We start from the raw sequence: 57,671 nt of genomic DNA, 5'->3' as shown, positions 1-57,671 counted from the left end.
GTTGGTCTGGTCAGCGGCGTCGTCTTTCCAGTCATTCGGAATCAGGTTCATCAGCGGATAACGCGGCATGGTTTTAGTGCGCGAGTGCGACCATGAGCCAGACGCGCCCAGCTCCCATGACCAGTTTTCCGTGCGCTCACGCCACATCACCGGTACGGCAAACGACAGATATTCCTGCGGGCTGTAATAGCCGCCCTGCCCAAGTGAGTACCCACTCAGGTCTTTGTCGTAATGCCAGATCATGTTGTTCAGGCCGATAGTGACGCGGCGATTATTCTGGTTGATGACTTTATAGTAATAGCCCGTCATCCAGCGCACGCGCCAGTTATCTTCGACATTTTTGCCGGTTAACTGATCACCGCTAAGTGATGCCCAGACGCCGTTTGCCTCGCCTTTATCATAGCTCAGACTTAACCCCACACCATCGGCACGTACGCCGCCCCATTTTTTCCCGGTATTGCTCGGAGAGTCTTTCTGTCCGCCGAAGGCAAGTAATGAACTGGAAATAGGTCGGCGATGGGCGTTAACGGTGTAGCCAAGCGGCCCGATATCATCGCTGTAACTAACGCCACCGACCACGTCCACGACATTGAAGCCCATCGGCGTGGTGCCAATATCCCAACTCCAGACGTCATTTCGCCAGCCGACCGCCACGCTGGCGCCAGAATCCGACTGACTGCGATTGCCGCTACAATCTTGTAACGTACAGGTCCCCCAGTTGTTGTCCCACGTGCCGTCGTCGTTGGTGGAGAAACTGCCGACATTCATATTGACGAAATCGCTGCGGAAGAACATTCGTCCGTCCGCATATGGCGCATCTACCTGCAACATGGTGGTGTGCGCTTTCAGATCGGAGTATCCGCCAGTGCCGCTCGATCCCCAGTAGTCGTGCTCCAGGGTGACGTTAAGATCCTGCTGACGATAGAGGTCCGCCGCATCGCTACGTACGCCGCGTTTCAGCCAGTCATCTTTCTCGTCGTTGCGGGTCAGTCGGGTAAAGGTGTCGTTATCCTGCGGACGCGTCGTGGTCACACCGGATGCGACCATCGCGTCTTTGTAGGTTTCCAGCGCCTGCTTTGGCTCGCCCGCCTGTGCTTCAAACTTCGCACCATCGCGCAGTACCATCGCGCTTTCCATCGACGGCGGCTGAGATTTTGCCTGCGGGATCAGCTTGTTAAATGTCTGCTGCGCCGCTGCGGTATCGCCAAGCTGCGCCTGCGCCAGCGCCACGCGCCGCTGAGTGTTCAGAGAGGCGTTATCGGTGGCGGGCAGTTTCGCCAGCTGGCTGCGTGCCGCCGCGTTGTCACCAGCAGCGATATCCACTTCCGTCAGACCAAGAATGGCATCGGCGTTAGTTGGCTCGCGCGTCAAAACGTTCTGATAAGCCGCACGGGCGGCGGTGTAATCGCGCCGTTGCTGCGCCCAGTCGGCCAGGGTGAGATCAATGCGTGTGGAAGGTGGCTGCTGACGCAGCATCGCTTCCGCTTCGGCTTCTTTGCCGCTTTCACGCAGGCGATTGGCTGTTTCCAGCACCTGATCGCTTTGCAGCCGGTTCACCAGTTCATGAATATTGCTGTTCCACTGCGCGCGCGGCAGGCTGTTGATATGCGCCAGTGCCGCCCGGTCCTGATCATGACCGGAGAGATACAGCCCGTAGGCGTAAACCTGCTCCGGGTCGTTCGGCTTCTGCTGCGCCAGATTGCGCATCAGAGTATCTGCCTGGCTGCGTTGTCCGGCCTGCCAGAGATCCTGCGAAAGTCGGTAAGTAATCCACACACTGCCGGGGTCCAGCGCCAGTCGCTGGCGCTGAAGTGCTGCTGCCTGCGCCCATTTGCCCTGTTTTTCCAGCGCTTCGGCCTGCTGTGACAAACGGTCGTTTTGCAGACTACGTTCAATATCGTCAACGCTGCGCCGCTGGCTGGCAGAGAGCGAGGCAATAAATGCTTCAGCCTTTTCCGGCGATTGCTGGCGATAAAGATTCGCCAGACCGCGCACGGCGTTGGTGTTGCCGCTGTCCATCCGTAGCGTCTGCTGATAATAACGTTCGGCTGCAGGGTAATCTTTGCGCGCCATCGCCACATCACCCAGCCCCAGCACCGCATAGCTGTCAGTATTATCTACATTGCGCGCCTGCTGGAATAAACGTTCCGCTTGATCAGGATTGTTCGCTTTAAGCGCGGCATCGCCTTGTTGGATCGCCAGCCAGTAGCGGTTTACTTTCAGCAGGCTGTTCCATTTGTCGTTGTTGCTGCTGTGCGGGTCCAGCGCGAGGGCTTTCTCCAGATTCACCACCGCATTGGCACGATCGCCTTTCTGGGAATACGCCTGGCCCAGCGCCCCCAGCGCTTCACTGTCTTTCGGGTTAGCACGCACCGCCAGTTGCAACTCAGGGATAGCTTTACCCGCCATGCCTGAATCCACCGCCGCTAAACCTTGCGCACGAGCGCGGAAAGCAGGATCGGCCAGTTGTTTTTGTTGTTCTGCCAGTTGCGATTGTGCAGCAGCCACGTTGTCGCCATCGCTAAATATTGAGAGATATTTTTTCAGCGCCTGCACGCTGGCATCGCTGACAGGCATGTCTTTAATCTGCCCGTACCAGATTTTAGAAGCACCATCACGACCGGCGTTAGATTTCGCCATCTGCTCCAGCACCGCAAAACCTTCGTCACGGCGATCGCTGCTAAACAGCAATAGCGCCAGATTGTTTTGCAGGCCCGTGTTGCCCGGCGTATCCGCATTGATGCGTTTTAGCTGATTAATCGCTTCGCCACGGCGAGCCGGAATTTTCGCCACGGTACTCCAGTACTCTACGGCAATGTCACCTTCCGGCGGCGCCCCGTTGAACAGTTTGTTGTAACCCGCCACGGCTTCTTCCGCATGCCCGGTGGTGGCCTGCAATCGTGCCTGTTGCAGTGCCTGGCGACCATCCGGCGTGGAAAGCAACATCGTCGTCCGCGACGATTTGTAAGCGTTTGAACTCGGCGCTAATTGCGACAATCGGTCGAGTTGTTTTTGCGCCCCATCAACATCACCCTGCCGTAACAGAGAGCGAAAGCGGGCAGCAACGACGTCCGGGTTATTCGGATCAATAAGTTCCAGACGATACAGCGACTGCTGCACCAGGTCTTCGCGATGAGTCGCTTCGCCAACTCGTACCTGCTCCAGTAACTGTTGCTGGGCGGTTGGCGCCGCCTCGACCATCGGCATCACAGCCAGACCGAGGGAAAGTGTGAGGATGTTTAGTGTGAATTTGCGCATTCCTGGCCCCAGTCCGGTAATAACTCACCTTTTGTCGAGAAGCGGAAACGGTGTTGATCCCAGCCTTGTCCGAACAGGGTCAGCACATAATTGTAATAGGCATCGCTGCCAGGAAAGTTATCTGCCACACGCTGGCGCTGTACAGCCTGCGCGTCACGGTCCTGAAGAAACGGCAACATAGCCGCAGAAAAACCTACCGGCCCTTGCCCCTGCGCTTTACCCGTAGCGACATCAACTTTCTCCGGCGGATAGCCGTTCTTCTCAGTAAATGTCGCCATCGGTTTAAAACGCGCTAACAGCCGTGCTTTTTGCGGATCAGTATCTGGCATCATGCCGACCCACATATAAACGCGAATGGCGTCATAGCTGCTGATCAGCGTTTTTTCAGCTTTCAGCTGCCAGCCTTTATCTTTTTCATAACGCACCCAGTCAGGCGAAAAACCTTTCGGGGCAGTTTCCAGCAGCAAACGTTGATTCGTTTCGTGCAGCGTAGTCCAGGGCGCGCCAAAGCGGGTGAAATACTGCGCCAGCGTCGGTGGTAGATAACTCGGGTTCAAACGCCAGCTGTTATTCTCGGCAAAGCCGACTTTTCCCGGTAACAGCATGGACCCCAGCCCCGGCACCGTCACCACTTCCTCTTGCGCAATGCGTTTTAACAATGCGCTGCCGATGTCGGTATAACGCTGCTCTTTCCACAATCGCCCCGCCTCAAGCAACGACCAGGCCATCCAGATATCACCATCAGAGGCCGAATTGCTGTCCAGCACTTCCCACTTACTGTTCTCTTTTTTGCCCCACAGCCAGGCAGGCAAATGTTCGTTTAAGGCCCCCTGAGCAAGATTGTTCTGGGTCCAGTCAAGTAGGTTGTCAAATGTCGCACGATCATTAGCCGCCAGGGCAAAGAACATGCCGTAGCTTTGCCCTTCAGAGGTGGTAATTTTGCGTGCATCACTGGGGTCAATGACGCGCCCTTCCTGACTGATGTAATCCTTTTTGAACTGCTCCCAGGCAGGCCAGTTGCAGGCTGCCTGAACACTGAAGGCAGCCAACAGCAGCATCGTCACGATCCCACTACGCAAAACTTTCATCATCGATTACTCATTATCCGGATTAAGACGACGACGGCTGATGATGCGCAGCAGACGCCACAGTACCCATGCCAGCAGCACCACGCTGATTGCCGCCAGTATCGCCAGCAGAATCGGATGGTTCGCCAGTGCGTACCATAAACGTTCAAACCACGGCAGATGACCGACGTAATAGACGTCGCCAACGCGCAGGCTGTTAACACCGGACTCGCGAATCACCGCTACGGAACCAAACATAGTGGCGCGTTTACCGCTGTCGTTCACCGCATCGTTGAGCATCTCGTAACCACGTGGACTATCCGCCAGTAACGCAATTACGCTGCGCTGGTCGTTATACGGTGACTGGAAGCCAATCACCGCCGCCATCGCACCAGAAGAGGTCAGCGTGGACTGAGTTTCTGCTGCGCGGTCGTTTTCGTCAGGTACAATGCCGGGGAACGGAGTCTGGCGCATCGGCGTTTTCACCCAACTTTCGGTAGCCTGCACCAGCAGATCGATCTGCTTGTCATCTTTTAACTTGTCCGGGATACCGCCAATTATCATGATATCGGCGTCTTTCCCCTGAATGGTGCTGCCATCATCGGTCACCGTCAGGTTGATCGCCGGGAAGCCCGTCTGTGCACCAATAAAGCCCACCGTATTAAGCAGTGTTTCCATCTGCGCTTCGTTTGGTGTTTTTGGCATCACGGTAATGGTTTGCGACAAATCCGCCATCCGGCTGAACGGGAAGCCCGCATTAGCAAACGCGCGCAGATCCGGCATCGGGATGAAGTGGTAATACTTCGAGAAGTCGATGGTAGAGTCGTCACCAATCACGACGTGATTCTGCACCGGCTGGAAGGTAATACAGTTATCCACCGAACCACCCGGCATTGGGTTCATATACTCAAAATCGAAACGCAACTGGTTGGTCGCCCCCAGTTTCAGCGCCGGAATGGAGACATCGGTTTTACCATCCAGCAAACCTTGCAACACCGGGATCCGCAGCAGCAGGCGGTTCGCCTCCTGTTTACTGCTCAGGTTGAAAGATTGCAGGAACTGGTTGTTCAGGCTGATATCCATCCGCGAGCTATCTTTCACCGGCGGCATGGTGTAGCGATAGTTGATATCCATATCGATACCGGTGCTGCGCATCAGGTAGAGATCTGGCGGCAAGTTCAGCGAGATATTAATCGCTGCCGGCTCCAGCCCGCTGGACTGTAACTGTTCTTCATAGGTTTTCAGCTCACCAAAGGTGACCGGACGATCGGTTCGCACCCAGTTTGGCGCATCGTACGGTTTACGTGGCAATAGCGGTTTAACATCGTTCACCACTACGCTGTCACCACGGAACAAAATATTGCCCTGAGCAATGCCTTTCGCCGCCTGCAATAGATCTTTGTCATCACGCCCAAAGACCACCAACAATTTGACGTAAGGATTCTCCGGATGGTTGATCATCTCAATCACCGGGGCTTTTACTGCCGGATGATCGCGCAGGAAGTCCGGTCGCTTGTCATTGGTCGCAAAGACAATCGCATTGCGGTCCGGAAGCTGATTATAGAGTACCGGGAAGTTCTGTCCGCGCCAGCCAGATCGAGAACCAAACCACGACGCAACAATCGCCGAAGCCTGTTGCAGACCAACATCCGGCGCACCAGCAAAAACTATCGGCAACGTATTGGCTCGGTTATCCCTCGGGTCGAAAAACGGAATCGGGAAGTGCGACAGATCATTTTTCACATTCAGTGATTGATATGTCAGATCCAGTCCGCTACTGCGTCCAACATCCAGCCAGAGCGTTGTGCTGGCCGGGTTTTCACAGACATCCTGATAATGACCAACAAACTCCAGCCGCACGCGGTTGAAGTCGGTGATAAACAGCGGATTAATCGGCATTTGCGCCAACGTCTTTTTACCCAACTGCTCTTTGGTCACTGGCAGCACGCCCATCAACTCATCGTTCAGATAGACTTTCAACTGCGACTGTATCGGCAGCAGTGATGGCGACGGCGTATATTCAAGGTTAAGCATCGCCTTCGTCACTACTTCATCACTGCGCATACCAAACTCTATGCTGCCGTTTGGGTTAATGCCACGCAGTACCATGCTACCCGGCGGCGGCGCGATTTGCGCAAAGGTCAGCTTCACATCGCGCGAAGGGCCATTCTGCGCCACGATGGGCGCGTCCGCGCCCTGCACGCCTGGCATCACCTGTCCGACCCGCGGATTTTGCTCCGCCTGGGCAGGCACAGTTGGCTCAGCATTGATCAGTGGTTGCGTCGTCGGTGTCGCCTGCGTCATGAAAGAGGGGAACGCACTCATCCCCATAGCCACTGCACAAATCCAGAATAGTTTTCTTTTCATCGCGTTATCATCATTGTTGAGCCAAAGCCTGATCCGATGGTTGTACCGTTTCGCTCCGCTCCGGGCGACGCGGAATGAACGAAACAACCCAGGAAACCAGAGAAGTCAGCACACGGAAAATGCCCTTCACCGAAGAAGGCGCAAACTCCGCCAGATGGCGGTAGCCACGGAAGCCGAGCTTCAGAATATCCAGCAGACTTTCCAGCGGCTTATCTTCCGGGTAGCTGTCCTGCCAGAGCGCCCATGTATCCGCACGGGCAAACGTACACTGCACAAAATCGATATGTTGCTGGGTAGTGAGCGGCATCAATTGCAGCCCCACTTCGTTACCCATCACGCGCGCAACCTGAGTCGGGAAGGCATACTCTTGCTGACCGCGTTTGAGCAGCAGATTCACTTTCTGTCCTTCCAGAATCTGCGCCTGACCGTTGATCTTGATCCCCAGGCCGCCGTCAGAGAAGTCCTGAACGGTGCAGGAGAAAAGATGCCCATCTTCCCGGGCAATCGCCGCTGGCATGGTCATCTCAACACGGTGTGAACGACGTACCTGCTTGCTTTCTACCGATACCGCTACTGCACCGCCGAGAATAATCAGGTTGTAGAACACCCAAACCATACTAACGACCACTGTGAGCATTTCAGTCGGCGGGCCATAGAAGTAACGCCAGATGCCGACAGCAACACCGACAAGGTTGAGTAATACGAGGAAGATGTACGGTCGCGAGATCACCCAGTCGACGTACTCTTCCTCCACCAGACCACCTTTGGCGGTGACGTTAAATTTGCCTTTGTGCGGGTTAATCAGCGCCACCAGCGTCGGCGGGGCGATATACCAGGCGAGCACCGTCTCGTAGATTTCACTCCAGAAGGAGTGGCGATATTTACCCTGAATCTTCGAGTTGGTCAGGCTGGCGTGAATCATATGCGGCAGCACAAACAGGGCAATCATCAACGCAGGCGCGTAAATGATGTAGGCGTGCAGCAGCAGGAACGCCAGCGGTGCGGTCAGGAAGATCAGCCGTGGAATCCCCGACAAGAAGTGGAACATAGCGTTGACGTAGCACAGCCGCTGAGCGAACTTCAGTCCTTTACCAGTAAGCGGGTTATCAAGACGGAAGATTTGCACCATTCCACGCGCCCAACGGATACGTTGCCCAATGTGCGCCGAAAGGCTTTCAGTCGCCAGCCCAGCCGCCTGGGGAATACGCATATAAGCGGAAGTGTAGCCACGACGGTGTAAACGCAGAGAAGTATGCGCATCTTCAGTCACGGTTTCGACCGCGATGCCGCCAATCTCGTCCAACGGCTTACGACGAATCACCGCACAGGAACCGCAGAAGAAAGTGGCATCCCACATGTCATTACCGTCCTGCACCAGACCGTAGAACAGCGTGCCTTCGTTCGGCGTTTTACGAAAACGCCCCAGGTTGCGTTCGAACGGATCTGGTGAGAAGAAGTGGTGAGGCGTCTGCATCATCGCCAACTGCTTTTCTTTCAGGAACCAGCCCATGGTCATTTGCAGGAACGAGCGTGTGGGAACGTGGTCGCAGTCGAAAATCGACACGAACTCGCCTTTGGCATATTTCAGTGCATTGTTGATGTTGCCTGCTTTCGCATGTTCATGCGTCGTTCGGGCGATATATTTCACCCCCACGTTTTGCGCAAACTGGCGAAACTCTTCCCTGCCGCCGTCATCGAGGATCCAGATGTTGAGTTTGTCTTTCGGCCAGTCGATACCCAGCGAAGCATAAATGGTGTTTTTCACCACGCTGAGATCTTCGTTGTAGGTCGGTACAAAGATATCCACCGACGGCCATTGCGACATGTCTTTCGGCAGCGGTACTGGCTGACGATTCAGTGGCCATACCACCTGGAAGTAGCCAAGCACCAGCACAATCCACGCATAAGTTTCCGCAAATAGCAGGATTAAGCCACATACCAGGCTGACCGGATCATCCCAGTTCAACGTCGAGGTATATCGCCACCAGATATAGCGACACGAGACAGTCAGCGACAGTACAATCAACATCAATGCCGAGAAGCGCCCTGGCAGACGCCGCACCATTAGCGCCACGCCCCACAGCAACATCAGGAAGATAAATTGCGACAACGGGTTAAAAGGCTGAGTGACGCAAATTAACGCCAGAATCAGCGAGAAAGTCACAATGACGCCAAGAATAAAACGCCGTGCTCCGGTGCTCAGATGGCCCAGTTCTTTTTTCTCATCAAGATGTTGCGTGTTCTGGCTGACACGCTCTGGCAGTTTGTCCATCCATTGATGGTAACGCCCACGGATATTCTGCAGGCCAGAAAATGCCCGCCAGCGTGGTTTTGGCGTCTCTCTGCGTGAAGCGCCGATCAACAACCAGCAAGTCTGAATGACATAGCGGACCGGATCCAACGGGCGCGGACGCGAAGCGTTGATATGTGGGTAAAGATTTTTATGTTCTGCGCGAATACGCTGCCAGCGCGGGTGTTCAAGCGGAATGAACACCCAGGCCAGGATCAGCCAAAAACAGCCAAGCGTCGCGCTGAAAGCCGAGGCGCCGTGACGACGATAATCCCGATAACGCCCGATAAGACGCGCGTTGACCGGCGGGATAAGCAACCACCGGGTCAAGATACTCATGACGCGCTCCCGACTGGCTTTTTCAGCCCGGAATAGTTCAACAGGCACCAGTTTGCCAACGTCAGAACTTCCTCCGCCGCCAGCGCATCACTACGGTATTCACCTAACGGTTGTTTCGCCGCCAGGCATTCAGCCATCGCTTCATCGCGATGAATCAACATTGGCAGTAGCCGGCGCTGGCTTTGCAACCACAACTGGTAAATATCTTCCTGAACCTGGCTGCCAATGCGGAAATCATTAATCAATATATGCGCGCCAGCAGGCAGTGCTTGCTGATGCAGCCGAATATGGCAGTTAGCATCCACTTTAACGATTGCCAGCGAGTGATCGCACAGGCTCAGGATTTGATGCGTTATCTGCGAGGCGTCGCGCGGTAAGTCGATCAAAATCCATTGATAACGCCCACTGGCCTGCAGCAGCTGCAAGCCTTCGCAAATTGCACCCAACTGAGTTTGCCAGTGCTGGGGATTCTCTTGCTCTTCAATGGTTAACTGACCAAAAGGCAGTAGATCGAGCTGCGAGGTATAGCGCATCCCGGCATCTCGCCAGTCCTGACCATCCAGTATGGCTCTGGCCCAGCCCTGACGATGGGTAAAATCAACGTTGAACGACAAGCGCAACAAATTGTCCGGGCAGGCATCAACCACCAGGACATTTTCTCCCAACATTTGCAATGCCCAGGCCAACGCGGCGGTGATGGTTGTTGTACCCACACCTCCCCGCACCCCCTGTAATCCCAGTACGGCCATTCACTACTCCCCTACTTCTGTTGCGCAAACTCAGCCAACAATGGCCAGCGTTTTAACGCCGCTGCTAACTGCTCACGCTGAGAAATATCGGCATAATCGATATCAGGCAGTGAAAACGCCTGCTTTAACGCCAAAATATCATTCTGAAAGATATAGCCTATCGCGGGATCAGGCAGAGTATCCTGTTCGTTGTTATTCATTATGCTTAATCTCGAAAAAATATACCCGCCACGCATCAGTCAATTCTAATCGACAGAATTTTGCCCGTATAATGCCAGACGGCAATACGTAATCCGTTCATTTTTTAACTTTCATGTACGCAACTAACGAAAGTAAAAAACGAAAAGACTGATATCATAAGGCTTCCAGCCTGCTAAATTGATTCACATGCTAAATCTGATAAGTTTTAATTTCAATGGTAGGTTTATTTCTTAGCTTTCGCTAGTAAACTAATAATCAGACAAAATGGTGACTTGAGGGACGTTGTGGACCCTGTATTCTCTATCGGTATCTCATCTTTGTGGGATGAGTTGCGGCATATGCCAGCAGGCGGCGTCTGGTGGTTTAACGTCGATCGTCAAGAAGATGCTATCAGCCTTGTGAATCAAACGATGGCTTCTCAAGCTGAAACCGCGAAAGTCGCGGTCATTAGCATGGATAACGATCCCGAAAAAACCTTCAAATTAGATGATTCTCACGGACCGGAAAAAATAAAATTATTTTCAATGCTAAATCATGAAAAGGGGCTATACTATTTGCCCCGTGATTTACAATGTTCTATTGATCCCGAAAATTATCTTTTCATTCTTGTTTGTGCCAATAATGCATGGCAAAACATTCCAACTGAGCGGCTTCGTTCATGGCTGGATAAAATGAACAAGTGGAGCAGATTATACCATTGCTCACTGCTGGTAATTAATCCAGGAAATAATAACGATAAACAATTTTCATTGTTGCTGGAGGAATACCGCTCACTTTTTGGGCTTGCCAGTTTGCGTTTTCAGGGCGATCAACATCTGCTGGATATCGCCTTCTGGTGCAACGAAAAAGGGGTTAGCGCCCGTCAGCAACTCATCGTTCAGCAGCAAGAGGGTATCTGGACGTTAGTTCAGCGTGAAGAAGCGGAGATCCAACCACGCAGCGATGAAAAACGCATTCTTAGCAATATTGCTGTGCTGGAAGGCGCCCCCCCTTTATCAGAACACTGGCAACTGTTCGACAACAACGAAACTCTGTTCAATGAAGCCCGGACTGCACAGGCTGCAACCGTCGTTTTCTCTTTACAGCAAAATGGGCAAATTGAACCACTGGCCCGCAGCATTCATACTCTGCGTCGCCAGCGTGGTAGTGCGATGAAGATCCTCGTGCGGGAAAATACTGCCAGCCTGCGTGCCACGGATGAACGTTTGTTGTTGGCCTGCGGTGCGAATATGGTGATTCCGTGGAATGCTCCGCTCTCCCGTTGTCTGACGATGATTGAAAGCGTGCAAGGGCAGAAGTTCAGCCGCTATGTTCCGGAAGATATCACTACCCTGCTATCCATGACCCAACCGCTGAAACTGCGCGGTTTTCAAAAGTGGGATGTGTTCTGTGAGGCGGTCAATAACATGATGAATAACACGTTGTTGCCTGCTCATGGTAAAGGCGTGCTGGTCGCTTTACGCCCAGTACCGGGCATCCGCGTTGAGCAAGCCCTGACGCTGTGCCGTCCAAATCGCACTGGCGACATTATGACCGTTGGTGGAAATCGACTGGTCCTGTTCCTCTCATTCTGCAGGATCAACGATCTGGATACTGCGTTGAATCACATTTTCCCGTTACCTACCGGCGATATTTTCTCTAACCGCATGGTCTGGTTTGAAGATGACCAAATCAGCGCCGAGCTGGTGCAAATGCGTCTGCTGGCCCCGGAACAATGGGGGGTGCCACTGCCTTTAACTCAGGCCTCCATGCCGGTAATCAATGCCGAGCATGATGGGCGTAACTGGCGACGAATACCGGAACCGCTGCGACTGTTGAGTGATCCTGTGGAGCATTCATCATGATGACCATCAGCGATATCATTGAAATCATTGTCGTTTGTGCGCTTGTTTTTTTCCCGCTGGGCTATCTGGCGCGCCATTCCCTACGGCGCATTCGTGACACCCTGCGTTTGTTATTTGCGAAACCTCGTTATGTAAAACCGGCCGGTACGTTACGCCGTGCAGAAAAAGCCAGGGCTACCAAAAAATGACTCAATTTACCCAAAATACCGCTATGCCTTCTTCCCTCTGGCAATACTGGCGCGGCCTTTCTGGCTGGAACTTTTATTTTCTGGTTAAGTTCGGCCTGTTGTGGGCGGGCTACCTTAACTTCCATCCGCTACTCAATCTGGTATTTGCCGCGTTCCTGCTGATGCCGATTCCGCGCTACAGCCTGCATCGCCTGCGCCACTGGATCGCCCTGCCAATCGGCTTTGCCCTCTTCTGGCATGATACCTGGCTACCTGGCCCGGAAAGTATTATGAGCCAGGGGTCACAAGTGGCAGGCTTTAGTCCCGATTATTTAATCGATCTGGTCACGCGCTTTATTAACTGGCAGATGATTGGTGCTGTCTTTGTTTTGTTAGTGGCCTGGTTATTCTTGTCGCAATGGATTCGCATCACCGTTTTTGTGGTCGCCATTCTGGTATGGCTGAACGTACTTACGCTGGCTGGTCCAAGTTTCTCCCTGTGGCCAGCCGGTCAACCGACCACCACGGTAACAACGACGGGCGGTAACGCTGCGGCAACAGTCGCGGCAACCGGCGGCACGCCAGTAGTTGGAGATATGCCAGCGCAAACTGCACCACCGACAACCGCAAACCTCAATGCCTGGCTGAATAATTTCTATAACGCCGAGGCGAAACGTAAATCGACCTTCCCATCCGCGCTGCCAGCGGATGCGCAGCCATTTGAGCTTCTGGTGATTAATATCTGTTCGCTTTCATGGTCGGATATTGAAGCTGCCGGATTAATGTCACATCCGTTGTGGTCGCATTTTGATATTGAGTTCAAGAATTTCAACTCTGCAACCTCATACAGCGGTCCGGCGGCGATTCGTCTGCTGCGCGCCAGTTGCGGTCAGCCATCGCACACCAATCTGTATCAACCAGCAAATAATGACTGCTATCTGTTCGATAACTTGTCAAAACTGGGCTTTACCCAGCACCTGATGATGGGACATAACGGCCAGTTTGGCGGCTTCCTGAAAGAAGTTCGCGAAAACGGCGGTATGCAGACCGAATTGATGGATCAAACAAATCTGCCGGTTATTTTACTGGGCTTTGATGGTTCGCCGGTTTATGACGATACTGCCGTGCTTAACCGCTGGCTGGACGTTACCGAAAAAGATAAAAACAGCCGTAGCGCCACGTTCTACAACACGCTTCCACTGCATGACGGCAACCATTATCCGGGCGTCAGCAAAACAGCGGATTACAAAGCGCGAGCGCAGAAGTTCTTTGATGAACTGGACGCCTTCTTTACTGAGCTGGAGAAATCGGGTCGTAAAGTGATGGTCGTCGTAGTACCGGAACACGGTGGCGCGTTGAAAGGTGACAGAATGCAAGTTTCTGGTTTGCGTGATATCCCCAGCCCGGCAATCACTAATGTACCGGTTGGTGTGAAATTCTTCGGCATGAAAACACCACATCAGGGCGCGCCAATTGTCATCGACCAACCAAGCAGCTTCCTGGCAATCTCTGATTTGGTGGTTCGCGTTCTCGATGGCAAGATTTTCACCGAAGACAATGTTGACTGGAAAAAACTCACTAGTGGATTACCACAGACTGCGCCTGTTTCCGAGAACTCGAATGCGGTGGTCATTCAATATCAAAATAAACCGTATGTTCGCCTGAACGGTGGCGACTGGGTGCCTTATCCGCAGTAATTACGAAAAAGGCCGCAGAGTTTCCCCCTGCGGCCTGGTCCGGGCGCAAATTGCCATTACGGCAGCCTGACGCCCGCATGACACGTTACTTCCGCTTATTCAGCCAGCTCACGATCAGGCTGGCGAGAATGCCAGCAATGACCGGAGCCGCTAAATCGTGCCAAAAGGCCATGCCCAACTCTGCGAGCGTCATATAGCCGCCTCTGTTGTAATGACAACGTTTCACGGCTATCCTTGAGTGGTCTAGGTTCAAGATTAGCCCCCGTGATGTTGTCAGGTGCATACCTGCAATGTGCGGGGGTTTTCTCTCTCCAGCAACCAATGCCACCGGGGATACAGCCCCCGCAACATTGCGCCTCACCGGAGCCCTTCCGGCTTGCCGCTGATTCTACGACCGTTTTTGTGCTTCGAAATCCATCACTTCTTCACTCTGTGCTGCGCATTCCGCAGAATATTATCCGCTTGCAACCGTTGCATTTTTCTTACGAAAAAGGCCGCAGAGTTCCCCCCTGCGGCCTGATCCGGGCGCAACTTGCCATTACGGCAGCCTGACACCCGCATGACACGTTACTTCCGCTTATTCAGCCAGCTCACGATCAGACTGGCGAGAATGCCAGCAATGACCGGAGCCGCTAAATCATGCCAGAAGGCCATGCTCAACTCTGTGAGCGTCATATAGCCGCCTCTGTTGTAATGACAACGTTTCGCGGCTATCCTTGAGTCGTCTAGTTTCAAGAATGGCCCCCGTGATGTTGTCAGGTGCATACCTGCAGCGTGCGGGGGTTTTCTCTCTCCAGCAACCAATGCCACCAGGGATAAAGCCCCCGCAACATTGCGCCTCACCGGAACCTTCCGGCTTGCCGCTGATTCTACGACCATTTTTGTGCTTCGAAATCCATCACTTCTTCACTCTGTGCTGCGCATTCCGCAGAATATTATCCACTTGCAACCGTTGCATTTTTCTTACGAAAAAGGCCGCAGAGTTTCCCCCCTGCGGCCTGGTCCGGGCGCAAATTGCCATTACGGCAGCCTGACGCCCGCATGACATATTACTTCCGCTTATTCAGCCAGCTCACGATCAGGCTGGCAAGAATGCCAGCAATGACCGGAGCCGCTAAATCGTGCCAGAAGGCCATGCCCAACTCTGCGAGCGTCATATAGCCGCCTCTGTTGTAATGACAACGTTTCGCGGCTATTCTTGAATGGTCTAGATGCAAGAATGGCCCCCGTGATGTTGTCAGGTGCATACCTGCAACGTGCGGGGGTTTTCTCTCTCCAGCAACCAATGCCACCAGGGATAAAGCCCCCGCAACATTGCGCCTCACCGGAATCCTTCCGGCTTGCGGCTGATTCTACAGCTGTTTTTCTGCTTCGAAATCCGTCACTTCTTCACTCTGTGCTGCGCATTCCGCAGAATATTATCCGCTTGCAACCGTTGCATTTTTCTTACGAAAAAGGCCGCAGAGTTTCACCCCTGCGGCCTGGTCCGGGCGCAAATTGTCATTACGGCAGCCTGACGCCCACGTTGCATATTACTTCCGCTTATTCAGCCAGCTCACGATCAGACTGGCGAGAATGCCAGCAATGACCGGAGCCGCTAAATCATGCCAGAAGGCCATGCTCAACTCTGCGAGCGTCATATAGCCGCCTCTGTTGTAATGACAACGTTTCGCGGCTATCCTTGAGTTGTTTGGGTTCAAGAATGGCCCCCGTGATGTTGTCAGGTGAACACCTGCAACGTGCGGGGGTTTTCTCTCTCCAGCAACCAATGCCGCCGGGGATAAAGCCCCCGCAACATTGCGCCTCACCGGAATCCTTCCGGCTTGCCGCTGATTTTACGATTGCTTTTTATCGTCAGCATTCGGCAATTTTCCTCATTGCGTGATGCCTTCCAACTTAATTTCTTTGTTTACAATAGTTGCAGTTCATATCCGAGCTGACTCCAGACTGGTAGTGAAATGCGCAATTTTGTAGAATTGCGCCTCCTCGCGATCTCCCCAGTGAATCTGCTGTCTCATTCGTTACACACTGCATATTCAACTTCTCTACCAGTTGCGCAAGAGAAGCTGGGGTTATTCATTTTTACGAGGCTGACTTCTTTCTGGACAGGACTTTATGCAGCACAACACACAACCATTACACGATCACAAATTGCCGTTTACGCGCTATGACTTCGGCTGGGTTTTATTATGTATAGGAATGGCGATTGGTGCCGGAACCGTGCTGATGCCGGTACAAATTGGCCTGAAGGGGATTTGGGTATTTATTACCGCTGCAATCATTGCTTATCCGGCAACCTGGATAGTGCAGGACATTTATTTAAAGACACTTTCAGAAAGTGATTCCTGTAATGACTATACAGATATTATCAGTCATTACCTGGGCAAAAACTGGGGAATTTTCCTCGGGGTTATCTACTTTTTGATGATTATCCACGGGATTTTTATCTACTCTCTCTCCGTGGTTTTCGACAGCGCCTCATACCTGAAAACCTTCGGTTTAACCGATGCCGATCTTTCACAATCTCTACTTTATAAAGTCGCTATTTTCGCCGTACTGGTGGCAATTGCGTCTGGTGGTGAAAGGTTGCTATTTAAGATCTCCGGGCCAATGGTGGTGGTCAAAGTCGGCATTATTGTCGTGTTCGGTTTTGCGATGATCCCGCACTGGAATTTCGCCAATATAACCGCCTTCCCACAAGCCTCCGTATTTTTCCGCGACGTCCTGCTCACCATTCCATTTTGTTTCTTCTCTGCGGTATTTATTCAGGTGCTTAACCCGATGAATATTGCCTATCGTAAACGGGAAACAGATAAAGTACTGGCAACTCGGCTCGCGCTGCGTACCCACCGGATTAGCTATATCACGCTCATCGCGGTGATCCTGTTTTTTGCCTTTTCGTTTACCTTCTCAATTAGCCACGAAGAAGCCGTTTCTGCCTTTGAACAAAATATCTCGGCACTGGCATTAGCCGCGCAGGTGATCCCCGGGCATATCATTCATATCACCTCTACGGTGCTGAATATCTTTGCCGTACTGACCGCATTCTTTGGCATTTACCTCGGTTTCCACGAGGCCATTAAAGGCATTATTCTCAATCTGTTAAGCCGAATTATTGATACCCAGAAAATTAACTCGCGTATGCTGACTCTGGCAATTTGCGCTTTTATCGTCATTACGTTGACGATTTGGGTTTCGTTTCGTGTATCGGTGCTGGTGTTCTTTCAGTTAGGAAGCCCGTTATATGGCATTGTGTCGTGCCTGATTCCGTTTTTCCTGATCTCTAAAGTTTCACAACTGAAAAAACTACGCGGGCTAAAAACATGGCTTATCCTGTTTTATGGCATTTTGCTGTGCTTTTCGCCGCTGTTGAAGCTGATTGAGTAAAAGTAACGGGGGCTGCTCACAGCAGCCCCAGACGATGTCGATAGCATTTCAGTACAGCCTGGATATGCTCCTGAGTCATAAAGGACTGTTCATACGTTTCCATAACAATGGCATTTTCTTTACGTATATCCTGAAAGAGTTTTTCCAGCAATCGGGGCGCTAACCCCATTGATTCACCCAACAGCAAAAAGTCCTGCCCGATATACTCGCCATAACCACTGTCAAATCCAGGAGCCAGTTCCCGACCGCCTTCTTCTCGCATCAATAACGGCAGCGCCAGATAGTTTGAGTGAAAATATTCCGGATAGGGAGCGGCAGAAACAAAGTCATACACCGGCGCTAACGCTGGCGTCAAACCATCGGAGTACACTAAGCCAAAGTTTCGTAAATGCATGTCGTTATTACCCAGCAACCAGGCGTAAACAATGCGACGAAAGAGATCGATTTTAAATGCGATGTTGTCGTTAACATGGGCAATTAAAAATCGGGCCAGCGTTTCATAGCTGACGTATTGCTCGTTATCATTTCCCGTTTTGCCATATTTATCTGTAATCTGCATCGCGCCATCAAGTTGCTCCTGATGCACTGGCTGCCCCTTGTCATCCCGGTCATAGCGCCGGATAACAAACGCGTATTCAAGCTCCTCCTCTGATTGTGGTGCAAAACTCAGCAGGCCATGCACAGGTACGTCAAATCCCAAACGAGACATCAATGTCATTGTTGCGTGTTCATTTTCGGCCAAACCGGGAAAGTCGGCTGGAGAGGGCTTAAGGATAAAATTTCCCTGATGATCTACGACGCGGAACTCTCCTTCATCCAGCACTAATTGCAATTTGGGCTGGTAACCGGAAATACTCATCCCTTTTTGTTGACGCGGAAGTTCCTGCACAAACTGAGTTCGCGTAAACCCCAGCCGGGGTTTCAATTTTGCAGTGCCGCTCAGGCGCTTCAACCCCTGTGTCGAATATCCGCGCTGTTCGTCACGTTCATTCAGCGGCGTTAACAGAATGCGACAATTCGCCATTATTCCTCCCAAGGTAAAATCTGGATTGCCCCCAGCAGATTCTTGCCGTTATCAATAAGCATTCCTAGCGGATCGTTTTCGTCACGATGCTGTATCTGGCTGTAGCGTTGACGCAGCCATCCTTCTGGCGCCAGTGAGGCAAAATAAGGATGCAACGTCTCACTGGGAAACTGACGCTGTGCGACGGGCAGACTGATTGAGATTGCCGGTCCGTGGTAATCCGCGGCGTACTGGAACAAAAAGCCACTGTCGTTCTGAGAGAGTTCACCCACTACCTGACCATAGAGCAACACTTTCACTCGTCGATGCATAGTTTCACTCCAAGAACGTTCGCCACCGCAAACACACTGCCGAATTTAACCTGTTCAGGATCCTTAAAAAGTCGCTTTAACGTGGACGTTGAGATCCCCGTTTGTAGTTCAAGGGTGTATAAATCAATGCCCAATTCTTTGCGACGTGCGTTCAGTTGTTCCCCCAAATGGCGGGGAGTCTCAATGGTCCGGAGGGGGCGTGGTTGACTAATATTCGGCCCCTGGATAAGTTTCTTCTGCAACTCCTGGAGCTGGTCGCCGATCGCTTTCAACTCTTGAGCCAGATTCTGTGACCCCGTGTAGATCATTAAAGAACCTTTCAATTGATAAAAGACAAAAAAAGATCATTTATGGTTAAAGAAGTTCGTTAAGCATCACAAATGAACCATTTTTTATTAATTATTATAATTTAGCTCATATATAATCCATTCGCAACAACAATGGTCAAAAAAGATCTATAAGTGATAGTTAACGCACAAGAAGGTCATATTTGACATGAGACCAGCATGAAAGCCGGTCTCATCGGGTGGGTTATACAGCAGGCTTCTGCGGATTTTCATCCTGATCAACAGCAAAACAAGCTACCAGTTGACCGCCGTAGTCTTTTAGCTGCGGCTGCAACTGGGTGCAGGGGCCGAAGCGTCGACGACAGCGGGCGTTGAAGGCGCAGCCCGGCGGTGGATTCAGCGGGCTTGGCAGTTCACCGGTGAGCTTGATGCGCTCGCGGCGATCGTCCGGGTTCAGGCGCGGCGTCGCGGAGAGTAGCGCCTGGGTGTACGGATGACGCGGGTTATTGAAGATTTGGTCCTTCGTTCCCTTCTCCACGCAGCGGCCCAGGTACATTACCATCACTTCATCAGCAATGTGCTCCACCACCGACAGGTCATGCGAGATAAAGACATAAGAAAGCCCCAGTTCCTGCTGCAAATCCATCATCAGATTCAGCACCTGTGCACGCACCGAGACGTCCAGCGCGGAAACTGGCTCATCGGCAATCACCACATCCGGGTCGAGCATCAGGCCACGGGCAATGGCGATACGCTGACGCTGACCGCCGGAAAACATGTGCGGATAGCGGTCGTAATGCTCGGTTTTCAGGCCGACTTTCGCCATCATCGACAGGGCTTTTTCCCGACGCTGTTCTTTGCTTAAGCTGGTGTTAATAAGCAGCGGCTCTTCGAGAATTTGCCCAACTTTTTTACGCGGATTCAGCGAACCGTAAGGGTTCTGGAAGACGATCTGGATTTTCTGTCGACGCAGCTTCTGCGCCTGCGGATCGTGCTTGAGCAAATCCTGCCCCTGGTAATACAGTTCACCGCCGGTAGGTGTTTCAATCATCGTCAGCAACCGACCGAGGGTCGATTTACCGCAGCCGGATTCACCTACTACCGCCAGCGTTTTGCCACGTTCAAGGTTAAACGAAACGCCATCCAGCGCCTTCACCAGACGTTCCGGCGCGAACATGCCTTTCTTCACCGGATAATGTTTTTTCAGGTCGATAGCCTGCAACAGCGGTTGTTGCGAGGTGGCCTCTTGCGTACTCATAGTGTCGGCCTCCCGGCATCATCAAGTGGGTAATGGCATTTGGACTGACGCCCGTCAGCGAGCATATTCAGCGCCGGTTCTTCAGCGCGGCATTTGTCTGTCGCATAGGGGCAACGCGGGTTAAGCAGGCAGCCGTTCGGGCGGTCGTATTTGCCTGGAACGACGCCAGGCAACGATGCCAGACGTTCTTTGTCCTGAGCAAATTCCGGCAATGCACGCAGCAATGCCTGAGTATACGGGTGACGCGGCGCACGGAAGATGGCGTGGGCATCACCCGTTTCCACCACCTGGCCTGCATACATCACGATGATTTTATGCGCCGCCTCCGCCACCAGCGCCAGGTCATGAGTGATCAACACCAGCGCCATGTTCTCTTTCTGCTGCAACTCCAGCAGCAGTTCGATGATTTGCGCCTGAATGGTCACGTCCAGCGCGGTAGTCGGTTCATCGGCAATCAGCAGTTTTGGCCGACAGGCAATTGCCATAGCGATCATCACGCGCTGGCTCATGCCGCCGGAAAGCTGATGCGGATAAACGTCTAAACGCGAGGCCGGGTCAGGAATGCCGACCTGATTCAGCAGGTCAATCGCCCGCTGACGGCGGGTACTTTTGTTACCGCCCTGATGCACCTTAATCGCTTCCATGATCTGGAAACCCACGGTGTAACACGGGTTAAGGCTGGTCATCGGGTCCTGGAAGATCATTGCCACTTCGGCGCCCACCAGATTGCGGCGCTCTTTTTCTGAGATACGCTGCAAATCCTGGCCGTTAAACTCCAGCTTTTCTGCCATCACGCGGCCCGGATAATCAATCAGCCCCATAATCGCCAGTGAACTGACCGACTTACCAGAGCCAGACTCACCCACAATCCCGACCACTTCGCCCTGTTTTACGCTGTAGCTGATGCGGTCTACGGCGCGGAACGGTGCGCTTTCGTCGCCGAAATGCACCGATAATTTATCTATATTTAATAACGCCATCTCGAACCTCTTACTGCTTCAGTTTGGGATCGAGCGCGTCACGCAGACCGTCACCCATCAGGTTAAATGCCAGCACCGTCAGCAGGATCGCCAGACCCGGGAAGGTCACGACCCACCAGGCGCTTTGCGCGAACTGCAACACATCGGAGAGCATGGTGCCCCACTCCGGTGTTGGCGGCTGCGCCCCCATGCCGAGGAAACCAAGAGCAGCCATATCGAGAATAGCGTTAGAGAAACCGAGAGACGCCTGAACAATCAACGGTGCAAGGCAGTTGGGAAGAATATTGATAAACATCTGGCGCAGCGCCCCGGCACCTGCCACGCGAGACGCGGTGACGTAATCGCGATTCACCTCCACCAGCACGGCGGCGCGGGTTAAGCGCACATAGTGCGGCAAGGCAACGAAGGTTAGCGCCAGCGCGGCGTTACCAATCGACGGGCCGAAAATCGCCACCAGCACCAACGCCAGCAGCAGACTTGGCAGTGCCAGCATGATATCGACGACGCGCATGATGATGTTATCGACCAGGCCGCCGAAGTAACCGGCGACCAGGCCGAGAATAACGCCCATAATCAGCGATAACACCACCACCAGACAGCCAACCAGCAGCGACAAGCGCGCGCCGTACATCAGGCGCGACATAACGTCACGACCGACGTCATCTGTACCGAGCAAGTGCGCCATGCTGCCGCCTTCCTGCCAGGCTGGCGGGGCGAGTAGCGCATCGCGGAACTGTTCCGCCGGGTTATACGGCGCAATCCAGTTGGCAAAGATCGCGATAAACAGCACGATGACGACGTAAACCAGCCCGACAACCGCGCCTTTGTTGCGTTTAAAATAGTGCCAGAACTCCTGTAACGGGGTCATCGGCACCGGTGCGATAATCACTTTATTTTCAGTAACCTGTGACATGATATCCCCTTACTTCTTATGACGAATACGCGGGTTCACCACGCCGTACAGCAGATCGACCAGCAGGTTGACGAGGATAATCATCGTCGCCACCAGCAATACGCCGCCCTGCACTACCGGATAGTCGCGGCGTTGCAGTGCGTCAATCAACCAGCGCCCAAGACCGGGCCACGAGAAGATGGTTTCGGTCAGAATCGCCCCCGCCAGCAATGTTCCCACCTGCAGGCCGATAACAGTCACCACCGGCAGCATCGCGTTACGCAGCGCATGGACGATAATCACCCGCATCCGGGTTAGCCCTTTAGCGCGCGCGGTGCGGATGTAATCCTCGCCCAGCACTTCCAGCATTGAGGAGCGCGTCATACGAACGATAACCGCCAGCGGAATTGTGCCCAGCACCATCGCCGGTAAGATCATATGGGCGACGGCATCGATAAAGTTACCGTCTTCACCCCAGATAGCGGTGTCGATCAGCATAAAACCGGTTAACGGATTGGAATCATCGAGGAACACCATGTCGCTCACGCGACCGGAGACAGGCGTCAGGTTCCAGTGCACCGAAACCAGCATGATCAGCATCATGCCCCACCAGAAGATCGGCATCGAGTAGCCGGTCAGCGCCAAGCCAACCGCAGTGTGATCGAAAATGGAACCGCGTTTAACCGCAGCCAGCACACCAACCGGAATACCGACTGCCGTAGCAAAAATCATCGCGCAGACACCAAGTTCCAGCGTGGCCTGGAAGCGCGGCACGAACTCTTCCCAAACCGGGATGCGGCTTTTCATCGAAATGCCTAAATCGCCGTGCATTACGCCCCAAATGTAATGGAGATACTGCTGCCACATCGGTTTATCCAAGCCGAGTTCTGCCAGCAATTGCGCGTGACGCTCTGGGGAGATCCCACGTTCGCCCGCCATGATCATCACCGGATCGCCCGGGATCATGTGGACAAAGGCAAATGTGAGAAGGGTAATACCGATAAACGTGGGGATGACGAGTCCCAAACGTCGGAGAATAAACTGCAACATAACCCGGATTCTCTGTAGTGACCCGCAGCCTGGAACTGCGTGTCTGTATTGCTCACAAATCAATTCCCGCCCGTGCCGGACAGGGAATGAAGTATTGCTGCCGGATGGCGCTGCGCGCAGAGGCACAGCACCACCGGGTATGCAGATTGTTGACAAAGTGCGCTTTGTTTATGCCGGATGCGGCGTTAACGCCTTATCCGGCCTACAAAATCGTGCAAACTCAATACATTGCAGAATTTTCGTAGGCCAGATAAGCGGAGCGCATCAGGCAGTTTTGCCTTTGCCATCAGTCTTGTATGGCTTTTAATTATTCGATAGAGACGTTTTCGAAGTGATGTTTGCCTAATGGATCAACCACATAGCCTTTAACTTCTTTGCGTACCGGTTCAAACACGGTGGAGTGAGCGATGATCAGTGCCGGAGCCTGATCGTGCATCACCACCTGTGCTTGTTTGTACAGTTCAACGCGTTTGTTGTGGTCGTCGGTAGCACGCGCCGGTTGAATCAGATCTTCAAACGGTTTGTAGCACCATTTTGAGTAGTTGGAGCCTTGTTCAGAAGCGGCGCAGCTGAACAGGGTGGCGAAGAAGTTATCCGGATCCCCGTTATCGCCAGTCCAGCCCATCATTACCGTCTGGTGCTCGCCATCTTTCGCACGCTTGAGATACTCACCCCATTCGTAGGTGACGATTTTGGCCTGCACGCCGACTTTCGCCCAGTCAGCCTGAATCATCTCTGCCATGCGGCGAGCGTTCGGGTTATACGGACGTTGTACTGGCATAGCCCACAGGTCGATGGTGAAACCTTTTTCCAGACCCGCTTCTTTCAGCAAGGCTTTCGCTTTTTCAGGATCGTAGGTGTAGTCCTGAACGTCATCGTTATAGCCCCACATGGTTGGCGGGATCAGGTTTTTCGCTGCCACGCCCGCGCCCTGATAAACCGCTTTGATGATCGCGTCTTTGTTCACCGCGTAGGTCAGAGCCTGGCGAACTTTCACGTCATCGAGTGGTTTTTTCTGCACGTTATACGAGAGATAACCGACGTTCAGCCCCGGCATTTCCATCAGGTTGATGGATTTATCCTGCTTCATGCGAGCGATATCTGCCGGGTTCGGGTACGGCATTACCTGGCATTCATTTTTCTGCAATTTAGCGTAACGCACGGAAGCGTCAGGGGTAATAGAGAAGACCAGCGTATCGATCTGCGGTTTGGTGCCCCAGTAGCCATCAAACGCTTTGTAGCGAATACGGGAATCTTTTTGATACTGCTGTAACTGGAACGGACCAGTGCCGATAGGGTTGAGGTCCAGTTTTTCCGGCGTACCGGCTTTCATCATCGCGTCAGCATATTCTTTTGACAGAATAGAAGCGAAGTCCATTGCCAGGTCAGCCAGGAACGGTGCTTCAGGGCGAGTCAGCACAAACTGAACGGTGTTGTCGTCCACCTTTTTCACTTCGCTGATCAGCTCCGGCAAGCCCATGCCTTCGAAGTATTCGTAGCTACCGCCAGAAACTTTATGGTACGGGTTTTGCGCGTTTTTCTGACGATCGAACGAGAACACCACGTCATCGGCGTTCAGTTCGCGCGTCGGTTTGAATTCTTTGTTGTCGTGCCACTTCACACCTTTACGCAAGTGGAAGGTATAGGTTTTACCGTCATCGCTGACTTCCCACTTTTCAGCGAGGCCCGGGATCACTTCAGTGGTGCCAATTTTAAATTCAACCAGACGGTTATAAAGCGGTACGGAAGAGGCGTCATAGGTGGTGCCGGAAGTAAACAGCTGCGGGTTAAACCCTTCCGGAGATCCTTCTGAGCAATAAACCAGAGTTTTAGCCTGAACACTTGCTGCGACGGTCATAGCCACCAGGCTGAGACCAAGCTTCAGCATCCCTGACTTTTTCAAGGAAATACGCATTATTCTGCTCCAATTGTGATGTTTGTTGTTTTAACCCTTTGCAGTGGGTTGTCGCTGCCTGACCTTTTTTGTTTTTTGCCCGGTCGGGTCAACGTTATGAGGTGGGGATGCCGTACTAATTAACATCAGTGTTACAGTGCGGATCCTCCATAAAATGCCCCTCGTGACCTACAATCTGTCAACAGAATGTGAAAACGTCAATACAGCCCACCGGGATTTACACCAACGGTGAGAATCCACAAACAAAGATTAAAAAAACTTCAAACAACTATTTGCAGCAGAGAAATTTGTGCTACGCCAACATAACCAGAACAATCAGCTTAATATTTAGCAACAATTGGTGATTAAGTTTTATGCATTTAATGAAAAAAATCTGAGGGAAAGGTGGATATCTGAGCGATTAATACCATGAACGCTAAAACGCACAGCGGAAAATGCCAGCGCCAGCCATAAGTAACGCAAAAAAAGATTTAAGCAAATATAAAAAAAGACAATGGTTTCTGTCACAAATCCGTTAATGGATAGTGAGATATGGGGCGCAAATTTGGCAGGGAAATGTGTGGTGTGTAGGTCGATAAGGCGGTCGCGCCGCATCCGACAATGGGCCGGCACATTTGCCTGATGCGACGCTGGCGCGTCTTATCAGGCCTACGTCGAGTCGAACCTCCCTGCCCCCGGAGGTTCTCATCCTCATGAGGCTACAAATGCAAAAAAGCCTGCTCACTGAGCAGGCTTTTCGAATTTGGTCGGTGATAGAGGATTCGAACCTCCGACCCCTTCGTCCCGAACGAAGTGCGCTACCAGGCTGCGCCAATCACCGAATGCGGGGCGCATCTTACTGCGCAGATACGCCCTCGTCAATCCCTTAATAGCAAAATGCCTTTTGATCGGCGAGAAACTCAGCAGTGCATTTAGTTAGCTTCTGCTTTCTTCGCCTGAGGGATTCGACACCAGTTGTTGTTTTCGTTGATACCACCGTCCGGTGAAGTATAACCAAGGCAACCTAAAATGGTGTCGTACAGTTCTACATGACGGCGTGGCACTTTTATATCCGCCTCTTTTTTCAGCTGCGCGAATGCCTGCGCGTTGGCCGGATTCTCCAGATATTTATCCGACATCCAGACCATCATCGGTACGCGGAACTGCTCCGGTGGCGCATATTCACGTGGTGTGCCATGCAAGTGCTCACGTTCGTTAATTGACTCACCGTGGTCCGCTGCATAGAAAATAATGGCTTTCTTATCGCGGAATTTGTCGATAACCGTGTCGATAAAATGATCAACGTAGGTGATTGAGTTATCGTATGAGTTAATCATCGGCGCTCGTGGGCATTTGCGGTCAATGGCATAGCACTCTGGCTTCCACTGGGCAAACTCACGGGGATAACGTTGAGTATAGTTGTAGTGCGAACCTTTGGTATGCAGGACAATCAGATGCTTACCTTCTGGTTTTTTCTCCAGCGAACGCTCGATTTCATTGACCAGTAACATGTCGTCCACCGCTTTCCCACGGTTACGCGGCTCTGCTGCAATTTGCTCGCGATAGGCAATGTTGTCAGCCATGGTGTTGCTGTAGAACCACATCTCACTCTGCATGGCGTACAAATCAGAGCTAAAGCCCAGCTGTTTGAGAACCGCAAATACGTTCTGCTCTTTAAGCGTACGTTGTGGGTTATCTTCCGTTCCACCTTCACGTACAAACATACAGCGTAGTGATAATTTAGTCGCGGTATCACAAGAATAACCACGGTACATCACCAGGTTTTTCTCTTTGGCCAGCTTCGGCGTGGTATCGCGCTCGTAGCCCAGCATCCCCATATGATCCCAACGCGTAGTTTCGCCAATAATGAAAACCACATAGGTGTCGTCGAGATTTTGCGTCGGGGTATAGGTGAATTTTTTTGCCGGATTCATCAGCGACCGATTGTCTGACGATTCATCCACTTGCGCCCAGGCATACAGTCCCAACGCAGAAAGCCAGTTCGAAGGCAGATAAGAGTTCGCCAGCACGCCGCCGTAGCTTGGCATATCCACTCCGGCCAAACGGTCTGCACGCTTTTGCACTACATCCATCAGACGAATTGGGCCCCATACCAACAAGCCCGCCAAAAGCACGGTAAGCGCACTACGCCAGCGAGTTTTCGGGGTACAAAGTTGGCGCCAGAAAGTGTCTTGTGAACGGTTCATCCAGATAAATAGCAACGGGATAATACTCACCAGTACAACCCATGCGATAAGCGTCCAGCCAACCACTTCTTTCGACAGATCAATGTCGGTGGTCATCACCGAAGCAACAATCCCGTAGCCAATCATGACATTCATAAATGTCATGTAGTAGCTGGCCCCGGCAGAAATCAGCACCAGCAATGAAGCCAGCACTTTCCAGGCCGTTCTGCCAAAGAGTGAAATTAAGCGTAAAAAGAAGAAGGTTGCCAGAACCGTCCCTGCCAGTTCGATAACCGCCGAGACGCCATTAAGAAAAGTGAAGTTATGCGCGTAACCGTCAAACCGACGGAAATAGACTGCGCAATTCATAAACAGACCGATATAGACAGCGAGCAAAAAGCTTAGCTTTTGCTGCGTTATCGTTTTGATATATCTCATGCAAACAAACCCTGGAAAAACAGGTGATAACACCCTGCATTATGGCCTTTCAAGCCAGGCAAGGGAAAAGTGCGAAGGTCGTCAGATAAGGAAAATCTGCACACGCTGATAAGTAGACCACAGCAAAGGGAAAAAGTGTGGGGAAAGAGTGTACTTGAAGCACAAATTTACAAAAATACAAGTATGAAAAAAGACTTTAGCGTTACAAAAAGCAGTAAAAAGGGCCAGTTTCCTGGCCCCGAAGATGCGAAATTATTCGTACTGAACGGTAAAATCGACCGTTGCATCCGCGCGACCAATGGTTGCATCAGCGCGAATTGGCACATAGCTGGCGATATAGTTCAGTTGATGTGCGCCATCACCGTTAATTGCAAACTCAACCGGTGTCGGCGTCGTATTTTCCGGGAACTGTTGTACTCCCGCGGCGGTTTTGATTTTCAGCCCAACGCCCGTAGCGCCCCCCGCATCCAGCGCAAAAAGATTCGGGTCGTCCGCATTGGGCGTACCATCCATAGTGACGTAGGCTCTGACCACTTCGCTACAGTTTTTCAGACCGATGGAAAAAGTTGTGGGATTAAGTTCTGTTCCGATTCTTACCGGTTTTTTGAGAACCGCTAATCCCATGTCGACTTCAACACTGTCTTTTACCAGTTCGCAGGCACCCTGGCTAATTTTAAGGGTGAATTTCAACGTTCCTTTCGGCCCTAAGTCCGTGCTTGCCGCCAGTGACGAAAAGGAAAGAGGCAGCAGACATAACGCAAGTATTGTTCGCTTCATGGCTGTTACTCCAGTTCGACATGCATGGTAGCAATGCCGCTATAATCACCGGCAGCGGGTAATTTTCCGGTCGTGCTAACGGGATAAGCGGTAATCGTGGTTGTCGCTTTGCGTTTGACATCTTCGTACAACGAACCGGGATTCATTTCTAATAAACTATTACTGTCATTCGGCTTGAGGATATTACCTTTACCGTCCTCAATGACTGCACCGACATCGGCGTTACCTAAATCAATTGCGCTGGGGTAAGCATTATTCGGTGTTGCATCAATACTGAGATAAATTTTAACGCCATCTGAAATATTATTGCAGTCAAAGCTCAGTTCTTTTTGTATCTTCTGAACATTTTGTGGTGGTTGTCCGGCACGCCCTTTAAAATCATGGGCCTGATATTCTCCGAATGGAATATCCAGCACGGTGCCAGCAGCAAGTTCACAGCCTTGCGTTACTGTTATATCAGCAGAAACATTCAAAACAACTAAGGGTAAGTTATTATATACCCCCATTTTTTTTGTCGCATAAAGAGCCGCAACCGGGGTTCGTGGAATACTTAATTGCCCAACAAATGGATGAGAAATAGCTATTTTAATATTCCCCTTACTCCCTGTAGTCCAGGTTGTAGACTCTATATTTGAAAGACATTCTTTACCAGGAGCCCTGTTCCCCTTGTCGGTAAAAGGGACAGATAAATCAGCATGACTTAAGACGTAAATTGCAGGGAGAACATCAATATTATTATTAAATTTAAAATATCCTTTAGTGGCTCCTGGCTCTGGGAGCAGCGAAACACCTTTGAAATATGTCATAATACTATTTGGAATAGGATCAGGGCATTCACACCCTGCCTGATAGGTTCCCGTAAGAGCGTATCCTGATGTTAAATTTGTACCCGCTTTATTCTCTGAAGGTACTGAAATCGTTTGAATAAAATCAAATGAATATTCATAGGGCTGTCCATTTTCCGTCTGACATGGCCCCCAATCAGCAGCCCATATATTTCCTGCAAATGTGCTCGTCCCTAACAGCACCATACCTGCCAACAAATTTTTAATTTTCATCTGAATATCCTTATTTCTCGCATACCGCATTAACCATCACGATAGCCGCATTGTCCTTGTTCTCTGGCAAGCGGAATGGCACGCGGCAACGTTGCGCCTGTTCATTCCCCCAGCTCACCTGCAATTCGCCCTCTTCTGGCATCCCGCTGATATAAAGCTGTCCTTCTTCCCCCACAATGCTGCTGGCAGGTTTGCGCTCATCAATTAACGCTGCGGTTGCACCAAACGGTACTGCGTTGCCATTCGCCTGTTTTAAGGTCATCAGAACTCGGTAACCGACGCGGGTATCAAAGCGGGAACGCACAACTGCGCCACGCGTTGGTACAACTTTCTGGAACGCTTCCTGTAGTTCAACGTTTTGCCCCAGCGTGTCGCTGCGCAGTTCCACAATAGTTTCACGATATGGCGTGAGATACGGCACCACGGCGTTGCCCATCCAATCAACTTCTACGCCGCTGCTATTAACCACATGTCCGCCGCGCGCACCCGGTGCAGAAACAATCGCCAGACTTTCGCCTAAAGGCTGCGAAAGCGTTATACCTTCACTGTGAACGATGACACCGCCGCGCACGCCATAGTTAACCTGTTGATTATCTTTAGAATAGTTATAGCCTACGTCAATGTTACCAGAGCCACCCATATACCCCATGTTGACGCTGCCACTGTAGCCTACGCCATTACTGGTGTAACCCTGCTGAACGTTATAGCTCAGGTTACGATCTTCCAGTAACGTGCCACTAACAGAGGCCTGTTGCGACGTCTTGCCATGCTGGTCGGTGGTCATGCGATAACTGCTCCACGCGCCCCCCAGAGGGATCGAAACACTGAATGACCACAAGCGATCGTCTTCTTCCCATTCCGGACTTCTCGTCCAGGTATAGGCCACACTGTAATTCACCCGACCAATATGACCGTGATAACCAGCGCTTAAGGAGTTCTCCTTACCGTCAACGTTCCAGTAATCCTGCTGGGTCATATTGAAATAAACAGAGCCGTAGTCTCCCAGTTGCTGGGTAATGTTGCCCTGTATCTGGCTACGCTTGTGATAACGACGGTAATCACTGTCGGCGTCACTGCGAACATCGGTCGCTTCCTGGAAGGTGTAGTAGCCGCTGGTTGAGTACTTGTAGCCCAGCAGACGCAGGTCAGTGCCGCCGTCAAAACTTTTCGAATAAAGGAAACGATAAGACTGGCCTTCCTCTTTTTCATTGTTGCGTAACTGACTTTTCGCCTGGGTGACATCCACCGATACCGCGCCAATGGTGCCGAAGTTTTTCCCCAGTCCCAGCGCTAAAGCGTTGTAGTCCGCCGATAACAATGCGCCACCGTAGGCGGTCATTCCCCACGGCAAGCCGTACATGGCGGTAAACTGCCCGAAATGTGGTTTATCGCTGTCGTAATTACCCGCACGATACTCACCGGCAGCCAGGCTATATTTCAGATACCCTTCACGCTGAAAAATCGCCACCGCCGAAAACGGCTGGATGAAACGTTGTTCACTTCCGTCGGCTTCTTTAATGATCACCGTCAGGTCGCCGCTGCCGGAGGTTGCGTAGAGATCGTTAATCTCAAATGCGCCCGGCTGAACAAAAGTGCGATAAATGACATAGCCGTTCTGTTCGATACTGACTTCAGCGTTGCTTTTGGCGATGCCGCGCACCACCGGAGCAAAGCCACGCTGGCTGTCCGGCAACATCTCATCGTCAGATGCCAGTAACGCCCCGCGCATTTGTACGCTGTCAAAAATCTCGCCAGGCGTGGCGGTATCACCCAGTGTTATCTGTGACTTGAGTGGAATAATCGCCCGGTTTAACGATGTACCAACGTTATCCCATTGGTTTTTGCCATCGGTACGGTTCCAGATACTGTTATTACGTAAACGCCACGGACCGACGTTCAAACCGCTGCGCAGGTTCAGGTAATAACTGTCACTGGTAGAGTCTGAAGATGAACCTGTTCCTTCATTGCGCCCATTGCTGCCACTAAAGCTGTAATCCAGCAACAGCGCGGGTATTCCTTCGTCCCAGCGAGAAGGATCAACCGTGCCACGAGCGGTCATCATCATTGCCGCCTGCGGGAAGGAAAGATGCAGCGTCTGAGTATTAAAATCAAAGCGGCTGGTGGCCTGGGGAATGATTTCATCAAACGCCACACAGGCTTCCGGTGGTGACATCTTCAGCGCCGGAAAGCTGTCAACACGCACGCCCATTTCTTCCAGTTGCACCCGGCTAAGGCAAGGCATAAGCGACTCACCGCTGGCTTTGCGTTTCGCTTCGCTGGCGGTACTAAAATCCAGCGTCCGGGAAGCCATTTTTTCTTCGTTTACAAACACCGAAACCCGGTATTTACCGGGTATTTGCTGGCCGACAGGTGAGTCGTATACCGACAAGTCGACGTGTTGATCGATACCCTGAACGTTTTCGAGAAATTTAGGGTTAAATTTTCCGCCATACGCAGGTAACGAGCTGGCAATCGTTAATGCCAGCAGTGAGAAAGAAAAATGCGCTCTGTAGTGATAGAGAGGTAAATGCATCCAATGCATAGTAAAAGCGCCTTGTAAAAGGATCAGTTAATCGGCTTCGTCAGCATTTCGCCAGCAACACCGAAATCATTAATAATGCTGTATTTCACTTCGTTCGCATTGCCTGTACCGGCTGGAAGGTTAATGTTTAACTTTCCTTTCGCGAGAACCATTCCCGCCCGTTCAATCTTTTGTCCATTAACGGAAAACTGATTAAAGGTCAGGTTATAAGCGGAGTCGTTATTAACCACAATTTGGTTATTTTGACGTTGAAAACGTAACTGCTTCATTGCCTCAAGATTACTTCCCGGTAAGCCTTTCGGACGGTAGAACAACTTCAGACGGGTGCGAACGGCTATCTGTAAGACGTTTTTATTTTCATTTTCAGCGCTTTTCGCAGGAATCGCTTTTACATTAATCAAGTAAACAGATTCACGATCTTTAGGTAAAGTATCTTCAATATTGACGATACGTAAGACGTTATTTTTATCGGGATCAAGTTTGAATAATGGCGGTGTAATAATAAACGGTGTTTTTTTATTGCCATTCACATCATCAATCCATGACTGGATCAAAAACTCTTCATTTTTATTGTGATTTTCAACGGTCAGCGACGCTTCTTTCTTGCCGCCATCATAAATAACACGCGTCGTGCTTAAGGCTATGCCACCAGCAAAACACTGTTGTGCGGTCATTAAAAGTGCCAGCACGGCAAGGCTAATACGTTTCATGATTCGGTCCCTGAGTCATTGGTGCGAATAATGGCAACAGATAATCTGTTGCCATTGAGAGATGATCGTTCCGTCAGGCTCGATTAGTTGTAAGTCAGGTTGAAGTCGACTTCGGCGTTACCGTAACCGATGGTTACTGCATCTTTAGTAGAGACATAGTTAGCGGTGAAATACAGAACGGTCTGGCCTTGTTTCAGAGTAGTTTTGGATTTACCAGTATTCAGTTCAACCAGCGTATTGGTGTTATCATAAATACCAATACCTACGCCAGATGCCGCACCTGGTTCAGTGCTCACAGAAATCAGTTTGCTGTTGTCTGCATCACCAACACCGTTAAAACTGATATCCACATTTTTGAACGTGGAGATATCGCAGTTTTCCAGTTTGATTTTGAACGGAGTTGCTGTGGATTTATCACCAGTAGCAGTAAACACAGACTTATTCACCTGGCCCAGAACAACTTCTTGTTTTTGAGTGTCTGGAGACACAACACAAGCGGCGTCAACAATCTCACCAGTGAATTTAACAGTACCGTCGCCCGCATCAGCTGCGAATACGGAAGTAGAGGTCAGCGCAAGCGCAGATAAGGCAAACAGAACCTTTTTCATTTATAACTCCATTTATATAGATAAATATGCTTGATGTTGTTCATAACAACGGGGGGGCAGATTATACAAATGGTGCTAAAAAATAAAATTATTTTACTGAAGGTGTATTTTGGTAACAAAGTTAAATTTACTTCAACTTCAATGCATTACAAATAACACATCAAATAGCCACTGTGTTTTTAGGAATATATTTATATTTATGATTTATATTAAATAACAAAACATATTCTTCATATGAATATTATTGCTCATTTAATATTCATTTATAAAAAAGGGAGACGCTGACGTCTCCCTGTGGAATTTATTTCAGTAGCCACATATTTCTAAATATGTGCTTCACGCAATACTTCCTGCTCTGGCTGGCGAATGGTAGTAGAAAGCGCCAGAGACAAAATCAGCAGGGCAAAAATGACGTAGAAAGTCACATAGAAGCCGCCAAACAGTGAGGCGATAAGCGAGCCGCAAATGCTGCCGATACCGAAACCGAGGTAAATCACACCGTAATTTTTCGCCAGGTTATTAAGACCGAAGAACTCACTGACCAGTGACGGAAACACAGTAATCGTGCCGCCGAAGTTAAACGCCACACAGGCAATCGCCGCAAAGAACGTCACTGCATTCAATGGTGCAAACAGCAGTGCTGCCATACCCACCAGCGAAATCACCTGTCCAATAGTGATGACGCGGATACGGGCGATTTTGTCAGACAGAATGCCCAACACCAGACGACCAGAAAGGTTAGCAATAGAAATAACCGTCACAGCGTTGGCCGCGGAAATTGCATCAAGATGCGCCAGACTCTGAGCAATATCTTTCGCTACACCAATCACATACAGGCCGCTCATGCAGGCAGTGAGGAACATCACCGCCAGCATCCAGTATTGCGGTTTACGCATTGACTCGGCCAGAGTGAAATCATTTTCCACCACACCATTATGGGTTTTGACTTCCTGTTTCGGCGCATCTTTCATTAACGTCGCGCCAAAGACAATCATCACCAGCGCAATCGCGCCCCAAATCACAAAGGTTTTTTCCAGACCCACCGTCTCCAGCAGATGCGAGTCGATAAATTTGAATCCCAGGCTACCCAAACCATAGGAGCCAATGGCAAACGCGGAGATGAGCCCTTTACGCTCCGGGAACCACTTCACACAGTTAGAGAGCGTCAGCAGATAACCTGCGCCATCTGCCAGACCAACCAGCACACCAGCGCTCAACCACAACATCATCAGGCTGTTGGAGTGCGCGGTAAGAAAGAACCCCAATCCCAGCAGAATACCGGAAGCCATTGTGACGCGCTTGACACCAAAACGTTCCTGTAACTTGCCAGCAACAGAAGAAGAAATTGCCAGTCCCAGACTCAACAGGCCGAAGGAGAAAGCAACCTGACTGACCGGCGCATCCAGTTTGGCAGAGAGCGCGCCATTAAACAGGCTCCAGGTATAAACTGACCCCAGCGCAAACTGGGTGATAATGGTACCGATAAGGGTTAGCCAGCGGGTACGCTGATAGTTTGAAGGTGTCATGGCAGTGTCCTGCAGTAGTAAATTGGAAGATTCTCTGCCGACAACCATAACGAAGTGCATTTTATGCCAGGGGAAAAACGGCATGAAATGCCATCAGAACGGAATGAAATGCTTTAACTAAGGAATGAATGACATGACAAACATTCATTAAAATTATTATTTGAGTGAGTTAGCACCTACTATCATTACAATGATTGTTATTGCCGGGCTTTGATTGTGACCAATTCGTTAAAATCTGGCGCTAACGCCCATGGTATACAAGTAATCACTATCATTGGCGCTATTCTCCGCCTGGGATAACGCGGCATAGGCGGCAATATGTTGGTTAAGCAACATATCGGCTCCTACGGTCACATCGAGCCAGTTACCATTCTGATTTGTCGCTGTCATGCGACTTAGGCCTGATTGAGCCTTCCAGATATTTTCACCAAATTGCTGGTTGTAGCTGATTTGCGCCCAGGGGCGGAAATCGCCAAGTCGGGAATCAACACGCCAGCCTAACGTACTGACGCTGGCATGCCATAACGGATCGGTCAGCATTGCCGTGCTGTCGCCAAACTCGTTATACATCGAAGTGGTCGTACCGTCGTAATGCAATGCGGCAACCGGGCCAGTCGTAACGTGTTCATATAAAGGGAAATTCCAGCCCATACTCATGCTGCTGGTTACATCCGCAGGCGTTTCTTCCGCCAGATTAACGTCCAGTCCCAGCACTCTTTGGCTGCTTTGAATACGTTGCGACAAAATATCGTTGTAATCCGGTTGGTGATCGCTATCCCAGGTGTAACGCTCCGTGGTATGTCCGGGTTGCGTATCAACGATATATTCTTGTTGCCAGGCGTAAGCTGTGTTGAGAAAAAAGGAATTGATTACCACGCTCGCCAGTAGACTTAACGTCTGGCGACCACCACATTTTTTTATGATCATTAACACGACTCCAGGGAAGAGCCGAATTCGGCATTATTATTGTCATTGTATGAAAGATATCGGGCATAGTAGTCCTGTATTAAATATTGACTTTTTCACCGGTGCGTCAAGAAAAGCCGGTGAAATTTTTACGAACAGGTACATAGCGAGGGAAAGTATGGAACGTTGCGGCTGGGTGAGTCAGGACCCGCTTTATATTGCCTACCACGATGAAGAGTGGGGCGTGCCTGAAACTGACAGTAAAAAACTGTTCGAAATGATCTGCCTTGAAGGTCAACAAGCGGGGCTGTCCTGGATTACCGTCCTCAAAAAACGAGAAAATTATCGCGCCTGTTTTCATCAGTTCGATCCAGTAAAAGTTGCGGCAATGCAGGAAGAGGATGTCGAAAGACTGGTTCAGGACGCCGGGATTATCCGCCATCGCGGGAAGATTCAGGCCATTATTGGCAATGCGCGTGCATACCTGCAAATGGAAGAGAACGGCGAACCGTTTGCCGATTTTGTCTGGTCGTTCGTAAATCATCAGCCACAGGTAACACAAGCCACAACGTTGAGCGAAATCCCCTCGTCGACACCTGCCTCCGACGCACTCTCTAAGGCATTGAAAAAACGTGGCTTTAAATTTGTAGGCTCGACGATTTGTTACTCCTTTATGCAGGCGTGTGGGCTGGTGAACGATCATGTGGTTGGCTGCTGTTGCCATCCGGGGAATAAGGCATGATTAGACAAGCGCAACGTTCTGAGCTGCCCGCGATCCTTGAACTGTGGCTGGAAAGCACAACCTGGGGACATCCCTTTATAGAAGAGAGTTACTGGCGTGACTGCATTCCACTGGTGCGTGATGCATATCTTGCTAACGCACAAAACTGGGTGTGGGAAGAAAGCGGTGAATTTCTCGGTTTTGTCAGCGTAATGGAAGGGCGATTTCTGGCAGCGATGTTTGTCGCACCGAAGGCTGTCAGGCGCGGTATCGGCAAGGCGTTAATGCAACATATGCAACAACGCCATCCCCATTTATTGCTGGAGGTTTACCAGAAAAACCAACCAGCGATAAGTTTTTATCATGCGCAAGGCTTTCGCATTGTCGACTGCGCATGGCAGGAGGAAACTCAACTCCCTACCTGGATTATGGACTGGCAGGCGGATCAAACGCCGTAAGCGTAAGTTCAGGGCCGGTGTATTTTTCCAGCCACGCCAGAGCCGTGTTACCTGCACAGCCATTCCCCAGCCGCGAGCTTGGGAGGTCTTTGGTCAGCACATTCACCGCACCGTTCTTACAAATCCCGCCAGCAGTAAAATCCAGATCCGGCCATGCCCCTTCGTGAATGCACATCACACCGGGTTTGATACCTTCGCTAATCACCGCTCCGGCAAGGATTTGCCCGCGTGAGTTCCACAGCCGAACAGTATCGCCATCTTGTATACCGCGCGCCTGTGCATCTACAGGATGAATGGTGACAGGTTCTCGATTTGCCACCGCGTACAATTCGCGCAGGGAACTGTAATTCAACTGACTGTGCAGACGATGCGCCGGATGAGCAGAAAGTACCTGCAACTGTTCCGGTTCGGCGTTGCCCTGCCACTCATCCGGCTCCAGCCACATGGGATGCCCTGGACAATCCGGGTAACCGTAATCCGCGATACGCTGCGAGAAGATTTCAATCTTACCACTGGCAGTTTTTAACGGATGCGCCTGTGGGGCGCGGCGAAAATCAGCAAACCGAATAAACTGTTCGCTGGTTGGGTTTTCTGGCATCTCAATTAACTGGTTGGCTTCCCAGAACTCGTCAAACGGCGGCAAGTGTACCTGCTGACTTGCCCCACGTTGCCGCGCAACGTTATAGAACGTTTCCAGCCATTGCAGCTCACTTTTCCCTTCCGTAAACCGTGTATAGCCGCCCTTCTCCCAGCGCTCACTTAACTCAGCAAAAACATCAAAATCATTACGCGCTTCATCGCGCGGTGGCACTACTTGCTTCATCGGCACCAGATGCTGATTGCTGTAATCACCAGTCATAGTGAGATCGTTACGCTCAAACGAGGTGGTCGCGGGGAGGACGATATCGGCGTGTTTCGCCGCCGCCGTCCAGAAACATTCCGATATCACCACCAGCTCCGGTTTTTGCCAGGCGCGGATCAAGCGATTAGTGTCCTGGTGGTGGGTAAAGTTGGCACCGCCCGCCCACCAGATAAAACGAATATCCGGAAAATGTCGGTTCATGCCGTTGTGTTGATACGCGCCGCCAGGATTTTCCAGAGCTTCAACAATGCGAGCTACAGGGATTTTATCTACCGCATCGGTGCCCTCCGGCAAACTGCCCTGCATGGATGAAAGCACCGCAGCGCGGCGCGTGGGATTACCACCGTTGGCAAAATGATAAGAAAGCCCAAAACCGCCACCTGGTGTACCGATTTGCCCCAACATTGCCGCCAGCGTGACGAGCATCCAGTGTTTCTGCTCACCAAACTGTTGGCGTTGCATTCCCCAACCAGCCATCAGCATGGTGGTATTTTGATGGAAAATAGCCGCCAGTTCGCGGATTTTCTCTGCGCCAACACCACAAATATCTGCTGCCCATTCGGCAGTTTTCGCAATGCCATCGCTCTCGCCCAGCAAATAAGCGGCGAAGACGTCATAACCTGTGGTACAACGTGCCAGAAATGCCTCGTCGTGCCAGCCATTTTCCACCAGCGTATGGGCGATCCCCAGCATCAGTGCTACGTCGGTGCCCATATGTGGAGCTACCCACTCTATTTTGTCGCCAAAGAAATCGACGGTTTCCGATCGCATTGGATCAATGCAGATCAGCTTTTTCCCACTGTCACGCAGTGCACAAAAGTAAGAAAGCCCCTGCTCATCAGACGCATTCCACGCAATTTTCAGCGTATTTAGAGGGTTAGCACTCCACAGCACCACCACATCGCTGTGTTGCAGCACCAACGGCCAGCTGGTCTGCTGTTGATAAACTTCGCTGCCGCCCACAACATACGGCATGATCGCCTGTGCTGCGCCGGTCGAATAATCCCCCAGATGGCCGGTATAGCCGCCTGCCAGCGCCATATAGCGTTGTAACAAGGTTGACGCTTTATGCAGCACGCCATTTGAACGCCAGCCGTAGGAACCGGCAAAAATCGACGCCGGACCATAAGCTCCACGAATGCGTTTGTGTTGTTGGTGAATAAGATCCAGTGCCTCATCCCAACTCACGCGAACAAATTCGTCCTGCCCGCGAATCCCTTGTGGATTTTCTGGTGACGCAAGAAAGCCTTTACGCACCATCGGAAATCGCACCCGCGTATTGCTATGAACCTGGTCGCGAACCGCACTCTGCAAGGAGTTTTCCATTCCTGTGGTTAACGCACCACGCGAGCTGAAAACTGTTTTACCGTCGGTTTCAACCAGCATTGGTCCCCAGTGGGCGGCAGTAAGAACAGAATAACGTGAGGATGAGTTGGCCAAACCGAAGGCTCCTGAAAAGTTAGATGTATTGAGCAGTTAAATATTACTTACAAATTTCCGAGTATTCCCAGGAATAATCTTCATGTTCACACGGCATAATCTTCCGCCACGAAACCCGTGGCAAAGAATAAAAAGGTTATTAAGGATTAACAATGAAGAAACGTGTTTATCTTATTGCCGCCGTTGTGAGTGGCGCTCTGGCGGTATCTGGCTGTACAACTAACCCTTACACCGGCGAACGCGAAGCGGGTAAATCTGCTATTGGCGCGGGTCTGGGCTCTCTCGTTGGCGCGGGCATTGGCGCACTCTCTTCTTCGAAGAAAGATCGTGGTAAAGGCGCACTGATTGGCGCAGCAGCAGGCGCGGCACTGGGCGGCGGCGTTGGCTATTACATGGATGTGCAGGAAGCGAAACTGCGCGACAAAATGCGCGGCACAGGCGTTAGCGTAACGCGCAGTGGGGACAACATTATCCTCAACATGCCGAACAATGTGACCTTCGACAGCAGCAGCGCCACTCTGAAACCAGCAGGTGCTAACACTCTGACCGGTGTTGCAATGGTACTGAAAGAGTACCCGAAAACGGCGGTTAACGTGATTGGCTACACCGACAGCACTGGTGGTCATGACCTGAACATGCGTCTGTCGCAGCAGCGTGCAGATTCCGTTGCCAGTGCGTTGATTACCCAGGGCGTTGACGCCAGCCGTATTCGTACCCAGGGTCTTGGCCCGGCTAACCCGATCGCCAGCAACAGCACCGCAGAAGGCAAAGCCCAAAACCGTCGCGTAGAAATTACCTTAAGCCCGCTGTAATCACTTTCATGCCAGGTGGTGATTCAATCACCTGGTATTCTTAGGTTTTCCTGCTTCTTTTTTCAGGCTAAGGTGATCGCCTTATCAGTGAATGGAGAGAAGCATGAAGCCGCCCGTTATCCTCTACAAAGCCTTACCTGATGATTTACTGCAACGCCTGCAAGCACATTTCACCGTTCACCAGGTGACAGATCTCACCCCACAGACCGTCGCGCAAAACGCGGAAATTTTTGCCGAAGCCGAGGGCTTGTTAGGTTCAAATGAAAATGTTGATGCCGTGTTGCTGGACAAAATGCCGAAACTGCGTGCCACATCAACTATCTCTGTAGGCTACGACAATTTCGATGTCGATGCGCTTACCGCCCGAAAAATCCTGCTAATGCATACGCCAACCGTATTAACGGAAACGGTGGCCGATACACTGATGGCATTGGTGCTGTGTACCGCGCGTCGGGTTGTCGAGGTAGCAGAACGCGTAAAAGCAGGCGAATGGACCGCGAGCATTGGCCCGGACTGGTACGGCAGCGACGTGCATCATAAAACACTTGGCATTGTCGGGATGGGACGGATCGGCATGGCACTGGCACAACGGGCGCACTTTGGCTTCAACATGCCTATCCTCTATAACGCTCGCCGCCACCATAAAGAAGCGGAAGAACGCTTTAACGCCCGTTATTGCGATCTGGATACGCTGTTACAAGAATCGGATTTCGTTTGCCTGATCCTGCCGCTAACTGAAGAAACGCATCACCTGTTTGGCGCTGAACAATTTGCCAAAATGAAATCCTCCGCCATCTTCATTAATGCAGGACGTGGACCGGTGGTTGATGAAAATGCACTGATTGCGGCATTGCAGAAAGGGGAAATTCACGCCGCCGGACTGGATGTCTTCGAACAAGAGCCACTGTCAGTAGATTCACCGCTGCTCTCAATGGCAAATGTCGTCGCAGTCCCACATATTGGTTCTGCTACTCATGAGACGCGTTATGGCATGGCCGCCTGTGCGGTGGATAATTTGATTAATGCGTTACAAGGGAATGTCGAGAAGAACTGTGTGAATCCGCAAGTCGCGGAATAACCGCGACTGCGTGAAGAAAAGCCCGAAAATCTCTCGGGCTTTTACTCTTTATTGGGTTGCAGTTACTGCTGCGGTCCAGGCCTGATTAAACGCCTGATGCTGTGCCGGTAATGGCGCAATCAGTTTGTTATATTCACTCGCCTGCTGCGAAGTCGGGAACTGAATGCCATTCGCCACAAAGCTTACCTGAGTACCCTGCTGGGAAATATAGTCACCAACCATTACCAGTTGTTGTGTAAAGGTTTGTGCCGCCGGAATCAACGGTTGTAACGCATCAGCGGGTGTCGTCACCACTTTGGTGAATGCCTGATCAAAGACCGGTTTCAGGTCATCAGTCTGTTTCAGCGCAGAGTGCGCAGCATCGGCCTGCAACTTCGCATTTTGTAGCTGTTGCGCCAGTACACCCAGCGAACCGTTCATTTCACGCAGTGGACCACTTTGCGTGACATAATCCTGTGGTACACGAATTGCGTTAACGCTGTCTACAACCGGACGCAGACCGGAATCCATCGCCTGATTCACCTGTTGGGAATAGCCATACAGAATCGCGTAATCAGAGACAAAAGGACCAAATTGTTTTTTCTGATCGGCAGTCAGGGTTGGTAGACGTTCACCGCTACGCATCACTGTATTCTGCAGGAAGTCGATAAACGCTTTACGCTGATCGCCTTCTTTATCAAAACACCCACTCAGGCTAACTACCATTAATAACGCCGCAAGAGGCGCAAACCAGCGAGAGCAGGACTTTCCTGTCGCCATTTTCTTACTCCTTTCACCCAAAAAAAGCGCACAACGACACACGCGTGTCTGACGTGACAAGGATAGTCCAGGACAAGCTTGCAAGATACCCTTTATGCATAATCTTCCTGGGAAAATGATGTAGAAAATGAAGGAAGGTTAATTTGTTGTTTCATTGTTAAAAACAGGCATTGCTATTGCGTTTTTTAGCCAGGACTTTACTTCTCTTAGGTAGGTGAAATTTTCGGAATCTTTACAATTCGGGATTCTGCGAAATATATCGGCATTAATCATATCGTTAGGCAACTATAAGTCACAGTTATTGATAAGCTGAATCGAATCACACTCCGGCTGCTTCCCGCTGAGTCAGTGTTTCCCGACTATTCTTAATGAGCTTCAATGCAATTCACGATCCCGCAGTGTGATTTGAGGAGTTTTCAATGGAATATAAAGATCCAATGCTTGAGCTGTTGAGCAGCCTGGAACAAATTGTTTTTAAAGATGAAACACAGAAGATTACCCTGACGCACAGACCTACGCCCTGTACCGAGATTGAGCAATTACGCAAAGGAACGGGGTTAAAAATTGATGATTTCGCCCGTGTTTTGGGCGTATCCGTTGCGATGGTAAAGGAATGGGAATCCAGACGAGTGAAGCCTTCCAGTGCTGAACTAAAATTAATGCGTCTGATTCAGGCCAATCCGGCATTAAGTAAGCAGTTGATGGAATAGAGTTTTATTAACTTTTTTGATGTTTACGGTCCTGATGACAGGGCCGTTTTCCGACCGATTAATCATAAATTTGAAAAATAATTGTTGCATCCACCTCCAATGCGTGGCTTAATGCACATCAACGGTTTGACGTACAGACCATTAAAGCAGTGTAGTAAGGCAAGTCCCTTCAAGAGTTATCGTTGATACCCCTCGTAGTGCACATTTCCTTTAACGCTTCAAAATCTGTAAAGCACGCCATATCGCCGAAAGGCACACTTAATTATTAAAGGTAATACACTATGTCCGGTAAAATGACTGGTATCGTAAAATGGTTCAACGCTGACAAAGGCTTCGGCTTCATCACTCCTGACGATGGTTCTAAAGACGTGTTCGTACACTTCTCTGCTATCCAGAACGATGGTTACAAATCTCTGGACGAAGGTCAGAAAGTGTCCTTCACCATCGAAAGCGGCGCTAAAGGCCCGGCAGCTGGTAACGTAACCAGCCTGTAATCTCTGCTTAAAAGCACAGAATCTAAGATCCCTGCCATTTGGCGGGGATTTTTTTATTGGAAAAACCGCTTTAAATGTAAAGAAGAACAGTCCCAGGAACAATCCAGATCCGGCACCGGGATGTGGCAATCACGACAGACCGCACCATCACACCCGGAACAATCACAATCATTACAATCATTACAATCATTATTCTTCTTTTTACGTATAACCTCGTTCAGGTGTTGCTTCTGCCTGATTGTCTGTGCCGCAAGTCGGCAATCTGCAAAACGCTGACGTATCTCGCCCCAACCTGCAATAACACCTTTCTGTTGAATAATCTCTTTGACTGCCCCCGAACATCCCTGCGTTTGGTACAACACACTGTAAGCACAGCGATATCCTTTGCGAGGAGAAAGATGTCGTTGATAAAGCATTATCAACAGTAAAAGCAGTTTATTCATGAAGGCTCCGAACCATTCCTGTTCTCAATAAAAAACCTATTTAATAGCTAAATCCACTCGTATTTTTTAAATAATATTCATCAGGGAAATAAATTAGGGTGCATTGAGAATACCCAACACCGTAAGAAAGGCGGGAATAACTTCCCGCCGAAGACTCTTACTCTTTCAAATTGCAGGCTAAAAATGCCGCCAGCTCATAACTCCCCTGTTTAATATGCAATTCACACAGTGAATCTCTTACCATCCAGGTGAAAAATAAAAGCGTGAAACAAATCACTATTAAAGAAAGTAATCCGTATTTTTGCGGCATTCCCAGCCTCCTGTGTTGATTTCCAACGAGTAAGAGGCTAACCTTATGTTGTTGAAGCATATAGGGGCCTCACTTTGATTTATAGTCAGGTGGGGCTTTTATCTATCTGCCTTTCGGTGAATACCTGAGACAAACAGTCTCAAGCACCCACAGCTATTCTAGCGTAATAAATTCTTTTCCTCTCCTTAATAAAATCCTAAAAAAATCTCATGAAATTAATATATGAGATAATTTTTATTCAGCAGAAGATTATTAAAGGTAGCTGTATTATTTAGCGATAAAAAAAGCCTGCCAGGTGGCAGGCTATTTAATAACAGCGTTATTACTGCAACAGCGAAATATCCGCAACGCGCAGGAACAATTCGCGCAGTTTTTCCAGCATGGTCAGGCGGTTGATACGCAGATCTTTATCATCAACCATGACCATCACTTTATCGAAGAAAGCATCTACCGGTTCACGCAACTCGGCCAGTTCGACCAGCGCATCCTGGTAACGACCTTCAGCAAAGTACGGCTCCAGTTTGTCGCGCAGCACCACAACCTGCATCGCCAGCTTAATTTCTTCCGGCTCTTTCAGGGTAGAGGCATTCACGCGATCGCTCAGCACTTCGTCAGATTTCGCCAGAATGTTAGATACACGTTTGTTCGCCGCCGCCAGTGCTGCCGCCGCATCCAGCGTACGGAAGTGCGATACTGCTTTCATACGAGCATCGAAATCTGCCGGACGAGTCGGACGACGCGCCAGTACCGCCTGGATGGTGTCAACGGTGTAACCTTCGTCCTGATACCAGGCGCGGAAGCGACCGAGCATAAAGTCGATAACGTCATCAACAACATTAGCGTTAGTCAGCTTATCACCGTACAAGCGCACCGCTTCTTCGGTCAGCGTTTGCAGATCAAGATTGAGATTCTTCTCAACGATAATACGCAGCACGCCAAGTGCGGCGCGACGCAGCGCAAACGGGTCTTTGTCGCCTTTCGGATGCTGACCAATACCGAAGATACCCGCCAGGGTGTCCATCTTGTCAGCAATCGCCAGCGCACAGGCCACCGGGTTAGACGGCAGGTCATCACCGGCAAAGCGCGGCTGATACTGCTCGTTCAGCGCAACAGCAACATCTTCCGCTTCGCCATCGTGACGCGCGTAGTGCATCCCCATAACGCCCTGGGTGTCGGTGAACTCGAAGACCATGTTGGTCATCAGGTCACACTTAGACAGCAGGCCCGCACGGGTTGCGTGGTTAACGTCAGCGCCAATCTGTTCAGCAATCCAACCAGCCAGTGCCTGGATGCGGTCAGTTTTGTCACGCAGCGTACCCAGCTGTTGCTGGAACAGCACGGTTTGCAGGCGCGGCAGGTTATCTTCAAGACGTTTTTTACGGTCAGTGTTGAAGAAGAACTCGGCATCAGCCAGACGCGGACGAACGACTTTCTCGTTACCGGAGATAATCTGCTGTGGATCTTTCGATTCGATGTTGGCAACGAAGATAAAGTTCGGCAGCAGTTTGCCGTCGTTCGCATACACCGGGAAGTACTTCTGGTCACCTTTCATGGTGTAAACCAGCGCTTCAGACGGCACAGCGAGGAATTTCTCTTCAAATTTCGCGGTCAGAACGACCGGCCACTCCACCAGCGAAGCCACTTCTTCCAGCAAGCTTTCGCTTAAGTCAGCGTTACCGCCAATCTTACGCGCTGCTTCTTCGGCATCGGCTTTAATCTTCGCCTTACGTTCTTCGTAATCGGCGATGACTTTCCCACGCTCACGCAGAATTTCCGGATACTGATCGGCGTTATCGATGGTGAATTCCGGCTCGCCCATAAAGCGGTGGCCGCGAATCACGCGATCGGACTGAATGCCCAGAATGGTTGCCGGAATAACTTTGTCGCCCAGCAGCAGGGTTACGGTGTGAACCGGACGCACGAAGTGTACGTCAGACGCGCCCCAGCGCATCAGTTTCGGGATCGGCAGTTTCGCCAGCGAAGTCGCAACCATATTCGGCAGCAGTGCTTCGGTACTTTCGCCTTTCACGTGGGCGCGATAAAGCAGCCATTCGCCTTTGTCAGTGGTCAGGCGCTCTGCCTGGTCAACGGTAATACCGCAACCACGCGCCCAACCTTCTGCCGCTTTGCTCGGCTTGCCTTCGGCGTCGAACGCCTGGGCAATTGCCGGGCCACGTTTTTCGATTTCGCGATCCGGCTGTGCTTCTGCCAGGTTAGCTACTTTCAGCGCCAGACGACGCGGAGCAGCAAACCATTGAACGGTGCCGTGTGCGAGGCCAGCGTTATCCAGCTCCGCAGTAAAGTTCGCAGCAAAGGACTCAGCCAGGCTGCGCAGTGCTTTTGGTGGCAGCTCTTCAGTGCCGATTTCCACCAGAAAAGTTTTCTCAGACATAGCCGCCTCTTACTTATCTTTGTTGCACATCGGGAAGCCGAGGGCTTCACGGGAAGCGTAGTATGCTTCTGCCACTGCTTTGGTCAGGGTGCGAATGCGCAGAATGTAGCGCTGACGCTCGGTGACGGAGATGGCTTTACGCGCATCCAGCAGGTTGAAGCTGTGGGCGGCTTTCAGAATACGTTCGTAGGCTGGCAGCGGCAGCGGATTTTCCAGCGCCAGCAGCTGCTGGGCTTCTTTCTCGTACTGCTCGAAGCAGGTGAACAGGAAGTCCACATCCGCGTATTCGAAGTTGTAAGTGGACTGCTCCACTTCGTTCTGATGGAACACGTCGCCGTAGGTGGTTTTACCCAGCGGGCCGTCGCTCCAGACCAGGTCGTAAACGCTGTCTACGCCCTGAATGTACATTGCCAGACGTTCCAGACCGTAGGTGATCTCGCCGGTAACCGGTTTACACTCCAGACCACCAACCTGCTGGAAGTAAGTGAACTGTGTCACTTCCATGCCGTTCAGCCACACTTCCCAGCCCAGCCCCCAGGCACCCAGCGTCGGGTTTTCCCAGTTATCTTCCACGAAACGGATATCGTGGATAGTCGGGTCCATGCCCAGCTCTTTCAGAGAACCGAGGTACAGCTCCTGAATATTGTCCGGCGATGGCTTAATCACCACCTGGAACTGATAGTAGTGCTGTAAACGGTTGGGGTTTTCGCCGTAGCGACCATCGGTCGGGCGACGAGAAGGCTGAACATAAGCAGCCGCCATCGGTTCTGGCCCCAGCGCGCGCAGACAGGTCATTGGGTGAGAGGTTCCCGCGCCGACTTCCATGTCCAATGGTTGAACAATGGTGCAGCCCTGGCGAGCCCAGTAATCCTGTAAGGTCAGGATCAAGCCCTGGAAGGTCCTGGTATCAAACTTTTGCATATTATTTCGTGCTGGATACGTGTGGATTTAAAGGAAGGGATCAGTATACCCGCTGGATGGAAGATATACAGTACGAAACGGGAAAAAGCAGGGCTTAACGCATGGAAAGATGCAAAAAATGGCCATCTGCGTCAAAAGAACAGACAAACTGCTCTTTCCGGAAGGTATAACCTCGCATTTCGTAGCTTCCCTGGAACTGTTCAAAGGCAGTGACGTCGATTTTTTGCTCACCGGTGTTATAACGTTTTGCTGCCTGACCCTTGCACAATGCTTCCATATTCAATGAACGCAGCGGCTCAACCTTTACCCGCTGTGCTTTCTGCTCGGGTGGCGGTGTCGAGCATCCCACTAACACAATAAGTACCATTGCTGGAAAGAAAGAGTTCATCATCATTAAATTACCGTCTTATTTGCAGGTGAGTCTTATTATTAATATCGGTATAGTGGCTGAATCTAACGAATTTCCTCAAGCCTCTATAAGCTGTAGAGATAAAACTCGGATTATTCCAGTGCACCAGCTGAATGATTTATCGGTCAGACCTTTTTTTAACCAGTTACAGAGACACAGATGCAGCCCAAAATTTATTGGATTGATAACCTGCGAGGGATAGCCTGTTTAATGGTGGTGATGATTCATACCACCACCTGGTATGTAACCAACGCCCATAGCGTTAACCCCGTAACCTGGGATATCGCGAATGTTCTAAATTCTGCCTCCCGTGTCAGCGTGCCGCTATTTTTCATGATTTCCGGCTATCTCTTTTTTGGCGAACGTAGTGCCCAGCCGCGTCATTTCTTGCGCATTGGCTTATGCCTGCTGTTTTATAGTGCCATTGCGTTGATCTACATTGCGCTTTTTACCGTTATCAATGTGGAGTTAGCGCTGAAAAACCTGCTACAAAAGCCTGTGTTTTATCACTTATGGTTTTTCTTCGCGATTGCGGTGATTTATCTGGTTTCGCCGCTGGTTCAGGTGAAAAACGTTAGCGGTAAAATGTTGCTGGTACTCATGGTGGTGATTGGCATCATCGCTAACCCAAACACAGTGCCACAGAAGATCGACAGCTTCGAATGGCTACCGATTAACTTATATATCAATGGCGATACTTTTTACTACATCCTGTATGGCATGTTGGGCCGCGCCATTGGCATGATGGATACGCAACATAAATCACTGTCGTGGGTGAGCGCCACGCTGTTTGTTGCGGGGGTATTTATTATCTCTCGCGGGACATTATATGAATTACAGTGGCGAGGAAATTTTGCCGATACCTGGTATCTCTATTGCGGACCGATGGTTTTTATCTGTGCAATCGCGTTACTGACGCTGGTAAAAAATACGCTGGATACACGCACTGTTCCCGGGCTTGGGCTGATATCACGCCATTCTTTAGGTATATACGGGTTCCACGCATTGATTATCCATGCGCTGCGTACCCGGGGGATTGAGCTTAAAAACTGGCCAATACTGGATATTATCTGGATCTTCTGCGCCACGCTGGCCACAAGCTTATTACTTTCTGTGCTGGTGCAACGAATCGACCGCAACAGATTAGTAAGTTGAGCAAAAGCCCGGTCACACTGACCGGGCTTACAAGGATTATTCGCTATATTCTTCCTGAACAACCACAGTTTCTTTTGATGGATTAACTCCAGCATCACGAATATTCTTCTGCACTGCTACTGCACCAAACAAACTTAAAAAGAAGGCCAGACCATAAAACCCTTTTTCGCTGAGTAATAATGTTGCATTCCACAGACCAACTATCAGTAATGCAACAGAAATGATAAAGACAACCAGACAGGTCATATAATAAATGGATGTAGTGGGAATGCCTTCATATTTGTCCCGCACAGTTTTTTGATAAGATGCGGCTGAAAATAGTCCTAGCACCAGAACAGCAAAGTAATATCCTTTTTCATTTAACTGCATTTCCGCATTCCATAGCCCTAATAAATAGGTAACAATACCGCCGCCAAGCGCTATCCATGACACAATGCTAAATGCTGGAGAATAGGTTGATATTTTGTTTTCCATCACAGTATTCCTTTCATTCCTGAATGTGTAAGAGCTTTATGTTGCTCATGCCGAGTGAAACAAACGCATTTGACCAAACAAGCAGACAAAAAAGGCGATGGGGTAGATCACCATTTCATAAGCATTGATAGGTGCATTTAAAACACCGATAAACAACAGACCGATGGTGATTAACGCAACTAACTGGCAGATGCGAATAAACATGTCATCCAGTTGCCCGATTTTTTCAGCACGAAGATAAGCATAATTGCTAAACGTTCCCGTCATTAACACGCCGAGAAAATAGCCTTTGCCGCTTAACAATGGGCATGAGATCCATAGCCCAACCAGATAAACCAACGCCCCGACAACGAATAATAGTTTTGCCACAGTCTTTGAGGTTTTCATAATGATCTCCGTATCTACCAGCGATACATTACGATTAACCAACGAAAGACAAAACTGAAAAATACCATTAACAAATGATTTTCAGAATAAATTCATATTGAATACTAATGAATTGATAATTTATATAGACAGGAATTATCCCTGCCCGGTCAGGCAGGGGATAAGTTTACGCCATTAGTGGCAGAAGTTGCTGGTAGAGACGACGGAATGTTTCGCGTCGTGGCTGATAAGCGGCATGATGCTGCGCGTTCGGCATATGCGACTGCTCTAACGGCAGTTGCGGCAACAATTCACTGAGTGATTTATCTGGATTCACCGCAATCTGCGCCAACCTTGCTGCGCCCAGAGCAGGTCCTACATCACCACCCGTGCGGTAATCCAACTGCTGACCGCTGATATCCGCCAGCATCTGACGCCAGTACTCACTACGCGCTCCACCACCAATCAGGGTAATACTTTGCGGTTTAATACCGCAGGCGTGCACGACATCCATGCCGTCGGCCAGCGCATAACCCACGCCTTCCAGCACTGCTCGCGCCAGTTCATTAGGGCCGTGTTGATGGGTCAGGCCAAAGAAAACCCCCTTCGCCTGTGGATTATTGTGCGGGGTACGCTCGCCGGAAAGATAAGGCAAAAACCAGATTGGCTCGGCACTTTCATCTGCCTGTTGCGCAGCTGTAATTAAGGCTGGAACATTGCTCAGGCCGGTTAATTTCGCGGCCCAATCCAGACACGATGCCGCACTCAACATCACCGACATTAAATGCCAACGCTGTGGTAATGCATGGCAAAAGCTGTGTACAGCGCTTTCCGGCTTGCTTAAGAACCCTTCACTCACCGCAAAATAAACACCAGAAGTTCCCAGCGACAGCATTGCCTGGTTGGCATCAACCATACCCACACCAACCGCGCCAGCCGCATTATCGCCGCCGCCCGCGACAACGGGCACTGCCGCCATTCCCCATGCTTTTGCCACCTCGGGTAGCAAAGTCCCAGTAACTTCACTGCCTTCGTATAATGCTGGCATCTGGTCACGGGACAGCTGGCAAGCTTGCAGCATGACATCACTCCAGTCACGCTTCGCGACATCCAGCCACATGGTGCCTGCCGCATCTGACATATCACTGGCAAACTCTCCGGTCATACGCAGACGCAAATAATCTTTTGGCAATAAAACTTTGTCTACCTGACGGAGTATATCTGGCTCATGGCGTTGCACCCACAGCAGCTTAGGCGCGGTAAATCCGGGCATCATCAGGTTGCCGGTTATAGCGCGCGAATCCGGGACTCGTGCTTCAAGCAAAGCGCACTCTTGCGCACAGCGCCCGTCATTCCACAAAATCGCTGGACGTAATACCTGCTGCCGAGCATCAAGTAACGTTGCTCCGTGCATCTGTCCGGCAATACCTAACGCCTTAACCTCTTGCAAAGAACATTGTCGCGCAAGTGTTCTCACTGCACGATCAGTTGCCTGCCACCACTGTTCCGGGTCTTGTTCCGACCAGAGGGGATGTGGGCGCGAAACGGTTAGTTTTTCTGTTTGTGAAGCAATTACCTCACCCTGTTTGTTGAGCAGAATGACTTTCACGCCCGATGTGCCAAGATCTATCCCGATATACATAGCGATCGTTCCTTAAAAAATGCCCGGTATCGCTACCGATAACCGGGCCAACGGACTGCACAGTTAGCCGTTATTTGTCGAACAGATAATGGTTTACCAGATTTTCTAACTGCTCCTGGCGACCACTCTGATGCACCGGTGCAAGATTATGTTCCTGGGCATATTTTGCTAAATCCGCCAGTGACATTTGGCCTTTCAGAATTTGCTGGCCCAGTTCGCTATTCCAGCCGGAATAACGTTGCGCTACGCGTTTATCCAGCTCACCGTCTTCAATCATGCGTGCTGCAATTTTCAGCGCCAGTGCCATCGTATCCATCGCGCCAATATGACCGTAGAACAGGTCATATTTATCGGTGCTCTGACGACGTACTTTGGCATCGAAATTCAAACCACCGGTGGTAAAACCGCCCGCTTTGAGAATTTCATACATCACCAACGCATTTTCTTCCACGCTGTTCGGGAACTGGTCGGTATCCCAGCCCAACTGCGCGTCACCACGGTTAGCATCGACAGAACCGAACAGACCAAGCGCAATGGCGGTGGCAATTTCATGGTGGAAAGAGTGACCCGCCAACGTTGCATGGTTTGCTTCAATATTCAGTTTAATCTCTTTTTCCAGGCCAAACTGCTTCAGGAAGCCGTAGACCGTCGCGGCATCGTAATCATATTGATGTTTGGTCGGCTCTTGCGGTTTCGGTTCGATAAGCAGGGTACCCTGGAAACCGATTTTATGTTTATGCTCAACCACCATCTGCATAAAGCGGCCAATCTGTTCACGCTCCTGACGCAAATCGGTATTCAGCAGCGTTTCGTAACCTTCGCGACCGCCCCACAACACATAGTTTTCACCACCCAGTTTATGCGTCGCTTCCATCGCCGTAACGACTTGTGTTGCTGCCCAGCTGAAAACTTCCGGGTCGGGATTCGTAGCTGCGCCCGCACCATAACGTGGGTTAGTAAAGCAGTTAGCGGTTCCCCACAGCAGTTTCACGCCGCTCTCTTCTTGTTTACCTGCCAGCACATCGACCATTTGCGCAAAGTTATTGATGTACTCTTTTAACGATGCGCCTTCCGGGGAAACGTCCACATCGTGGAAGCAATAAAAAGGCACATGTAATTTGTGGAAAAACTCAAATGCAACATCTGCTTTACGCTTCGCCAATGCCAGCGCCTCGCCAGGTTGCTGCCAGGGACGGTTAAACGCGCCTACGCCAAACATATCCGCCCCGTTCCAGCAGAAGGTGTGCCAGTAGCAAGCAGCAAAACGCAAATGGTCTTCCATACGCTTACCCAACACCAATTCGTCGGGGTTGTAGTGACGGAATGCTAACGGGTTAGAGGATTTCGGGCCTTCATAACGAACGCGATCGAGCTGGTCAAAATAAGCTTGCATAATGAACTCCATAATCAGGTAATGCCGCGGGTGATGGATGATGTCGTAATATTGGGCACTCCCTTTAAGTTGCTCAATTATGTTATTTCACACTGCTATTGAGATAATTCACAAGTGTGCGCTCGCTCGCAAAATAAAATGGAATGATGAAATTGGGTAATTACTCGAAGAGAAAAATGCAACAAATTCGATTAACCAACAAAAATAAGATCTCGGTCATAAATCAAGAAATAAACGAAAAATCGTAATCGAAAGATAAAAATCTGTAATTGTTTTCCCCCATTTAGTTGCTAAAAATTGGTCACGTTTAACGCGGTGATTGTTACTTTTTAAAGCTACCCTCTAACAAAAGAAGGCCTCTGAACCATGAAAATAAAGAACATTTTACTCACCCTGTGCACCTCACTTCTGCTAACCAACGTTGCGGCACATGCTAAAGAAGTCAAAATTGGTATGGCTATTGATGATCTCCGTCTTGAGCGCTGGCAGAAAGACCGGGATATTTTCGTGAAAAAAGCTGAATCTCTCGGCGCAAAAGTATTTGTGCAGTCTGCAAATGGCAACGAAGAAACTCAAATGTCGCAGATTGAAAACATGATTAACCGGGGAGTCGATGTTCTTGTCATTATTCCGTATAACGGACAGGTATTAAGTAACGTTGTAAAAGAAGCAAAACAAGAAGGCATTAAAGTATTAGCTTACGACCGCATGATTAATGATGCTGATATCGACTTTTATATTTCTTTCGATAACGAAAAAGTGGGCGAACTACAAGCAAAAGCGCTGGTCGATATCGTCCCGCAAGGAAATTATTTCCTGATGGGCGGCTCTCCGGTGGATAACAACGCTAAGCTTTTCCGCGCCGGGCAAATGAAAGTATTAAAACCTTACGTCGACTCCGGGAAAATTAAAGTCGTAGGCGACCAATGGGTTGATGGCTGGTTACCAGAAAACGCGCTGAAAATTATGGAAAACGCGTTGACCGCCAACAATAACAAAATTGACGCTGTTGTTGCTTCTAACGATGCTACTGCTGGCGGGGCTATTCAGGCATTAAGCGCGCAAGGTTTGTCAGGGAAAGTCGCCATTTCCGGTCAGGATGCGGATCTCGCCGGCATTAAACGTATTGCTGCGGGTACGCAAACCATGACGGTGTATAAACCGATTACTCTTCTGGCAAATACTGCCGCGGAAATTGCCGTTGAACTGGGTAACGATCAACAACCTAAAGCAGATACCACGCTGAATAATGGGCTGAAAGATGTTCCATCCCGCCTGCTGACACCTATTGATGTGAATAAAAACAATATCAAAGACACGGTGATTAAAGACGGTTTCCACAAGGAGAGCGAGCTTTAAGCGTTACGTCCCTGTCGACAACGGGGACGTGATTTCTCTCCATGCCGCATGAACTGATTGGCTTAGGTGGAGTCGTTATGTCTTATCTACTTGAAATGAAGAGCATTACCAAAACTTTCGGCAGCGTAAAGGCGATAGATAACGTCAGTTTACGGCTAAATGCTGGTGAGATCGTCTCACTTTGCGGTGAGAACGGTTCTGGTAAATCAACATTAATGAAAGTGCTATGCGGAATTTATCCCTTTGGCAGTTACGAAGGCGAAATTACTTTTGCTGGTGAAGTAATACAGGCAAGTCACATCCGCGATACCGAACGCAAAGGTATTGCCATCATTCACCAGGAATTAGCATTGGTGAAAGAGTTGACCGTGCTGGAAAATATCTTTCTTGGCAATGAGATAACACGCAATGGGGTCATGGATTATGACCTGATGACGCTACGCTGTCAGAAACTGTTAGCGCAAGTCAGCTTATCCATTTCACCAGATACCCGCGTGGGTGATTTAGGGCTTGGGCAACAACAACTCGTTGAAATTGCCAAGGCACTAAATAAACAGGTGCGTTTATTAATTCTCGATGAACCAACAGCCTCATTAACTGAGCTGGAAACCACAGTTTTACTGGATATTATTCGCGATCTGCAACAACACGGCATCGCATGTATCTATATTTCTCACAAGCTCAACGAAGTCAAAACGATTTCCGACACAATTTGTGTTATTCGCGACGGTCAGCACATAGGTACGCGTGATGCAGCCGGAATGAGCGAAGACGATATTATCACCATGATGGTTGGGCGAGAATTAACGGCACTGTACCCAAACGAACCACATACCACTGGCGATGAAATATTACGCATAGAACATCTGACGGCATGGCATCCGGTTAATCGTCATATTAAACGGGTTAACGATGTCTCGTTTTCCCTGAAACGTGGCGAAATACTGGGGATTGCTGGACTGGTCGGCGCTGGTCGCACCGAAACTATTCAATGCCATTTGGCGTTTGGCCCGGACAATGGGAAGGGAAAATCTATATTGATGGCAAACAAGTGGATATTCGTAATTGCCAGCACGCCATCGCCCAGGGTATTGCAATGGTGCCAGAAGATAGAAAGCGTGATGGCATCGTTCCGGTAATGGCAGTTGGTAAAAATATTACCCTCGCCGCACTCAGTAAATTTACCGGGGGTATTAGCCAGCTTGATGATGCCGCAGAGCAAAAATGTATTCTGGAATCAATCCAGCGACTCAAAGTGAAAACGTCGTCTCCGGAACTTGCTATTGGACGTTTAAGCGGCGGCAATCAACAAAAAGCGATCCTGGCACGCTGTCTGTTACTCAACCCGCGCATTCTCATTCTTGATGAACCTACCAGGGGTATCGATATTGGCGCGAAATACGAGATCTACAAATTAATTAACCAACTCGTCCAGCAGGGTATCGCCGTTATTGTCATCTCTTCTGAATTACCTGAAGTACTTGGTCTTAGCGATCGCGTACTGGTGATGCATGAAGGAAAACTAAAAGCCAACCTGATAAATCATAACCTGACTCAGGAGCAGGTGATGGAAGCCGCATTGAGGAGCGAACATCATGTCGAAAAGCAATCCGTCTGAAGTGAAATTAGCCGTACCGACATCTGGTGGCTTCTCTGTGCTGAAGTCACTGAATTTACAAGTCTTCGTGATGATTGCAGCAATCATCGCCATCATGCTGTTCTTTACCTGGACTACTGACGGCGCCTATTTAAGCGCCCGTAACGTCTCCAACTTGCTGCGCCAGACCGCGATTACCGGCATCCTTGCGGTAGGGATGGTGTTCGTCATAATTTCTGCCGAAATCGACCTCTCGGTCGGCTCGATGATGGGGCTATTAGGCGGCGTCGCCGCTATCTGCGACGTCTGGTTAGGCTGGCCTCTGCCGCTCACCATTATTGTGACGCTGGTTCTGGGCCTGCTTCTCGGCGCATGGAATGGTTGGTGGGTCGCGTACCGCAAAGTGCCTTCATTTATTGTCACTCTGGCGGGCATGTTGGCATTTCGCGGCATCCTCATTGGCATCACCAACGGTACGACGGTTTCCCCCACCAGCGCCGCGATGTCACAAATTGGACAGAGCTATCTACCCGCCAGCACCGGTTTCATTATTGGCGCGCTTGGCTTAATGGCTTTTGTCGGCTGGCAGTGGCGTGGAAGAATGCGCCGACAAGCTTTGGGTTTACAGTCTCCGGCATCTACAGCGGTGGTCGGTCGCCAGGCTTTGACCGCCATCATCGTATTAGGCGCAATCTGGCTACTGAATGATTACCGTGGCGTTCCTACTCCTGTCCTGCTGCTGACGTTGCTGTTACTCGGCGGCATGTTTATGGCAACAAGGACAGCTTTCGGGCGGCGCATTTACGCTATTGGTGGCAATCTGGAAGCGGCGCGACTCTCCGGGATTAACGTAGAACGCACCAAACTTGTCGTGTTTGCTATCAACGGTTTGATGGTGGCCATCGCGGGGTTAATCCTCAGTTCACGGCTTGGCGCAGGCTCGCCTTCTGCCGGTAATATCGCCGAACTGGATGCCATTGCAGCCTGCGTGATTGGCGGCACCAGTCTGGCTGGCGGCGTAGGGAGTGTTGCAGGGGCTGTGATGGGGGCATTCATCATGGCTTCGCTGGATAACGGCATGAGTATGATGGATGTTCCGACCTTCTGGCAGTATATCGTCAAAGGTGCGATTCTGTTGCTGGCAGTATGGATGGACTCCGCAACCAAACGCCGTTCCTGATTTTGATAAAAATTTTCTCAAAACCGGTAACGTGTTGCCGGTTTTGAGTTTTTGCATGATTCAGCAGGAAAAGAACCATGTTTACTAAACGTCACCGAATCACATTACTGTTCAATGCTAATAAAGCCTATGACCGTCAAGTTGTAGAAGGTGTGGGGGAATATTTACAGGCGTCACAATCGGAATGGGATATTTTCATTGAAGAAGATTTCCGCGCCCGCATTGATAAAATCAAGGACTGGTTAGGAGATGGCGTTATTGCCGACTTTGACGATAAACAAATCGAGCAAGCGTTGGCTGATGTCGACGTCCCCATTGTCGGGGTTGGCGGCTCGTATCACCTGGCAGAAAGCTATCCGCCCGTACATTACATTGCCACTGATAACTATGCGCTGGTTGAAAGCGCATTTTTGCATTTAAAAGAAAAAGGCGTTAACCGCTTTGCTTTTTATGGTCTGCCGGAGTCGAGTGGCAAAAGATGGGCAGCCGAACGCGAATATGCTTTTCGCCAGCTTGTTGCCGAAGAAAAGTACCGTGGTGTCGTTTATCAGGGACTGGAAACTGCGCCAGAAAACTGGCAGCACGCGCAAAACCGGTTGGCCGACTGGTTGCAAACGCTGCCACCGCAAACCGGGATTATTGCCGTTACTGACGCCCGGGCGCGGCATATTCTGCAAGTTTGCGAGCATCTGCATATTCCCGTACCGGAAAAATTATGCGTAATTGGCATCGATAACGAAGAGCTGACCCGCTATCTTTCTCGCGTCGCGCTTTCTTCGGTTGCCCAGGGTGCACGGCAAATGGGCTATCAGGCGGCAAAACTTCTGCATCGGTTGTTAGATAAAGAAGCGATGCCGTTGCAGCGGATTTTGGTCCCGCCAGT

Annotated in this window: 52 protein-coding genes, 1 tRNA gene and 1 pseudogene (2 of these 54 cut by a window edge); 16 read left to right on the top strand and 38 right to left on the bottom strand. The window is 50.5% G+C overall.

Annotated features, from left to right (window positions below):
- The 6 genes in view from bcsC to bcsR are tightly spaced (at most 11 nt apart) and all read right to left on the bottom strand, a layout consistent with a single transcriptional unit that may run on beyond the window.
- Nucleotides 1-3,258 carry the 5' portion of a cellulose synthase complex outer membrane protein BcsC gene (gene bcsC / locus AACS80_RS07275; RefSeq protein WP_135410538.1) on the bottom strand. 216 nt of this gene lie to the left of the window's left edge, so only the first 3,258 of its 3,474 coding nucleotides appear in the window; it begins with the start codon at nt 3,256-3,258; its stop codon lies off the left edge, out of view.
- Nucleotides 3,240-4,346 (bottom strand): cellulose synthase complex periplasmic endoglucanase BcsZ, encoded by a 1,107-nt coding sequence (bcsZ, locus tag AACS80_RS07270; RefSeq protein WP_135410568.1) that lies wholly within the window; start codon nt 4,344-4,346, stop codon nt 3,240-3,242. The genes bcsC and bcsZ overlap by 19 nt, the downstream gene beginning before the upstream one ends.
- A gap of 6 nt (nt 4,347-4,352) precedes the next feature.
- On the bottom strand, nt 4,353-6,692 hold the full coding sequence (bcsB, locus tag AACS80_RS07265) for a cellulose biosynthesis cyclic di-GMP-binding regulatory protein BcsB (RefSeq protein WP_130210110.1): 2,340 nt from the start codon (nt 6,690-6,692) through the stop codon (nt 4,353-4,355).
- Nucleotides 6,693-6,702: 10 nt separating this feature from the next.
- Nucleotides 6,703-9,321: a UDP-forming cellulose synthase catalytic subunit gene (gene bcsA / locus AACS80_RS07260; protein WP_135410539.1), complete on the bottom strand. Its 2,619-nt coding sequence runs from the start codon at nt 9,319-9,321 to the stop codon at nt 6,703-6,705.
- Entirely contained in the window at nt 9,318-10,070 is a 753-nt protein-coding gene (bcsQ, locus tag AACS80_RS07255; RefSeq protein WP_135410540.1) for a cellulose biosynthesis protein BcsQ, read from the bottom strand. Before bcsQ ends, bcsA begins: the two co-directional genes overlap by 4 nt.
- A gap of 11 nt (nt 10,071-10,081) precedes the next feature.
- On the bottom strand, nt 10,082-10,270 hold the full coding sequence (gene bcsR, locus AACS80_RS07250; RefSeq protein ID WP_064527810.1) for a cellulose biosynthesis protein BcsR: 189 nt from the start codon (nt 10,268-10,270) through the stop codon (nt 10,082-10,084).
- A gap of 273 nt (nt 10,271-10,543) precedes the next feature.
- On the opposite strand from bcsR, the gene bcsE reads away from it, so the two are divergent.
- The 3 genes from bcsE to bcsG are packed head-to-tail and all read left to right on the top strand — an operon-like array spanning nt 10,544 to nt 13,979.
- On the top strand, nt 10,544-12,115 hold the full coding sequence (bcsE, locus tag AACS80_RS07245; protein ID WP_130210104.1) for a cellulose biosynthesis c-di-GMP-binding protein BcsE: 1,572 nt from the start codon (nt 10,544-10,546) through the stop codon (nt 12,113-12,115).
- On the top strand, nt 12,112-12,303 hold the full coding sequence (gene bcsF / locus AACS80_RS07240; RefSeq protein WP_130216286.1) for a cellulose biosynthesis protein BcsF: 192 nt from the start codon (nt 12,112-12,114) through the stop codon (nt 12,301-12,303). Before bcsE ends, bcsF begins: the two co-directional genes overlap by 4 nt.
- Nucleotides 12,300-13,979 (top strand): cellulose biosynthesis protein BcsG, encoded by a 1,680-nt coding sequence (gene bcsG, locus AACS80_RS07235; protein WP_130222979.1) that lies wholly within the window; start codon nt 12,300-12,302, stop codon nt 13,977-13,979. The genes bcsF and bcsG overlap by 4 nt, the downstream gene beginning before the upstream one ends.
- An 85-nt stretch (nt 13,980-14,064) precedes the next feature.
- Here the strand turns inward: bcsG and AACS80_RS07230 are convergent, their stop codons facing one another.
- From AACS80_RS07230 to AACS80_RS07215, 4 genes are all read right to left on the bottom strand, one after another.
- A complete protein-coding gene (locus AACS80_RS07230; RefSeq protein ID WP_002431793.1) occupies nt 14,065-14,172 on the bottom strand; it encodes a type I toxin-antitoxin system toxin Ldr family protein in 108 nt (35 codons plus the stop codon).
- Between the two features lie 374 nt (nt 14,173-14,546).
- Nucleotides 14,547-14,654 (bottom strand): type I toxin-antitoxin system toxin Ldr family protein, encoded by a 108-nt coding sequence (locus tag AACS80_RS07225; protein WP_167852418.1) that lies wholly within the window; start codon nt 14,652-14,654, stop codon nt 14,547-14,549.
- Between the two features lie 374 nt (nt 14,655-15,028).
- Nucleotides 15,029-15,136: a type I toxin-antitoxin system toxin Ldr family protein gene (locus AACS80_RS07220; RefSeq protein WP_002431793.1), complete on the bottom strand. Its 108-nt coding sequence runs from the start codon at nt 15,134-15,136 to the stop codon at nt 15,029-15,031.
- Between the two features lie 375 nt (nt 15,137-15,511).
- A complete protein-coding gene (locus AACS80_RS07215) occupies nt 15,512-15,619 on the bottom strand; it encodes a type I toxin-antitoxin system toxin Ldr family protein (RefSeq protein ID WP_074399497.1) in 108 nt (35 codons plus the stop codon).
- A 475-nt stretch (nt 15,620-16,094) separates the two neighbouring features.
- Between AACS80_RS07215 and AACS80_RS07210 the strand changes: the two genes are divergently transcribed.
- The gene (locus tag AACS80_RS07210) at nt 16,095-17,366 is read left to right on the top strand and encodes an amino acid permease (protein ID WP_130210096.1); all 1,272 of its coding nucleotides are present in this window, start codon (nt 16,095-16,097) and stop codon (nt 17,364-17,366) included.
- 16 nt (nt 17,367-17,382) lie between these two features.
- On the opposite strand, the gene AACS80_RS07205 is transcribed toward AACS80_RS07210, so the two are convergent.
- From AACS80_RS07205 to AACS80_RS07125, 17 genes are all read right to left on the bottom strand, one after another.
- On the bottom strand, nt 17,383-18,390 hold the full coding sequence (locus tag AACS80_RS07205) for a type II toxin-antitoxin system HipA family toxin (protein ID WP_135410542.1): 1,008 nt from the start codon (nt 18,388-18,390) through the stop codon (nt 17,383-17,385).
- Nucleotides 18,390-18,701, bottom strand: coding sequence for a HipA N-terminal domain-containing protein (locus AACS80_RS07200; protein WP_135410543.1), 312 nt, complete (start codon nt 18,699-18,701; stop codon nt 18,390-18,392). The genes AACS80_RS07205 and AACS80_RS07200 overlap by 1 nt, the downstream gene beginning before the upstream one ends.
- A complete protein-coding gene (locus AACS80_RS07195; protein WP_130260126.1) occupies nt 18,686-19,009 on the bottom strand; it encodes a helix-turn-helix domain-containing protein in 324 nt (107 codons plus the stop codon). The genes AACS80_RS07200 and AACS80_RS07195 overlap by 16 nt, the downstream gene beginning before the upstream one ends.
- A 223-nt stretch (nt 19,010-19,232) precedes the next feature.
- Complete coding sequence (gene dppF, locus AACS80_RS07190) at nt 19,233-20,246, bottom strand: dipeptide ABC transporter ATP-binding subunit DppF (RefSeq protein ID WP_130260125.1); 1,014 nt, start codon at nt 20,244-20,246, stop codon at nt 19,233-19,235.
- The gene (dppD, locus tag AACS80_RS07185; RefSeq protein ID WP_001196445.1) at nt 20,243-21,226 is read right to left on the bottom strand and encodes a dipeptide ABC transporter ATP-binding protein; all 984 of its coding nucleotides are present in this window, start codon (nt 21,224-21,226) and stop codon (nt 20,243-20,245) included. The genes dppF and dppD overlap by 4 nt, the downstream gene beginning before the upstream one ends.
- Nucleotides 21,227-21,236: 10 nt before the next feature.
- The gene (gene dppC / locus AACS80_RS07180) at nt 21,237-22,139 is read right to left on the bottom strand and encodes a dipeptide ABC transporter permease DppC (RefSeq protein ID WP_130210086.1); all 903 of its coding nucleotides are present in this window, start codon (nt 22,137-22,139) and stop codon (nt 21,237-21,239) included.
- Between the two features lie 9 nt (nt 22,140-22,148).
- Entirely contained in the window at nt 22,149-23,168 is a 1,020-nt protein-coding gene (dppB, locus tag AACS80_RS07175) for a dipeptide ABC transporter permease DppB (RefSeq protein ID WP_000938857.1), read from the bottom strand.
- 307 nt (nt 23,169-23,475) lie between these two features.
- On the bottom strand, nt 23,476-25,083 hold the full coding sequence (gene dppA, locus AACS80_RS07170) for a dipeptide ABC transporter substrate-binding protein DppA (RefSeq protein WP_135410544.1): 1,608 nt from the start codon (nt 25,081-25,083) through the stop codon (nt 23,476-23,478).
- Nucleotides 25,084-25,826: 743 nt separating this feature from the next.
- Nucleotides 25,827-25,903 (bottom strand) — tRNA-Pro (locus AACS80_RS07165).
- Nucleotides 25,904-25,994: 91 nt separating this feature from the next.
- Nucleotides 25,995-27,686 (bottom strand): kdo(2)-lipid A phosphoethanolamine 7''-transferase, encoded by a 1,692-nt coding sequence (gene eptB / locus AACS80_RS07160; RefSeq protein WP_130260123.1) that lies wholly within the window; start codon nt 27,684-27,686, stop codon nt 25,995-25,997.
- 252 nt (nt 27,687-27,938) lie between these two features.
- Entirely contained in the window at nt 27,939-28,463 is a 525-nt protein-coding gene (gene lpfE / locus AACS80_RS07155) for a long polar fimbrial protein LpfE (protein ID WP_135410545.1), read from the bottom strand.
- A gap of 5 nt (nt 28,464-28,468) precedes the next feature.
- The gene (lpfD, locus tag AACS80_RS07150) at nt 28,469-29,521 is read right to left on the bottom strand and encodes a long polar fimbrial protein LpfD (protein ID WP_135491246.1); all 1,053 of its coding nucleotides are present in this window, start codon (nt 29,519-29,521) and stop codon (nt 28,469-28,471) included.
- Nucleotides 29,522-29,531: 10 nt separating this feature from the next.
- A complete protein-coding gene (lpfC, locus tag AACS80_RS07145; RefSeq protein WP_135410546.1) occupies nt 29,532-32,063 on the bottom strand; it encodes an outer membrane usher protein LpfC in 2,532 nt (843 codons plus the stop codon).
- A gap of 23 nt (nt 32,064-32,086) precedes the next feature.
- On the bottom strand, nt 32,087-32,773 hold the full coding sequence (gene lpfB / locus AACS80_RS07140) for a long polar fimbrial biogenesis chaperone LpfB (protein WP_138183728.1): 687 nt from the start codon (nt 32,771-32,773) through the stop codon (nt 32,087-32,089).
- A gap of 83 nt (nt 32,774-32,856) precedes the next feature.
- Nucleotides 32,857-33,381 carry a long polar fimbrial major subunit LpfA gene (lpfA, locus tag AACS80_RS07135; RefSeq protein ID WP_130210072.1) on the bottom strand — a complete coding sequence of 175 codons (525 nt, stop codon included), beginning with the start codon at nt 33,379-33,381 and terminating at the stop codon, nt 32,857-32,859.
- Between the two features lie 323 nt (nt 33,382-33,704).
- The gene (locus AACS80_RS07130; RefSeq protein ID WP_135491247.1) at nt 33,705-34,907 is read right to left on the bottom strand and encodes an L-lactate MFS transporter; all 1,203 of its coding nucleotides are present in this window, start codon (nt 34,905-34,907) and stop codon (nt 33,705-33,707) included.
- A gap of 228 nt (nt 34,908-35,135) precedes the next feature.
- Nucleotides 35,136-35,834, bottom strand: a complete 699-nt coding sequence (locus AACS80_RS07125) for an autotransporter outer membrane beta-barrel domain-containing protein (protein ID WP_130260119.1) — start codon at nt 35,832-35,834, stop codon at nt 35,136-35,138.
- 157 nt (nt 35,835-35,991) lie between these two features.
- Here AACS80_RS07125 and tag point away from each other — a divergent pair, with 157 nt between their 5' ends.
- The gene (gene tag / locus AACS80_RS07120) at nt 35,992-36,555 is read left to right on the top strand and encodes a DNA-3-methyladenine glycosylase I (protein WP_135408256.1); all 564 of its coding nucleotides are present in this window, start codon (nt 35,992-35,994) and stop codon (nt 36,553-36,555) included.
- Nucleotides 36,552-36,992, top strand: coding sequence for an N-acetyltransferase (locus AACS80_RS07115; protein ID WP_130210064.1), 441 nt, complete (start codon nt 36,552-36,554; stop codon nt 36,990-36,992). The genes tag and AACS80_RS07115 overlap by 4 nt, the downstream gene beginning before the upstream one ends.
- On the opposite strand, the gene bisC is transcribed toward AACS80_RS07115, so the two are convergent.
- Complete coding sequence (gene bisC / locus AACS80_RS07110; protein WP_135410547.1) at nt 36,961-39,294, bottom strand: biotin sulfoxide reductase; 2,334 nt, start codon at nt 39,292-39,294, stop codon at nt 36,961-36,963. The genes AACS80_RS07115 and bisC overlap by 32 nt on opposite strands.
- Before the next feature lie 152 nt (nt 39,295-39,446).
- Here bisC and AACS80_RS07105 point away from each other — a divergent pair, with 152 nt between their 5' ends.
- Both AACS80_RS07105 and ghrB read left to right on the top strand, forming a co-directional pair.
- The gene (locus tag AACS80_RS07105) at nt 39,447-40,106 is read left to right on the top strand and encodes an OmpA family lipoprotein (RefSeq protein ID WP_000747625.1); all 660 of its coding nucleotides are present in this window, start codon (nt 39,447-39,449) and stop codon (nt 40,104-40,106) included.
- Between the two features lie 103 nt (nt 40,107-40,209).
- On the top strand, nt 40,210-41,184 hold the full coding sequence (ghrB, locus tag AACS80_RS07100; RefSeq protein ID WP_138183727.1) for a glyoxylate/hydroxypyruvate reductase GhrB: 975 nt from the start codon (nt 40,210-40,212) through the stop codon (nt 41,182-41,184).
- Nucleotides 41,185-41,232: 48 nt separating this feature from the next.
- On the opposite strand, the gene AACS80_RS07095 is transcribed toward ghrB, so the two are convergent.
- On the bottom strand, nt 41,233-41,943 hold the full coding sequence (locus tag AACS80_RS07095) for a DUF3053 domain-containing protein (protein ID WP_130216260.1): 711 nt from the start codon (nt 41,941-41,943) through the stop codon (nt 41,233-41,235).
- Between the two features lie 419 nt (nt 41,944-42,362).
- Here AACS80_RS07095 and AACS80_RS07090 point away from each other — a divergent pair, with 419 nt between their 5' ends.
- Nucleotides 42,363-42,653 carry an HTH-type transcriptional regulator gene (locus tag AACS80_RS07090; RefSeq protein WP_130216258.1) on the top strand — a complete coding sequence of 97 codons (291 nt, stop codon included), beginning with the start codon at nt 42,363-42,365 and terminating at the stop codon, nt 42,651-42,653.
- Between the two features lie 281 nt (nt 42,654-42,934).
- Nucleotides 42,935-43,147: a transcription antiterminator/RNA stability regulator CspE gene (cspE, locus tag AACS80_RS07085; RefSeq protein WP_000014594.1), complete on the top strand. Its 213-nt coding sequence runs from the start codon at nt 42,935-42,937 to the stop codon at nt 43,145-43,147.
- Nucleotides 43,148-43,200: 53 nt separating this feature from the next.
- Here the strand turns inward: cspE and yidD are convergent, their stop codons facing one another.
- Nucleotides 43,201-43,590: a membrane protein insertion efficiency factor YidD gene (gene yidD / locus AACS80_RS07080; RefSeq protein ID WP_135410548.1), complete on the bottom strand. Its 390-nt coding sequence runs from the start codon at nt 43,588-43,590 to the stop codon at nt 43,201-43,203.
- 109 nt (nt 43,591-43,699) lie between these two features.
- On the opposite strand from yidD, the gene AACS80_RS23935 reads away from it, so the two are divergent.
- The gene (locus tag AACS80_RS23935; protein ID WP_395762618.1) at nt 43,700-43,771 is read left to right on the top strand and encodes a hypothetical protein; all 72 of its coding nucleotides are present in this window, start codon (nt 43,700-43,702) and stop codon (nt 43,769-43,771) included.
- Here the strand turns inward: AACS80_RS23935 and hokA are convergent.
- The 4 genes from hokA to AACS80_RS07060 all read right to left on the bottom strand — a co-directional run bounded on the left by hokA (nt 43,748) and on the right by AACS80_RS07060 (nt 47,607).
- A complete protein-coding gene (hokA, locus tag AACS80_RS07075; protein ID WP_001135725.1) occupies nt 43,748-43,900 on the bottom strand; it encodes a type I toxin-antitoxin system toxin HokA in 153 nt (50 codons plus the stop codon). The two genes, AACS80_RS23935 and hokA, sit on opposite strands and share 24 nt — an antisense overlap.
- 322 nt (nt 43,901-44,222) lie before the next feature.
- The gene (gene glyS, locus AACS80_RS07070; RefSeq protein WP_130216252.1) at nt 44,223-46,292 is read right to left on the bottom strand and encodes a glycine--tRNA ligase subunit beta; all 2,070 of its coding nucleotides are present in this window, start codon (nt 46,290-46,292) and stop codon (nt 44,223-44,225) included.
- A 9-nt stretch (nt 46,293-46,301) separates the two neighbouring features.
- A complete protein-coding gene (gene glyQ / locus AACS80_RS07065; RefSeq protein ID WP_001168544.1) occupies nt 46,302-47,213 on the bottom strand; it encodes a glycine--tRNA ligase subunit alpha in 912 nt (303 codons plus the stop codon).
- Between the two features lie 94 nt (nt 47,214-47,307).
- Nucleotides 47,308-47,607, bottom strand: a complete 300-nt coding sequence (locus tag AACS80_RS07060) for a YsaB family lipoprotein (RefSeq protein WP_130260113.1) — start codon at nt 47,605-47,607, stop codon at nt 47,308-47,310.
- Between the two features lie 174 nt (nt 47,608-47,781).
- Here AACS80_RS07060 and wecH point away from each other — a divergent pair, with 174 nt between their 5' ends.
- Nucleotides 47,782-48,777: an O-acetyltransferase WecH gene (wecH, locus tag AACS80_RS07055; RefSeq protein ID WP_135410549.1), complete on the top strand. Its 996-nt coding sequence runs from the start codon at nt 47,782-47,784 to the stop codon at nt 48,775-48,777.
- A 36-nt stretch (nt 48,778-48,813) separates the two neighbouring features.
- Here wecH and yiaA read toward each other — a convergent pair whose 3' ends face one another.
- The 4 genes from yiaA to xylA form a co-directional block, all read right to left on the bottom strand.
- Nucleotides 48,814-49,251 (bottom strand): inner membrane protein YiaA, encoded by a 438-nt coding sequence (gene yiaA / locus AACS80_RS07050; protein ID WP_135410550.1) that lies wholly within the window; start codon nt 49,249-49,251, stop codon nt 48,814-48,816.
- Nucleotides 49,252-49,296: 45 nt separating this feature from the next.
- The gene (yiaB, locus tag AACS80_RS07045) at nt 49,297-49,638 is read right to left on the bottom strand and encodes an inner membrane protein YiaB (protein ID WP_135410551.1); all 342 of its coding nucleotides are present in this window, start codon (nt 49,636-49,638) and stop codon (nt 49,297-49,299) included.
- A 166-nt stretch (nt 49,639-49,804) separates the two neighbouring features.
- On the bottom strand, nt 49,805-51,259 hold the full coding sequence (gene xylB / locus AACS80_RS07040) for a xylulokinase (protein WP_135410552.1): 1,455 nt from the start codon (nt 51,257-51,259) through the stop codon (nt 49,805-49,807).
- A 70-nt stretch (nt 51,260-51,329) separates the two neighbouring features.
- Entirely contained in the window at nt 51,330-52,652 is a 1,323-nt protein-coding gene (gene xylA / locus AACS80_RS07035) for a xylose isomerase (protein WP_064527882.1), read from the bottom strand.
- Between the two features lie 366 nt (nt 52,653-53,018).
- Between xylA and xylF the strand changes: the two genes are divergently transcribed.
- The 4 genes and pseudogenes from xylF to xylR all read left to right on the top strand — a co-directional run.
- A complete protein-coding gene (gene xylF, locus AACS80_RS07030; protein ID WP_130210040.1) occupies nt 53,019-54,011 on the top strand; it encodes a D-xylose ABC transporter substrate-binding protein in 993 nt (330 codons plus the stop codon).
- A 77-nt stretch (nt 54,012-54,088) separates the two neighbouring features.
- Nucleotides 54,089-55,629, top strand: a pseudogene (locus AACS80_RS07025) (xylose ABC transporter ATP-binding protein).
- Nucleotides 55,607-56,788 (top strand): xylose ABC transporter permease XylH, encoded by a 1,182-nt coding sequence (gene xylH, locus AACS80_RS07020; protein WP_130210036.1) that lies wholly within the window; start codon nt 55,607-55,609, stop codon nt 56,786-56,788. The pseudogene AACS80_RS07025 and the gene xylH overlap by 23 nt, the downstream one beginning before the upstream one ends.
- A 77-nt stretch (nt 56,789-56,865) precedes the next feature.
- Nucleotides 56,866-57,671 carry the 5' portion of a D-xylose utilization transcriptional activator XylR gene (gene xylR / locus AACS80_RS07015; RefSeq protein WP_130210034.1) on the top strand. Its footprint extends 373 nt past the window's final position, so 806 of the gene's 1,179 nt are visible here — the first part of the coding sequence; it begins with the start codon at nt 56,866-56,868; the stop codon falls past the right edge of the window.

The organism is Escherichia sp. E4385 (assembly GCF_963883145.1).
Lineage (GTDB): Bacteria > Pseudomonadota > Gammaproteobacteria > Enterobacterales > Enterobacteriaceae > Escherichia.
This window is presented reverse-complemented; position numbering and strand designations above follow the sequence as displayed.

Coding starts and splice junctions, on each gene's coding strand:
- AACS80_RS07230 (WP_002431793.1), bottom strand. CDS start 14,172: ATGACGCTCGCAGAGTTGGGCATGGCCTTTTGGCACGATTTAGCGGCT.
- xylH (WP_130210036.1), top strand. CDS start 55,607: ATGTCGAAAAGCAATCCGTCTGAAGTGAAATTAGCCGTACCGACATCT.
- bcsQ (WP_135410540.1), bottom strand. CDS start 10,070: ATGGCCGTACTGGGATTACAGGGGGTGCGGGGAGGTGTGGGTACAACA.
- lpfB (WP_138183728.1), bottom strand. CDS start 32,773: ATGAAACGTATTAGCCTTGCCGTGCTGGCACTTTTAATGACCGCACAA.
- AACS80_RS07060 (WP_130260113.1), bottom strand. CDS start 47,607: ATGATGATGAACTCTTTCTTTCCAGCAATGGTACTTATTGTGTTAGTG.
- lpfA (WP_130210072.1), bottom strand. CDS start 33,381: ATGAAAAAGGTTCTGTTTGCCTTATCTGCGCTTGCGCTGACCTCTACT.
- xylF (WP_130210040.1), top strand. CDS start 53,019: ATGAAAATAAAGAACATTTTACTCACCCTGTGCACCTCACTTCTGCTA.
- bcsB (WP_130210110.1), bottom strand. CDS start 6,692: ATGAAAAGAAAACTATTCTGGATTTGTGCAGTGGCTATGGGGATGAGT.
- yiaB (WP_135410551.1), bottom strand. CDS start 49,638: ATGAAAACCTCAAAGACTGTGGCAAAACTATTATTCGTTGTCGGGGCG.
- dppF (WP_130260125.1), bottom strand. CDS start 20,246: ATGAGTACGCAAGAGGCCACCTCGCAACAACCGCTGTTGCAGGCTATC.
- AACS80_RS07220 (WP_002431793.1), bottom strand. CDS start 15,136: ATGACGCTCGCAGAGTTGGGCATGGCCTTCTGGCACGATTTAGCGGCT.
- AACS80_RS07195 (WP_130260126.1), bottom strand. CDS start 19,009: ATGATCTACACGGGGTCACAGAATCTGGCTCAAGAGTTGAAAGCGATC.
- AACS80_RS07115 (WP_130210064.1), top strand. CDS start 36,552: ATGATTAGACAAGCGCAACGTTCTGAGCTGCCCGCGATCCTTGAACTG.
- AACS80_RS07225 (WP_167852418.1), bottom strand. CDS start 14,654: ATGACGCTCACAGAGTTGAGCATGGCCTTCTGGCATGATTTAGCGGCT.
- bcsG (WP_130222979.1), top strand. CDS start 12,300: ATGACTCAATTTACCCAAAATACCGCTATGCCTTCTTCCCTCTGGCAA.
- lpfE (WP_135410545.1), bottom strand. CDS start 28,463: ATGAAGCGAACAATACTTGCGTTATGTCTGCTGCCTCTTTCCTTTTCG.
- bcsA (WP_135410539.1), bottom strand. CDS start 9,321: ATGAGTATCTTGACCCGGTGGTTGCTTATCCCGCCGGTCAACGCGCGT.
- dppB (WP_000938857.1), bottom strand. CDS start 23,168: ATGTTGCAGTTTATTCTCCGACGTTTGGGACTCGTCATCCCCACGTTT.
- xylB (WP_135410552.1), bottom strand. CDS start 51,259: ATGTATATCGGGATAGATCTTGGCACATCGGGCGTGAAAGTCATTCTG.
- AACS80_RS07105 (WP_000747625.1), top strand. CDS start 39,447: ATGAAGAAACGTGTTTATCTTATTGCCGCCGTTGTGAGTGGCGCTCTG.
- AACS80_RS07210 (WP_130210096.1), top strand. CDS start 16,095: ATGCAGCACAACACACAACCATTACACGATCACAAATTGCCGTTTACG.
- bcsR (WP_064527810.1), bottom strand. CDS start 10,270: ATGAATAACAACGAACAGGATACTCTGCCTGATCCCGCGATAGGCTAT.
- xylA (WP_064527882.1), bottom strand. CDS start 52,652: ATGCAAGCTTATTTTGACCAGCTCGATCGCGTTCGTTATGAAGGCCCG.
- wecH (WP_135410549.1), top strand. CDS start 47,782: ATGCAGCCCAAAATTTATTGGATTGATAACCTGCGAGGGATAGCCTGT.
- lpfD (WP_135491246.1), bottom strand. CDS start 29,521: ATGAAAATTAAAAATTTGTTGGCAGGTATGGTGCTGTTAGGGACGAGC.
- yidD (WP_135410548.1), bottom strand. CDS start 43,590: ATGAATAAACTGCTTTTACTGTTGATAATGCTTTATCAACGACATCTT.
- yiaA (WP_135410550.1), bottom strand. CDS start 49,251: ATGGAAAACAAAATATCAACCTATTCTCCAGCATTTAGCATTGTGTCA.
- lpfC (WP_135410546.1), bottom strand. CDS start 32,063: ATGCATTGGATGCATTTACCTCTCTATCACTACAGAGCGCATTTTTCT.
- AACS80_RS07205 (WP_135410542.1), bottom strand. CDS start 18,390: ATGGCGAATTGTCGCATTCTGTTAACGCCGCTGAATGAACGTGACGAA.
- glyQ (WP_001168544.1), bottom strand. CDS start 47,213: ATGCAAAAGTTTGATACCAGGACCTTCCAGGGCTTGATCCTGACCTTA.
- AACS80_RS07125 (WP_130260119.1), bottom strand. CDS start 35,834: ATGATCATAAAAAAATGTGGTGGTCGCCAGACGTTAAGTCTACTGGCG.
- AACS80_RS07095 (WP_130216260.1), bottom strand. CDS start 41,943: ATGGCGACAGGAAAGTCCTGCTCTCGCTGGTTTGCGCCTCTTGCGGCG.
- dppA (WP_135410544.1), bottom strand. CDS start 25,083: ATGCGTATTTCCTTGAAAAAGTCAGGGATGCTGAAGCTTGGTCTCAGC.
- AACS80_RS07200 (WP_135410543.1), bottom strand. CDS start 18,701: ATGCATCGACGAGTGAAAGTGTTGCTCTATGGTCAGGTAGTGGGTGAA.
- eptB (WP_130260123.1), bottom strand. CDS start 27,686: ATGAGATATATCAAAACGATAACGCAGCAAAAGCTAAGCTTTTTGCTC.
- AACS80_RS07215 (WP_074399497.1), bottom strand. CDS start 15,619: ATGACGCTCGCAGAGTTGAGCATGGCCTTCTGGCATGATTTAGCGGCT.
- AACS80_RS07090 (WP_130216258.1), top strand. CDS start 42,363: ATGGAATATAAAGATCCAATGCTTGAGCTGTTGAGCAGCCTGGAACAA.
- cspE (WP_000014594.1), top strand. CDS start 42,935: ATGTCCGGTAAAATGACTGGTATCGTAAAATGGTTCAACGCTGACAAA.
- bcsZ (WP_135410568.1), bottom strand. CDS start 4,346: ATGAAAGTTTTGCGTAGTGGGATCGTGACGATGCTGCTGTTGGCTGCC.
- dppC (WP_130210086.1), bottom strand. CDS start 22,139: ATGTCACAGGTTACTGAAAATAAAGTGATTATCGCACCGGTGCCGATG.
- glyS (WP_130216252.1), bottom strand. CDS start 46,292: ATGTCTGAGAAAACTTTTCTGGTGGAAATCGGCACTGAAGAGCTGCCA.
- ghrB (WP_138183727.1), top strand. CDS start 40,210: ATGAAGCCGCCCGTTATCCTCTACAAAGCCTTACCTGATGATTTACTG.
- dppD (WP_001196445.1), bottom strand. CDS start 21,226: ATGGCGTTATTAAATATAGATAAATTATCGGTGCATTTCGGCGACGAA.
- bcsF (WP_130216286.1), top strand. CDS start 12,112: ATGATGACCATCAGCGATATCATTGAAATCATTGTCGTTTGTGCGCTT.
- AACS80_RS07130 (WP_135491247.1), bottom strand. CDS start 34,907: ATGACACCTTCAAACTATCAGCGTACCCGCTGGCTAACCCTTATCGGT.
- tag (WP_135408256.1), top strand. CDS start 35,992: ATGGAACGTTGCGGCTGGGTGAGTCAGGACCCGCTTTATATTGCCTAC.
- hokA (WP_001135725.1), bottom strand. CDS start 43,900: ATGCCGCAAAAATACGGATTACTTTCTTTAATAGTGATTTGTTTCACG.